52 protein-coding genes (2 of these 52 running past the window's edge) are annotated in these 54,826 nt (G+C 68.9%); 20 read left to right on the plus strand and 32 right to left on the minus strand.

The annotated features are described in order from the left end of the window. The 7 genes in view from mltB to H165_RS0103475 are tightly spaced (at most 16 nt apart) and all read right to left on the minus strand, a layout consistent with a single transcriptional unit that may run on beyond the window. A protein-coding gene (gene mltB, locus H165_RS0103445) for a lytic murein transglycosylase B (RefSeq protein ID WP_026146328.1) crosses the window boundary here: on the minus strand, nt 1–936 show its 5' portion. The gene continues 75 nt to the left of window position 1, outside the view; the window shows 936 of its 1,011 coding nt (coding positions 1–936); the start codon lies at nt 934–936; the stop codon falls past the left edge of the window. A gap of 11 nt (nt 937–947) precedes the next feature. Next, entirely contained in the window at nt 948–2,093 is a 1,146-nt protein-coding gene (gene rodA / locus H165_RS0103450) for a rod shape-determining protein RodA (RefSeq protein WP_017937513.1), read from the minus strand. Next, entirely contained in the window at nt 2,090–3,988 is a 1,899-nt protein-coding gene (mrdA, locus tag H165_RS0103455; RefSeq protein WP_017937514.1) for a penicillin-binding protein 2, read from the minus strand. Before mrdA ends, rodA begins: the two co-directional genes overlap by 4 nt. Before the next feature lie 16 nt (nt 3,989–4,004). Next, entirely contained in the window at nt 4,005–4,472 is a 468-nt protein-coding gene (rlmH, locus tag H165_RS0103460) for a 23S rRNA (pseudouridine(1915)-N(3))-methyltransferase RlmH (protein ID WP_017937515.1), read from the minus strand. 3 nt (nt 4,473–4,475) lie between these two features. Beyond that, nucleotides 4,476–4,826, minus strand: a complete 351-nt coding sequence (gene rsfS / locus H165_RS0103465) for a ribosome silencing factor (protein ID WP_017937516.1) — start codon at nt 4,824–4,826, stop codon at nt 4,476–4,478. Between the two features lie 14 nt (nt 4,827–4,840). Next, nucleotides 4,841–5,482 carry a nicotinate-nucleotide adenylyltransferase gene (gene nadD, locus H165_RS0103470; protein ID WP_017937517.1) on the minus strand — a complete coding sequence of 214 codons (642 nt, stop codon included), beginning with the start codon at nt 5,480–5,482 and terminating at the stop codon, nt 4,841–4,843. 10 nt (nt 5,483–5,492) lie between these two features. Further along, nucleotides 5,493–6,758 carry a glutamate-5-semialdehyde dehydrogenase gene (locus tag H165_RS0103475; protein WP_017937518.1) on the minus strand — a complete coding sequence of 422 codons (1,266 nt, stop codon included), beginning with the start codon at nt 6,756–6,758 and terminating at the stop codon, nt 5,493–5,495. Nucleotides 6,759–7,036: 278 nt separating this feature from the next. Between H165_RS0103475 and H165_RS0103480 the strand changes: the two genes are divergently transcribed. Next, the gene (locus tag H165_RS0103480; RefSeq protein ID WP_017937519.1) at nt 7,037–8,266 is read left to right on the plus strand and encodes an alpha/beta fold hydrolase; all 1,230 of its coding nucleotides are present in this window, start codon (nt 7,037–7,039) and stop codon (nt 8,264–8,266) included. Nucleotides 8,267–8,310: 44 nt separating this feature from the next. Here the strand turns inward: H165_RS0103480 and H165_RS0103485 are convergent, their stop codons facing one another. Then, nucleotides 8,311–9,162 (minus strand): class I SAM-dependent methyltransferase, encoded by an 852-nt coding sequence (locus H165_RS0103485; protein WP_017937520.1) that lies wholly within the window; start codon nt 9,160–9,162, stop codon nt 8,311–8,313. Nucleotides 9,163–9,226: 64 nt separating this feature from the next. Here H165_RS0103485 and H165_RS0103490 point away from each other — a divergent pair, with 64 nt between their 5' ends. Both H165_RS0103490 and H165_RS0103495 read left to right on the plus strand, forming a co-directional pair. Beyond that, nucleotides 9,227–9,958 carry a DNA-3-methyladenine glycosylase gene (locus tag H165_RS0103490; protein WP_026146329.1) on the plus strand — a complete coding sequence of 244 codons (732 nt, stop codon included), beginning with the start codon at nt 9,227–9,229 and terminating at the stop codon, nt 9,956–9,958. Nucleotides 9,959–9,961: 3 nt separating this feature from the next. Then, nucleotides 9,962–11,278: a bifunctional DedA family/phosphatase PAP2 family protein gene (locus H165_RS0103495; RefSeq protein WP_017937522.1), complete on the plus strand. Its 1,317-nt coding sequence runs from the start codon at nt 9,962–9,964 to the stop codon at nt 11,276–11,278. 39 nt (nt 11,279–11,317) lie between these two features. Here H165_RS0103495 and H165_RS0103500 read toward each other — a convergent pair whose 3' ends face one another. The 3 genes from H165_RS0103500 to norR all read right to left on the minus strand — a co-directional run bounded on the left by H165_RS0103500 (nt 11,318) and on the right by norR (nt 15,577). Then, nucleotides 11,318–13,453 (minus strand): TonB-dependent copper receptor, encoded by a 2,136-nt coding sequence (locus tag H165_RS0103500; protein ID WP_017937523.1) that lies wholly within the window; start codon nt 13,451–13,453, stop codon nt 11,318–11,320. Nucleotides 13,454–13,553: 100 nt separating this feature from the next. Then, the gene (locus tag H165_RS0103505; RefSeq protein ID WP_017937524.1) at nt 13,554–13,946 is read right to left on the minus strand and encodes a DUF2946 domain-containing protein; all 393 of its coding nucleotides are present in this window, start codon (nt 13,944–13,946) and stop codon (nt 13,554–13,556) included. A gap of 77 nt (nt 13,947–14,023) precedes the next feature. Further along, nucleotides 14,024–15,577, minus strand: a complete 1,554-nt coding sequence (gene norR / locus H165_RS0103510; RefSeq protein WP_017937525.1) for a nitric oxide reductase transcriptional regulator NorR — start codon at nt 15,575–15,577, stop codon at nt 14,024–14,026. Between the two features lie 175 nt (nt 15,578–15,752). On the opposite strand from norR, the gene hmpA reads away from it, so the two are divergent. Together hmpA and H165_RS0103520 are read left to right on the plus strand one after the other, a co-directional pair. Further along, the gene (gene hmpA, locus H165_RS0103515; protein ID WP_017937526.1) at nt 15,753–16,934 is read left to right on the plus strand and encodes an NO-inducible flavohemoprotein; all 1,182 of its coding nucleotides are present in this window, start codon (nt 15,753–15,755) and stop codon (nt 16,932–16,934) included. Nucleotides 16,935–17,332: 398 nt separating this feature from the next. Continuing rightward, nucleotides 17,333–17,947: an endonuclease gene (locus H165_RS0103520; RefSeq protein ID WP_017937527.1), complete on the plus strand. Its 615-nt coding sequence runs from the start codon at nt 17,333–17,335 to the stop codon at nt 17,945–17,947. A gap of 54 nt (nt 17,948–18,001) precedes the next feature. On the opposite strand, the gene H165_RS0103525 is transcribed toward H165_RS0103520, so the two are convergent. The 7 genes from H165_RS0103525 to bioB all read right to left on the minus strand — a co-directional run bounded on the left by H165_RS0103525 (nt 18,002) and on the right by bioB (nt 27,037). Next, nucleotides 18,002–19,780 (minus strand): acyl-CoA dehydrogenase C-terminal domain-containing protein, encoded by a 1,779-nt coding sequence (locus tag H165_RS0103525; RefSeq protein WP_017937528.1) that lies wholly within the window; start codon nt 19,778–19,780, stop codon nt 18,002–18,004. A 580-nt stretch (nt 19,781–20,360) separates the two neighbouring features. Then, nucleotides 20,361–22,166 (minus strand): phenylacyl-CoA dehydrogenase, encoded by a 1,806-nt coding sequence (locus tag H165_RS0103530; RefSeq protein WP_017937529.1) that lies wholly within the window; start codon nt 22,164–22,166, stop codon nt 20,361–20,363. Between the two features lie 341 nt (nt 22,167–22,507). After that, the gene (gene bioD / locus H165_RS0103535) at nt 22,508–23,203 is read right to left on the minus strand and encodes a dethiobiotin synthase (protein WP_017937530.1); all 696 of its coding nucleotides are present in this window, start codon (nt 23,201–23,203) and stop codon (nt 22,508–22,510) included. Between the two features lie 9 nt (nt 23,204–23,212). Next, a complete protein-coding gene (gene bioC, locus H165_RS0103540) occupies nt 23,213–24,031 on the minus strand; it encodes a malonyl-ACP O-methyltransferase BioC (protein WP_017937531.1) in 819 nt (272 codons plus the stop codon). Then, nucleotides 24,024–24,749, minus strand: a complete 726-nt coding sequence (locus H165_RS0103545; protein WP_017937532.1) for an alpha/beta fold hydrolase — start codon at nt 24,747–24,749, stop codon at nt 24,024–24,026. The genes bioC and H165_RS0103545 overlap by 8 nt, the downstream gene beginning before the upstream one ends. Next, on the minus strand, nt 24,742–25,920 hold the full coding sequence (bioF, locus tag H165_RS0103550) for an 8-amino-7-oxononanoate synthase (RefSeq protein ID WP_017937533.1): 1,179 nt from the start codon (nt 25,918–25,920) through the stop codon (nt 24,742–24,744). Before bioF ends, H165_RS0103545 begins: the two co-directional genes overlap by 8 nt. Nucleotides 25,921–25,978: 58 nt before the next feature. Then, a complete protein-coding gene (gene bioB / locus H165_RS0103555) occupies nt 25,979–27,037 on the minus strand; it encodes a biotin synthase BioB (RefSeq protein ID WP_017937534.1) in 1,059 nt (352 codons plus the stop codon). Between the two features lie 88 nt (nt 27,038–27,125). Here bioB and H165_RS0103560 point away from each other — a divergent pair, with 88 nt between their 5' ends. From H165_RS0103560 to rarD, 4 genes are all read left to right on the plus strand, one after another. Continuing rightward, entirely contained in the window at nt 27,126–27,860 is a 735-nt protein-coding gene (locus H165_RS0103560; RefSeq protein WP_017937535.1) for a ComF family protein, read from the plus strand. A 55-nt stretch (nt 27,861–27,915) separates the two neighbouring features. Continuing rightward, nucleotides 27,916–28,680 carry a TOBE domain-containing protein gene (locus tag H165_RS0103565; protein ID WP_017937536.1) on the plus strand — a complete coding sequence of 255 codons (765 nt, stop codon included), beginning with the start codon at nt 27,916–27,918 and terminating at the stop codon, nt 28,678–28,680. Nucleotides 28,681–28,729: 49 nt separating this feature from the next. Continuing rightward, complete coding sequence (locus H165_RS0103570) at nt 28,730–29,707, plus strand: serine/threonine protein kinase (protein WP_017937537.1); 978 nt, start codon at nt 28,730–28,732, stop codon at nt 29,705–29,707. A 131-nt stretch (nt 29,708–29,838) separates the two neighbouring features. Next, a complete protein-coding gene (gene rarD, locus H165_RS0103575; RefSeq protein ID WP_017937538.1) occupies nt 29,839–30,744 on the plus strand; it encodes an EamA family transporter RarD in 906 nt (301 codons plus the stop codon). A 497-nt stretch (nt 30,745–31,241) separates the two neighbouring features. On the opposite strand, the gene H165_RS0103580 is transcribed toward rarD, so the two are convergent. Beyond that, nucleotides 31,242–31,760 carry a glycine cleavage system transcriptional repressor gene (locus H165_RS0103580; RefSeq protein ID WP_017937539.1) on the minus strand — a complete coding sequence of 173 codons (519 nt, stop codon included), beginning with the start codon at nt 31,758–31,760 and terminating at the stop codon, nt 31,242–31,244. 21 nt (nt 31,761–31,781) lie between these two features. After that, complete coding sequence (locus tag H165_RS0103585) at nt 31,782–32,234, minus strand: GNAT family N-acetyltransferase (protein WP_017937540.1); 453 nt, start codon at nt 32,232–32,234, stop codon at nt 31,782–31,784. Between the two features lie 317 nt (nt 32,235–32,551). Here H165_RS0103585 and H165_RS0103590 point away from each other — a divergent pair, with 317 nt between their 5' ends. The 6 genes from H165_RS0103590 to H165_RS0103615 all read left to right on the plus strand — a co-directional run bounded on the left by H165_RS0103590 (nt 32,552) and on the right by H165_RS0103615 (nt 40,828). Beyond that, nucleotides 32,552–34,729 carry a malate synthase G gene (locus H165_RS0103590; protein WP_017937541.1) on the plus strand — a complete coding sequence of 726 codons (2,178 nt, stop codon included), beginning with the start codon at nt 32,552–32,554 and terminating at the stop codon, nt 34,727–34,729. 287 nt (nt 34,730–35,016) lie between these two features. Further along, nucleotides 35,017–35,580: an alkyl hydroperoxide reductase subunit C gene (gene ahpC, locus H165_RS0103595; protein ID WP_017937542.1), complete on the plus strand. Its 564-nt coding sequence runs from the start codon at nt 35,017–35,019 to the stop codon at nt 35,578–35,580. A 131-nt stretch (nt 35,581–35,711) separates the two neighbouring features. Further along, complete coding sequence (gene ahpF, locus H165_RS0103600; RefSeq protein WP_017937543.1) at nt 35,712–37,265, plus strand: alkyl hydroperoxide reductase subunit F; 1,554 nt, start codon at nt 35,712–35,714, stop codon at nt 37,263–37,265. A gap of 135 nt (nt 37,266–37,400) precedes the next feature. Next, nucleotides 37,401–39,338, plus strand: a complete 1,938-nt coding sequence (locus tag H165_RS0103605; protein ID WP_017937544.1) for a putative nucleotidyltransferase substrate binding domain-containing protein — start codon at nt 37,401–37,403, stop codon at nt 39,336–39,338. Continuing rightward, complete coding sequence (locus H165_RS0103610) at nt 39,335–40,045, plus strand: 3'-5' exonuclease (RefSeq protein ID WP_017937545.1); 711 nt, start codon at nt 39,335–39,337, stop codon at nt 40,043–40,045. The genes H165_RS0103605 and H165_RS0103610 overlap by 4 nt, the downstream gene beginning before the upstream one ends. A gap of 150 nt (nt 40,046–40,195) precedes the next feature. Further along, nucleotides 40,196–40,828, plus strand: coding sequence for a glutathione S-transferase (locus H165_RS0103615; RefSeq protein WP_017937546.1), 633 nt, complete (start codon nt 40,196–40,198; stop codon nt 40,826–40,828). A gap of 12 nt (nt 40,829–40,840) precedes the next feature. Here H165_RS0103615 and H165_RS0103620 read toward each other — a convergent pair whose 3' ends face one another. Both H165_RS0103620 and H165_RS0103625 read right to left on the minus strand, forming a co-directional pair. Continuing rightward, nucleotides 40,841–41,131, minus strand: coding sequence for a CBS domain-containing protein (locus H165_RS0103620; RefSeq protein WP_017937547.1), 291 nt, complete (start codon nt 41,129–41,131; stop codon nt 40,841–40,843). A 124-nt stretch (nt 41,132–41,255) separates the two neighbouring features. Further along, a complete protein-coding gene (locus H165_RS0103625; protein WP_026146332.1) occupies nt 41,256–41,756 on the minus strand; it encodes an ATP-dependent zinc protease family protein in 501 nt (166 codons plus the stop codon). A 121-nt stretch (nt 41,757–41,877) separates the two neighbouring features. On the opposite strand from H165_RS0103625, the gene H165_RS0103630 reads away from it, so the two are divergent. Further along, nucleotides 41,878–42,777, plus strand: a complete 900-nt coding sequence (locus tag H165_RS0103630; protein WP_017937549.1) for an acyltransferase — start codon at nt 41,878–41,880, stop codon at nt 42,775–42,777. Between the two features lie 213 nt (nt 42,778–42,990). Here the strand turns inward: H165_RS0103630 and H165_RS0103635 are convergent, their stop codons facing one another. Beyond that, nucleotides 42,991–43,431, minus strand: coding sequence for a hypothetical protein (locus tag H165_RS0103635; RefSeq protein WP_017937550.1), 441 nt, complete (start codon nt 43,429–43,431; stop codon nt 42,991–42,993). Here H165_RS0103635 and trmL point away from each other — a divergent pair. After that, nucleotides 43,430–43,891, plus strand: coding sequence for a tRNA (uridine(34)/cytosine(34)/5-carboxymethylaminomethyluridine(34)-2'-O)-methyltransferase TrmL (gene trmL / locus H165_RS0103640; protein WP_017937551.1), 462 nt, complete (start codon nt 43,430–43,432; stop codon nt 43,889–43,891). The genes H165_RS0103635 and trmL overlap by 2 nt on opposite strands. 55 nt (nt 43,892–43,946) lie before the next feature. On the opposite strand, the gene secB is transcribed toward trmL, so the two are convergent. From secB to H165_RS0103655, 3 genes are read right to left on the minus strand one after another with little or no spacing between them, the layout of a single operon-like run. Further along, a complete protein-coding gene (gene secB, locus H165_RS0103645) occupies nt 43,947–44,435 on the minus strand; it encodes a protein-export chaperone SecB (protein WP_017937552.1) in 489 nt (162 codons plus the stop codon). A 36-nt stretch (nt 44,436–44,471) separates the two neighbouring features. After that, nucleotides 44,472–44,726: a glutaredoxin 3 gene (grxC, locus tag H165_RS0103650; RefSeq protein WP_017937553.1), complete on the minus strand. Its 255-nt coding sequence runs from the start codon at nt 44,724–44,726 to the stop codon at nt 44,472–44,474. Nucleotide 44,727: 1 nt separating this feature from the next. Then, entirely contained in the window at nt 44,728–45,141 is a 414-nt protein-coding gene (locus H165_RS0103655) for a rhodanese-like domain-containing protein (protein WP_026146333.1), read from the minus strand. A gap of 141 nt (nt 45,142–45,282) precedes the next feature. Between H165_RS0103655 and gpmM the strand changes: the two genes are divergently transcribed. The 3 genes from gpmM (at nt 45,283) to H165_RS0103670 (ending at nt 49,588) form a co-directional block, all read left to right on the plus strand. Further along, nucleotides 45,283–46,818 carry a 2,3-bisphosphoglycerate-independent phosphoglycerate mutase gene (gene gpmM, locus H165_RS0103660; protein ID WP_017937555.1) on the plus strand — a complete coding sequence of 512 codons (1,536 nt, stop codon included), beginning with the start codon at nt 45,283–45,285 and terminating at the stop codon, nt 46,816–46,818. Nucleotides 46,819–46,976: 158 nt separating this feature from the next. Continuing rightward, a complete protein-coding gene (locus H165_RS0103665) occupies nt 46,977–48,218 on the plus strand; it encodes a murein hydrolase activator EnvC family protein (RefSeq protein ID WP_017937556.1) in 1,242 nt (413 codons plus the stop codon). Between the two features lie 44 nt (nt 48,219–48,262). Beyond that, nucleotides 48,263–49,588: a S41 family peptidase gene (locus tag H165_RS0103670; protein WP_017937557.1), complete on the plus strand. Its 1,326-nt coding sequence runs from the start codon at nt 48,263–48,265 to the stop codon at nt 49,586–49,588. A gap of 83 nt (nt 49,589–49,671) precedes the next feature. Here the strand turns inward: H165_RS0103670 and hisF are convergent, their stop codons facing one another. The 6 genes from hisF to H165_RS0103700 form a co-directional block, all read right to left on the minus strand. Beyond that, nucleotides 49,672–50,442, minus strand: coding sequence for an imidazole glycerol phosphate synthase subunit HisF (gene hisF, locus H165_RS0103675; protein WP_026146334.1), 771 nt, complete (start codon nt 50,440–50,442; stop codon nt 49,672–49,674). Between the two features lie 162 nt (nt 50,443–50,604). Next, nucleotides 50,605–51,342 carry a 1-(5-phosphoribosyl)-5-[(5-phosphoribosylamino)methylideneamino]imidazole-4-carboxamide isomerase gene (gene hisA / locus H165_RS0103680; protein ID WP_017937559.1) on the minus strand — a complete coding sequence of 246 codons (738 nt, stop codon included), beginning with the start codon at nt 51,340–51,342 and terminating at the stop codon, nt 50,605–50,607. A gap of 75 nt (nt 51,343–51,417) precedes the next feature. Continuing rightward, nucleotides 51,418–52,056 carry an imidazole glycerol phosphate synthase subunit HisH gene (gene hisH / locus H165_RS0103685; protein ID WP_026146335.1) on the minus strand — a complete coding sequence of 213 codons (639 nt, stop codon included), beginning with the start codon at nt 52,054–52,056 and terminating at the stop codon, nt 51,418–51,420. Continuing rightward, a complete protein-coding gene (hisB, locus tag H165_RS0103690) occupies nt 52,056–52,649 on the minus strand; it encodes an imidazoleglycerol-phosphate dehydratase HisB (RefSeq protein WP_017937561.1) in 594 nt (197 codons plus the stop codon). Before hisB ends, hisH begins: the two co-directional genes overlap by 1 nt. A 64-nt stretch (nt 52,650–52,713) precedes the next feature. Then, complete coding sequence (gene waaA / locus H165_RS0103695) at nt 52,714–54,018, minus strand: lipid IV(A) 3-deoxy-D-manno-octulosonic acid transferase (protein ID WP_017937562.1); 1,305 nt, start codon at nt 54,016–54,018, stop codon at nt 52,714–52,716. Between the two features lie 11 nt (nt 54,019–54,029). Next, on the minus strand, nt 54,030–54,826 hold the 3' portion of the coding sequence (locus H165_RS0103700) for a LysR family transcriptional regulator (RefSeq protein ID WP_017937563.1). The gene runs 103 nt beyond the window's last position; the window shows 797 of its 900 coding nt (coding positions 104–900); its start codon lies off the right edge, out of view; its stop codon occupies nt 54,030–54,032.

A 54,826-nucleotide genomic window follows, 5' to 3' on the forward strand; every position in this document is an offset into this window, starting at 1 on the left:
ATAGCGAGTGATCACATAAAAGTTCGGCAGGCCCATCCAGTATTCGGGGCCCGCCTCGCCTTCCAGACGGATGGCAGTCACTGGCAGGTCGTCGCGCAGGGCTTCCTGGCTGCTCCAGCCGAGGCTGCGCAGCTCGCCTACCGTGGTACTGGCCTCCAGGCCGGGGCTGATCGCCGTTTCGGCCTGTTCGCCACTGATCTTCGCGGCGCTGACCACCTGCTCGCCGGGCGCCCAGCCGTGGCGCTTGAAGTAGCTGGCGACGCTGCCGATGGCGTCCACCGGGTTGTTCCAGATGTCGATGTGGCCATCGCCGTCGAAGTCCACCGCATAGGCGCGGAAGCTGCTAGGCATGAACTGCGGCAGGCCCATGGCGCCGGCGTAGGAGCCCTTGAGGGAGAGTGGGTCGACCTGCTGCTCGCGCGCCAGGAGGAGGAACTGCTTGAGCTCCTTGCGGAAGAAGTCGGCGCGCGGCGGGTAGTCGAAGCCCAGGGTGGAGAGCGCGTCCATCACCCGGAAGCTGCCGGTGTTGCCACCGTAGAAGGTCTCCACACCGATGATCGCGACGATCACCTGGGCCGGCACGCCGTACTCGCGTTCGGCACGGGCCAGTGCCTCTTCGTGCTTGCGCCAGAACGCCACCCCGCCGGCGATGCGCTTGTCGGTGATGAAGATCGGCCGGTACTCCTTCCAGGGCCGCACCCGTTCCGCCGGCCGCGAGATGGCATCGAGGATGCTCTGCTTGCGCTCCACCTCGTTGAACAGCGCTACCAACTGTTCGCCAGCGAAGCCGTAGTAGCGGGTCATTTCCGCGACGAACTCGGCGACCTGCGGAGAACCCTCATAGTCAGCTGCCCAGGCCTGCGGGGCCAGACCCACGATGCCAGCAAGGCTGACCCAACCTGCACTTCGAGCCGCCCAGCGACGCACTACTCGCATTAGATTCCCCATCAAACCTGTGCGATCCACTTGCGATGCGTGTGGATCGCCATCAACAGCCCGAACCCCGACAGCAGCGTCACCAGGTGAGTTCCACCATAGCTGATGAAGGGCAGGGGCACCCCCACCACCGGCAGCAGTCCGCTGACCATGCCGATGTTCACGAACACGTAGACGAAGAATGTCATCGTCAGGGCGCCGGCCAGCAGCTTGCCGAACAGCGTCTGCGCCTGCACGGTGATCACCAGGCCGCGACCGATGAGCAGCAGGTACATCAGCAGCAGCAGGCAGATGCCGACCAACCCGAACTCCTCGCCGAGCACGGCAATGATAAAGTCCGTATGACTTTCCGGCAAAAAATCCAGGTGCGACTGGGTGCCGAGCAGCCAGCCCTTGCCGAACACTCCGCCCGAGCCGATCGCCGCCTTGGACTGGATGATGTTCCAGCCGCTGCCCAGGGGGTCGCTCTCCGGATCGAGGAAGGTCAGCACGCGCTGCTTCTGGTACTCGTGCATGACGAAGAACCACATGCCGACCGCCACCGGCACCACCGCCGCCGCCGCGCCGATGATCCAGCGCCACTGCAGGCCGGCGATGAACAGCACGAACATCCCCGAGGCGAGGATCAGCAGCGCGGTGCCGAGGTCCGGCTGGCGCACCACCAGGACGAAGGGCACGAGGATCAGCCCGAGGCTAACCGCCACATGCTTGAGCCTGGGCGGCAGACTGCGCTTGGCCAGGTACCAGGCGATGGTCGCCGGCATCAGGATCTTCATGAACTCCGCCGGCTGGAAGCGGATCACCCCGGGGATGTTGATCCAGCGGGTGGCGCCCATGGCGTTGTGGCCCATGACGTCCACCACCACCAGCAGACCCACGCCGATCAGGTAGCCGACCGGAACCCAGCGGGCCAGGAAGCGCGGCTCGAACTGGGCGATGACGATCATCCCGGCCAGGCCGATGGCGAAGGAGGTGGCCTGCTTGATCAGCAGGTCCCAGTTACGCCCGCTGGCCGAATAGAGCACGAACAGGCTGCCGGCGGCGAGCACCAGCAGCAGAAGGAGCAGGACACCGTCGATGTGCAGGCGCTGCAGCAGGCTGGAGCGGCGGCGCAGGACGTCCTCGTTGGACAGGGTGCGGTCGAAGTTGCTGTTCATCGGCTGGCGCTCGTTGCGTTACTGAGCGGTTGCGCCGGACGGAACTCGGCCTTCAGTTGGCCCTGCTCGTCGAGCAACCAGGCATCCATCACCTGCTTGACCACCGGCGCCGCGACCCCGGAGCCGGACTCGCCGTTCTCCACCATTACTGCCACGGCGATCTGCGGATCGTCCGCCGGGGCGAAGGCGACGAACAGGGCGTGGTCGCGGTGGCGCTCCTGGAGCTTGTTGCGGTCGTACTTCTCGCCCTGCTTGATGGCTACCACCTGGGCCGTGCCGCTCTTGCCGGCGATGCGGTAGACCGCAGTGTCGCCGACCTTGCGCGCGGTGCCGCGGGCGCCGTGGACCACTTGCTCCATGCCGTTGCGCGCATGGTCCCAGAAGCGCTCGTCGCGTAGCTGGATATCCGGCATCGGGTTGGGGTCCACCGGCGGGCGGCCGCCGATGGACTTGGCCAGGCGCGGGCGGATCCATTTGCCGCGGTTGGCCACCAGCGCGGTGGCCTGGGCGAGCTGCAGCGGGGTGGCCTGCATGTAGCCCTGGCCGATACCGAGGATCAGCGTCTCGCCGGGGTACCAGGCCTGGCGGTAGCGGGCGCGCTTCCATTCCCGCGAGGGCATCAAACCGGCGGACTCCTCGAACATGTCGAGGGCCACCCGCTGGCCGAAGCCGAAGCGGCTCATGTAGGAATGCAGACGGTCGATGCCCATCTTGTGCGCCAGGTCGTAGAAGTAGGTGTCGTTGGAACGGGCCAGGGCGAGCTCCAGGTTGACCCAGCCGTCGCCGCTGCGGTTCCAGTTGCGGTACTTGTGGTCGTAGTTGGGCAACTGGTAGTAGCCGGGGTCGAACACCCGGGTGGTCGGGGTCACCACCCCGGCATCCAGACCGGCCACGGCGACCATCGGCTTGACCGTCGAACCCGGCGGGTAGAGCCCGCGCAGCACCCGGTTGAACAGCGGGCGGTCGATGGAGTCGCGAAGCTCGCCGTAGTCCTTGAAGCTGATCCCGGTGACGAACAGGTTGGGGTCGAAGCTCGGCTGGCTGACCATCGCCAGCACCTCGCCGGTTTTCGGATCCAGCGCCACCACCGCGCCGCGGCGCCCGCCGAGGGCCTGCTCGGCGGCCTCCTGGAGGCGCACGTCGAGGGTCAGCACCAGGTCGTCGCCGGGAATCGGATCGGTGCGGTTGAGCACGCGCAGCACCCGGCCACGGGCGTTGGTCTCCACCTCCTCGTAGCCGACCTTGCCGTGCAGCTGGTCCTCGTAGAAACGCTCCACGCCGGTCTTGCCGATATGGTGGGTGCCGGCGTAGTTGACCGGGTCGAGCTGCTTGAGCTCCTGCTCGTTGATGCGTCCCACGTAGCCCACCGAATGGGCGAAATGCTCCTTCAGCGGGTAGTGGCGGACCAGGCGGGCGACTACCTCGACGCCGGGCAGGCGGAACTGGTTGACCGCGATGCGGGCGATCTGCTCCTCGGTCAGCTCGAAGAGGATCGGCACCGGTTCGAACGGCCGGCGTCCTTGGCGCATGCGTTTCTCGAAGAGCGCGCGGTCTTCCTGGGTGAGACCGAGCACCTCGACGATCACATCCAGCACCTGCTGCCAGTCGCCGGCCCGCTCGCGGGTCACGGTGAGGCTGAAGCTCGGCCGGTTGTCGGCGATCACCACACCGTTGCGATCGAAGATCAGCCCGCGGGTCGGCGGGATCGGCTGCACGTGGATGCGGTTGTTCTCCGCCAGGGTCGAGTGGTACTCGTACTGGATCACCTGCAGGTAGTACTGACGGGCGACCAGCACGCAGGTCAGCAGGAGGATGCTGATGGCGCCGACGATCACTCGGGAGCGCACCAGGCGGGCGTCCTTTTCGTGATCCTTGAGGCGAATCGGCTGGGGCATCGACGGCTACTGCGGACTACTTGTGATAGGGGTGCCCGGACAGCAGGGTCCAGGCGCGATAGATCTGCTCGCCCACCAGGATGCGCACCAGCGGGTGCGGCAGGGTCAGCGGCGACAGCGACCAGCGCTGCTCGCTGCGCGCGCAGACCTCCGGGGCCAGACCCTCGGGGCCGCCGACCATCAGGTTGACGTTGCGCGCCTCCAAGCGCCAGCGCTCCAGCTCCTTGGCCAGCTGCTCGGTGCTCCACGACCTGCCGGTCACCTCCAGGGTCACCACCTTCTCGCCGGGCTGCACCTTGGCCAGCATGGCCTCGCCCTCCTGGCGGATCAGCCGTGCCACGTCGGCGTTCTTGCCCCGGGTGTGCAGGGGGATCTCCACCAGCTCCAGGGGCAGCTCCGGGGGCAGGCGCTTGACGTACTCCTGCCAGCCTTCCTCGACCCAGCGCGGCATCCGCGAGCCGACGGCGATCAGACGCAGGCGCAAGGCTTACTCCTGGTGCTGGGCCCGGCTCTGCTCGGCGCCGCGCCACAGGCGCTCGAGGTCGTAGAACTGGCGGGTCGGCACCTGCATGACGTGGACCACCACGTCGCCCAGGTCGAGCAGCGCCCATTCGCCACCGTCCAGGCCCTCGTGGCCGAGCGGGCGCACGCCGTGCTCCTTGATCTTCTCCAGGACGTTCTCGGCCAACGCCTTGACGTGGCGGCTGGAGGTGCCGCTGGCGATCACCATGTAATCGGTGACGCTGGTTTTCTCGCGGACATCGATGGTGGTGATGTCCTGGCCCTTGAGGTCTTCCAGGGCGGCGATGACCACCTTGACCAGTTCTTCGTTCTGCATGAGTACCCTCTGATTCAATTCGGCGCGCGGTACAGACCGTGCGCATGGATATAGGCCAGTACGCTGTCCGGCACCAGGTAGCGCACCGAACGCCCCTCGGCCCGCAGGCGGCGTATCTGGGTGGCGGACACCGCCAGCGGCGTCTGCCAGACGAAACCGATCTGCCCGGCACTGCCCTCGATGGACAGCGGATCGTTGACAGTGCGCGCGGCGAGCAGGTCGCGCAGTGCCTCCGGCGCCTCGTTGCCGGCGTCCGGACGCTGCAGCACCAGGATGTGACAGTGCCGCAGCAGCTCTTCCCAACGGTGCCAGCTCGGCAGGCCGCAGAAGGCATCCCAGCCGACAAGCAGGAACAGCTGGACCTCGGAGCCCAGCTCGGCACGCAGCGACTCCAGGGTGTCGATGGTGTAGGACGGCCGGTCGCGCTTCAGCTCGCGGTCGTCCACCATGAGCGGCGGCACCCCGGCCACCGCCAGCTCGACCATCGCCAGGCGCTGCTCCGCCGACACCTGCGGCGTGCCGCGGTGCGGCGGGCGGGCGCTGGGGATCAGCCGCAGCTCGTCGAGCCGAAACAGCTCGGCGACCTCCAGCGCGGAGCGCAGGTGGCCGATGTGCACGGGATCGAAGGTCCCGCCGAAGATGCCGATGCGCCGCATGGCGCTCCGTTCAGCCACGCACGTGACCGTCGCCGAACACCACGTACTTCTCGCTGGTCAGGCCTTCCAGGCCGACCGGGCCGCGCGCGTGCAGCTTGTCGGTGGAGATGCCGATCTCCGCGCCTAGGCCGTACTCGAAGCCATCAGCGAAGCGCGTCGAGGCATTGACCATCACCGAGCTGGAGTCCACCTCGGCGAGGAAGCGACGGGCGTCGCTGAAGTTCTCGGTGACGATGGCGTCGGTGTGCTGCGAGCCATAGGTGTTGATGTGCTCGATGGCCGCGTCCAGCGACTCGACGATGCGAATCGACAGGATCGGCGCGTTGTACTCGGTGCGCCAGTCCTCCTCGGTGGCCTCGCGCACGTCGGCGCCCAGCAGGGCGCGGGTGGCCGGGCAGCCCCGCAGCTCCACGCCCTTCTCGCGGTAGATGGCGGCCAGCGGCGGCAGCACCCGCTCGGCGATGCCGGCGTGGACCAGCAGGGTCTCCATGGTGTTGCACGGCGCGTAGCGCTGGGTCTTGGCGTTGTCGGCGACGCGGATGGCCTTGTCGAGGTCAGCGGCGACGTCGATGTAGACGTGGCAGATGCCGTCCAGGTGCTTGATCACAGGCACCTTGGCCTCGCGACTGATGCGCTCGATCAGCCCCTTGCCGCCGCGCGGGACGATCACGTCGACGTACTCCGGCATGCTGATCAGCGCGCCCACCGCGGCGCGGTCGGTGGTCTCCACCACCTGCACGCTGGCAGCCGGCAGGCCGGCCTCGGCCAGGCCGCGCTGAATGCACGCGGCGATCGCCTGGTTGGAGTGGATGGCCTCGGAGCCACCGCGCAGGATGGTGGCGTTGCCGGACTTCAGGCACAGGCTGGCGGCATCGATGGTCACGTTCGGGCGCGATTCGTAGATGATCCCGATCACCCCCAGCGGCACGCGCATCTTGCCGATCTGGATGCCCGAGGGCACGTAGCGCATGTCGCGGATGGTGCCGATCGGGTCGGGCAGCGCGGCCACCTGGCGCAGCCCCTCGATCATGTCGTCGATGCGCGCCGGGGTCAGTGCCAGGCGGTCCAGCATGGCGGCGTCCAGGCCGTTGGCGCGGCCGTTGGCGAGGTCTTTCTCGTTGGCCGCGACCAGCTCGGCGCGGGCGGCGTCCAGCGCCGCGGCGGCGGCCTGCAGGGCACGGTTCTTCTGCGCGGTGGTGGCACGCGCGAGCACCCGCGAGGCCTCGCGCGCGGCGCGGCCCAGGCGGGTCATGTAGTCGAGCACGGACTCAGTCATGGTCTCGAAGGCCTGACGGTTGGGAAAATTGGCTGATTATAGCGAGCCTGCCGCGCCGCGCCCAGCCACGCCTGGCAAGCGGTAGACGAGCCGTTCCGCGCCGTCCGCGGGTAACGGCGCAAGTGCCGGTCGGGCGCCCTCCCCGCCCGGGACGGTGACACCCGCCACCCCCGCCGCCCGAAGGTTGGGTAAACAAAACCGGCCCGGCTGTTTACCTTGCCGACACCCCTGATCGCAGCACCCTTCGCCGATAACAAGAACACCCGCCGGAGCCTGCCATGCGTTACCGCACCGACTTCCATCCCCGCCGCCTGGCGGAGGCCCCCGACGTCCTGACCCTCGGCGCCTGGCGGCTGCATTACCTGGCCTTTTCCACCCGCGAGCGCGACGACCGCTGTCCGGTGCTGCTGCTCGGTGGCGCCTTCCAGTGCTTCCGCTCCTTCGCCGGCGAGGTGCCGGAGCTGCTTGCCGAGCATCCGGTGATCCTACTCGACCTGCCGAGCCAGGGCGGCAACCTGCAGCTGGCTCCGGAGCTGGCGCTGGAAGAGCTGGCTGACCTGATCGCCGCCTTCGCCGAGGAGCTCGCCCTGCCGCCGTTGATGCCCATCGGTCTGTCCTACGGCTCGGCACTGGCCGCCCTGTTCGCCATCCGCCATCCGCAGCGCTGCGCCCGTCTGCTGCTTTCCGGAATCACCGTCTTCGGCCGTCCCGGCGCCCGCCTGCTGCTGGAGGAAAGCCTGGCGCTGCTCGCCGAGGGGCGTCTCGGCGAATTCGCCCAGGGCGCCCTGAACGGCCTGCTCAATCCGCTGCGCCTCGACGACACCGGGGTACCGGAGGCGTTCCGCAAGGCCCTGCTGCGCCAGCTGCAGCGCCTGGACGCCGTGGAGATCGAACGCTACCGGCAGAACAGCTTGCGCCTGCTGGCCTTCGCCGGCTTCCGCACCTACCCGCAGTGCCCGACCCTAGTGCTGGCCGGCGAATACGACCACTTCACCCAGCCCTGGGAGCACGCCCAGTTCGCCGCCGCCTGCGCCCGCGCCGAATGCGTGCTGATCCACGACGCCGACCACCTCGCCCAGTTCGAGCGGCGCGCAGCCTGCGCCGGCCTGTTCCTACCCTTCTTCCGCGACGAGCCGTTGCCCCCGGCCAGCCCCGGCAGCACCCGCCTGGCGCGCAGCCAGCTGGGGCACCTGGAACGCCGCCAGGAAGTGCGCCGCACGCCGCGCGCGCGGCGGGTCCGCCTGCACCATCCGCAGGCCGGCGACTGGCTGGTGGAGCTCTTGGAACTGGGCTTCTTCGGCTGCAGGGTGGCCGGCGAGGCTCCCATCGAGCTGCCCGAGCGCGGCTGGCAGCTGCTCGTCGACGGCCTGCCGCCCCTCAGCCTGCTGCCGCTGCGCCGCGACGCCGAGGGCCTGGCCTGCCTGTTCCCGCATACCGACGCGACCGCCAGCGCCGCTCTGGCCAAGTGGGTGGCCGCCATGGGGCTGCCGACCGCTGCCTGTGCCTAGGTCGGCGCCGCGCGACGAAGAAGACAAAGAAGACGAAAGGACGATCAGCAGACCCGCGCTTCGATCACCCGCAGCAGGCTGGGGATCTTCAGGCGCGGCAGCTGGACGCCGGCGCGATCCGGGTCGTGCGCCGCCACCCGGACGAAACCACAGTCGCGGAAACCGGCGACGATCTCCGCCTCGTCGCGGTAGTGCAGCCAGTAGCCGCCGCGGGTCAGCCGGCCGACCAGATCGACGCCCCAACGCAGCTGGCGGTAGCGCGGATGGCTGCGCAGGTCGGGGTACAACTCGGTCAGGTAGATGCCCTGGGTGAAGCCCGCCAGGCAGCCGGCCAGCCGGCTCCAGAAGTCCTCCACCACCGCCAGCGGGAAGTAGTTGACCAGCCCCTCAGTGATCACCGCCACCGGCTCGCCGTGGTTCAGCCCGGCGAACAGCGCGGCCAGGCTGGTCGCGCCGCTCTCGGCGAGGATGTCCATCTCGCGCACCTGGTGGCGCTCATCCTGCCAGCCGGCACGGCTCAGCAGCCGGCGCTTGCGCGCCGCCATGGCCGGCAGGTCCGCCTCCAGGTAGCGCAGGCGCGGGTAGCGGCGGCAGAAGCGCCGGCCGCGCGGCGACAGGCCGCAGGCGATCTCCACCACCTGGCACACGCCGTCGTGCTCGATGGCCGCGCGCAGGCGTTCGTCGAGCAGTAGGTGGCGCTGCAGCAGGATGTGCTCCAGGTCCAACCCGGCCAGCTCGCGCATGCCCCAGGTGAGCGGACTGAGCACGCCGTGGGCGAAGCGCCCGAAGCCGGTGACGAAGTCCGGCTCGGAAAGCCGGTGGCGATACCAGACGTAGCCGGTGTAGTGGGCGCTGGGACTGATGTGGGCGCTGTCGGCGCGGGCACGCGAGGACATGGGCGCAGCTCTTGTTGGTATCATCGCGTCCAGCCTAAGCCTGCCGAGCCTTCCCCGACAGTCCATGCCGTCCGAACCCAACCTTGGTTTGCCTGCCACTGCCTGCCCGCCCTGGCCGCTCGGCCGTGCCCTGCCCGACGCCTTCTTCGACCGCGACGCCCAGACCCTGGCCCGCGCGCTGCTCGGCAAGGTGATCCGCCACCGGGTCGGCGACCTCTGGTTGGCGGCCCGGATCATCGAGACCGAAGCCTACTACCTGGAGGACAAGGGCAGCCACGCCTCCCTCGGCTACACCGAGAAGCGCCGCGCGCTGTTCGCCGACGGCGGGCACATCTATATGTACTATGCGCGCGGCGGCGACTCGCTGAACTTCAGCGCCCACGGCCCGGGCAACGCGGTACTAATCAAGTCCGGCTACCCGTACCTGGACGCCCATTCCGGCCCCGCCAGCCTGGCCCTGATGCAGCACCTGAACCCGGATGCGCGCGGCAACCCACGCCCGCCGGAGAAGCTCTGCGCCGGACAGACCCTGCTGTGCCGCAGCCTCGGCCTGAAGGTGCCGGACTGGGACGCGCAGCGCTTCGACCCCGCGCGGCTGTTCGTCGAGGACGTCGGCGAGCGCCCGGCGCAGATCGTGCAGACCACCCGTCTGGGCATCCCCCGCGGGCGCGACGAGCACCTGCCATACCGCTTCGTGGACGCCGCCTACGCGCGCTACTGCACCCGTAACCCGCTGCGCCGCGGCCAGGTCGCCGGGCGCGACTACCTCCTGCTGGACGTGACGAAAGGAAGCTGATCGATGAGCGCATGGCTCGACGCCCTGACCGACTGGCTCACCGCCCAGCCGCAGTGGCTGGGGCTGGCCCTGTTCCTGGTGGCCTGCACCGAATGCCTGGCGATCGCCGGGATCCTGGTGCCGGGCACCGTGCTACTGTTCGCCATCGGCGTGCTGGCCGGCAGCGGTGCCCTGGAGCTCTGGCAGACCCTGCTGCTCGCCTACCTCGGCGGGCTGCTCGGCGACGCCATCTCCTACGCCGTGGGACGGCGCTTCCACCAGGGCATCCGGCGCCTGCCCGGACTGCGCCACCACCCGGAATGGCTGAGCGGCGCCGAGCTGTACTTCCAGCGCTATGGGGTGATCAGCCTGCTGGTCGGGCGCTTCATCGGCCCGCTGCGGCCGATGCTGCCGATGGTCGCCGGGATGTTCGACATGCCCCTGGGGCGCTTCATCGGCGTCTCGCTGATCGCCGGCGCCGGCTGGGCGGTGGCCTACCTGCTGCCCGGCTGGGCCACCGGCGCGGCCATGCGCCTGCCGCTGCCGCCCGGCTTCTGGAGCGACGCGATGCTGGTGATCGGCGGCCTAGCCGTGGTGGTGGGCCTGAGCGCCCACTTCAGCCTGACCGGGCACCGCTGGGCGACGCCCATGAGCGCGGCCTTCTGCCTGCTGGGCCTGGCTGCCCTGCTGGTCGGCTGGCCGCACCTGCACGAGCTGGACCAGGGTCTGCTGACCCTGGTGCAGGAGCAGCGCAGCACGCCCCTCGACCACTACATGGTGCTGCTCACCCGGCTCGGCGACCTGAGCACCCAGCTGGCCGCCGGCGGCCTGCTCTGCACCCTGCTGCTGCTCACCCGGCAGTGGCGCGCCGGACTGTTCGCAACGGGCGCGCTGCTCGGCACCGCGCTGGCCAACCTGCTGCTGAAGACGCTGCTGGCCCGCAGCCGGCCGGACGTGCTGCTGCAGCCGCTGGACAGCTTCAGCCTACCCAGCGGACACAGCTCGGCGTCCTTCGCCTTCTTCCTGGTCCTCGGCATCCTCGCCGGCCGCGAGCAGCCGGCGCGCTGGCGGCTGGCCTGGATGCTGCTGGCCTGCCTACCGGCGCTGGCCATCGCCCTATCGCGGGTCTACCTGGGCGCGCACTGGCCCACCGACATCATCGCCGGCGCCCTGTTGGCCGCCGGGATCTGCGCCGCCAGCCTCAGCCTGGCGCAGTGGCGCACGCCGCTGGCAGCCCTGGCGCCGCGCATCTGGTGGCTGGTGCTGCCGGCCTGCCTGGCGCTGCTCGGCGGACTCTCCCTGTGGGCGCTGCCGGAGGCCCTGCAGCGCTACGCCTACTAGAGGGCAGCCGGGGCGTGGCGGACGCCCCGGTCGGACGGTTCAGAAGCTGAAGTCCAGCTTGGTCCACAGGGTGCGGCCCGGTTCCGGGACGGCCGTATCGGCAGGGAAGCCGAAGCCGGCGTCACCGGCACGGTTGAGGTGCTCGGTGTAGGCCTTGTCGAACAGGTTGTCGACCCCGGCGCTGACCTTCAGGTTGCGACTCAGCCGATAGGCGGCGTTGACCGAGAACACCCCGAAGCCGGAGCTCTTGCCGAGGTCCTGGCCGACCACGTTGCCCTTGCCCTCGGCCACCCGATTCTGCGCGGCCACCAGTCGCCACAGGGCCCCGGCGCTCCAGTCACCCTGCTCGTAGCCAAGCCCCAGGCGCGCCTCCAAGGGCGGCATCTGCGGCAGCGCCTCACCGTCGGAGCTGTTCTTGCCCCAGGCGTAGGCCAGGGTGGCATCGGTCTTCCAGTGCTCGCCCAGGCGGTAGGCCAGGCCCAGCTCGCCGCCGAAGATACGTGCATCCACGTTCTCCGCCCGCGAGGTGGAGCCCATCATGCCACGCTGGTAGCTGAACAGGATGTAGTCGCGCACCTGGCCCACGTAGGCCGAGGCCCAGGCCTCCAGGTCGGCACCGGCGTACTGGATGCCGACGTCCAGCTGGGTGGTCTTCTCTGGCTCGATGGCGTCGAAGGCGTTGGGCGCACCGACCGGCCCACTGCCCGGGGAGAACAGCTCCCAGTAGTCGGGGAAGCGCTGCACGTGGCCGAGTCCGGCGTACAGGGTGGTCGGCGATTCGGCCAGGTCGTGCTCGTAGCGCAGGAAGCCGCTGGGCAGGGTGTCGGCGCGGGTCTTGCCGGCGGTAGGGTTGGCCATGCTCATCCGCCCGAGGGTGGCGCGGAAGTCCTTGGCCGAAGCGCGGTCCAGCCGCGCGCCGGCGATCAGCCGGTCGCGCTCCGCAGCCTGCCAGGTGGCCTCGGCGAACAGCCCGTAGTTGTGCGCCACGGCGTCCTTGTCCCAGGCGAAACGGTCGGCGTCGGTGTAGACCCCGCTCATCATGTCGTAGCTGGAGGAACGCCTGCGGTGTTCGCTGCGCATGGCATCCACGCCGGTCACCAGACTCAGCTCGCTCCACTTCCAGGTGGAGGCGAAGCGCCCGCCGAAGGTGCGGCGGTCGACGTTGGTGGCCATCGGCATGGCCATCGACGAGGCTGGATTGGGGCTGCGCAGGCGGAAGTTGTCCATCACGTGGTCGGCGTAGTTGTAGTAGAGACGCGCCTCCAGCTTGTCCAGCACACCGCCCAGGTTGTTGCGCTCGAAGCGCAGGCCGAGGCTCTCGCGGAGGAACTGGCTACCGTCCATGCCGCGGCCGGCGTAGCGCGCCTCGCCATCGCCGCGGCCGGCGGTGAGCTCCACCAGGGTGTCGGCATCCGGGGTCCAGCCCAGGGCGATGTCGCCGTTCCACTTGTTCCAGCGCGACGGCACGCCGTGGCCGTGGCCGTCCTCGTAGTCGTCGGAGCGAGACTGGTTGCCGATCACCCGCAGGTAGCCCTGCTCACCGCCGACGGCACCATCCAGTACCTTGTCGAAGCGCCCGTGGGAGCCGGCCAGCAGGCTGCCTCGCAGGCGTCCGCCCAGTTCGCCGAAGCGCTCCGGCTCGCGCTCGAAGAGCACGGTACCGGCCGAGGCGCCCGGGCCCCAGAGCACCGTCTGCGGGCCCTTGATGACGGTCAGGCGGTCGTAGGTTTCCGGCGAGATATAGGAGCTGGGGGCGTCCATGCGCCCCGGGCAGGCGCCGAGCATCTGGCCGCCGTTGGCCAGCAGATTGATCCGTGAGCCGAACATGCCGCGCAGCACCGGGTCGCCGTTGGTGCCGCCATTGCGGATCGCCGCGAAGCCGGGGATGGTCTTCAGGTAGTCCGCCGCGTCGCTGGCCGGCACCGGTTGGCGGGCGTCCCGCGGGTCGGCCTCGACGGTCAGCGGCGACTGCTGCTGCACTGCGGTGATCACCGTGGGCTCGATCTCGTGGGCCGGGGCGTGATCGTGGGACTCGGCGGCCGCGCCCCCGGCGAGGCTCAGGCCGAGGAACAGGGCGAAGCCCTGGCGCCAGCGCAGGCGGGCGGCGGACAACGGCAAGGAAAGGCAAGCCGGACGCACGGCGGCAAGCCGGGCGCAAACGTCGGTGTTGGTCATCTCTTCTGATCCTGGAAACTGATCCAATCGACCCACGCCCGCGCAGGCGCAGGCGCGCCGGACGCCGGGCGTGGGGTGAAAAACCGTGGGAGGACAGGGATCAGGCCAGGGGTGAGGCGCGCGGGTTGGCCGGTGGCCAGCAGTGGCGTGGTGGCAGACGCGGACAGGTACGCCCGAGGCGCGGGTGAGCACGTCGACCGAGGCGCAGCCAGGCCAGACCGAGGAGGAAGGCGATGCCCAGGGCCAGGCTGCCGCACAACGGGCACTGCAGCAGGTTCACCCAACCACCGGGCAGGCTATCGCTCAGGCCGTCATCCACTGGCGAGCCGGCGTGGCCGGCGAAGGAATCGAGGGCACAGAACTGGCCACCCAGGCCGATCAGTTGCAGGCCACTCAGTTGCCCGTGGTGCACACCGCAGGAAAACAGGCTGAACAGGACGCAGGCATAGAGCATCCAGGCGGTCAGCGAGCGGCGGGTACGGGCGTTTTCCATGGGCGGCGACTCTAGCACCGGCCCGTGCGCGACGAAAAGCCGGGCCGGCTGCGACGGATTGCCACCGGCTCGCGGCGTCATTTCAGCCCAAGGCGCCGCGCCAGTCGGCTCAGGTTGGCGCGATCCAGGCCCAGCTCGCGGGCCGCCGCCGACCACTTGCCCTGGTGGCGCTCCAGGGCCTCGGAGATCAGTTGGCGCTGGTAGCGCTCCACGGCCTCGCGCAGGCTCAGCCCGCGCGCCTCGCCGGTCGCCGGCGGCAGCGACCGTTCGCCGCCGGCCGGCGGCGTGCCGGGCAGGTCCAGCACCTCGGCGTCGATGCTCAGGATGCGCGGCCGCTCGGCCTGGCGGGCCAGGGCCTTGAGGGCGGCGCGACCTATCAAGTGCTCCAGCTCGCGGACGTTGCCCGGCCAGTCGTAGGCGAGCAGGGCCTTCTGCGCCGCGGGACTCAGGCGCAGGCTGCGCAGCCCCATGCGCGCGCGGTTCTGCTCGAGGAAGTAGCCGGCCAACAGCAGCACGTCGCGGCCGCGCTCGCGCAGCGGCGGCACGCGCAGCGGGTAGACGCTGAGGCGGTGGTAGAGATCGGCGCGGAAGCGCCCGGCACGCACCTCGGCGGCCAGGTCGCGGTTGGTGGCAGCCAGCACCCGCACGTCGACGCGATGCTCGCGGTCCGAGCCGAGGCGCTGCAGCTGGCCACTCTGCAACACGCGCAACAGCTTGGCCTGCACCGCCTGGGGCAGCTCGCCCACCTCGTCGAGGAACAGGGTGCCGCCGTCGGCCAGCTCGAACTTACCGCGGCGCTCGCTGAGGGCCCCAGAGAAGGCGCCGCGCACGTGTCCGAACAGCTCGCTCTCCACCAGGGACTCAGGCAGGGCCGCGCAGTTGAGGCTGATCAGCGGCTGGCGGGCGCGCGGCGAAGCGGCATGGATGGCCTCGGCCACCAGCTCCTTGCCCACCCCGGTCTCGCCGCTGATCAGCACGCTCAACTCGCTGGCACCGACCAGGGCGATCTCCTCGAGCAGCGCCCGATGCACCGCGCTCTGCCCGATCAGCTCGCGCGGCCGCTGCTGGCTGGCCGCCTCACGGTACAGGGCGGCGCGCTGGCGTTCGTCCTCGACCCGACGGGTCAGCAGCTGGATGCGCTCTCCGGCCATCACCGTGGCCGCAGCCAGCCCGGCGAAGGCGCCCAGGGTGTCCAGATCAATGCGCCCGAAGCGCCCCGCCTCCAGGGCATCCAGGGTCAACAGGCCCCATAGGCGGTCCTGCAGATAGAGCGGACAGCCGATGCAGTCGTGCACCTCGAGACGCCCCTGGAGGTTCTCCACCAAGCCATCATAGGGGTCCGGCAGTGGACTGTCGGCGGGAAAGCGAAGCGGTCCGGGGCTGGCCAGCAGGGCCTGCAGCCGGGGGTGCTCGCTGACCTTGAAGCGCCGGCCGAGGGTATCAGCGGACAGGCCGATCACCGACAGCGGCACCAGGTAATCGTCCTCCAGGCGCAGCAAGGCCGCAGCCTCGCAGGGCAGTAACTGGCGCAGGGCCTGCAGCAGGCGCTGGTAGCGCTCCTGCTCGGGGAGGTCGCGGGCCAGGTCGGCGACCAGGGGGATGAAGGTGGCAAGCTGCTGGTTTGCTGTCATATCGACCACATGCTGTCCAGGTGACTCTTCAGCGATTGCTGTCAGAACGACAACAATCTAGGCAAGTCCTTGATCGGTAAGGGAAAAACTTCCTGGCACGAATGCTGATATCCAGGTCCAGGTCGACAGGCTAACACCTCGTCTCCCATTCCGAACCCGTCGACCTGGAGTTCCCATGCTGAGCGCGCAACAACTTGCCCTGATCAAGGCCACCGTCCCCCTGCTGGAAAGCGGCGGCGAGACCCTGACCCGCCACTTCTACCAAGGGATGTTCCGCGACCATCCCGAGGTCCGCCCGCTGTTCAATCAGGCCCACCAGGCCAGCGGCAGCCAGCAGCGCGCCCTGGCCAACGCGGTGCTGATGTACGCCCGCCACATCGACCACCTGGAGGCCTTGGGCCCGCTGGTCGGGCAGATCGTCCACAAGCACGTTTCCCTGCAGATCCTCCCCGAGCACTACCCCATCGTCGGCCAGTGCCTGCTGCGTGCGATCCGCGAGGTACTCGGCGCCGAGCTGGCCAACGACGCGGTGCTCGACGCCTGGGCCGCCGCCTACGAGCAACTGGCTACCCTGCTGATAGGCGCCGAGGAGGACGTCTACGCCAGCATAGCCGCCGCCCCAGGCGGCTGGCGGGGCGCCCGCGAATTCAAGGTCGTGCGCAAGCAGGCGGAAAGCGAGGAGATCGTCTCCCTGTATTTGCAGCCGGCCGACGGCGGCCTCGTGGCGGACTTCCAGCCCGGTCAGTACATCGGCCTGCGCGTGCCGTTCCCGGAGGGCGAGGAGCGCCGCAACTACTCGCTGTCGGCGCGCGGCGACGGCCGCCAGTACCGGATCAGCGTCAAGCGCGAGCCACACGGCAAGGTCTCCAACTACCTGCACGACCAGCTCCGGGTCGGCGACAGCCTGGAGCTGTTCCCGCCGGCCGGTCACTTCGTGCTGCGCCCGAGCCGCAAGCCGCTGGCGCTGATCACCGCCGGCGTGGGCATCACCCCCGCGCTGGCCATGCTCGAGCAGGCCCGCGACAGCGATCGGCCGGTGCACTTCATCCATTTCGCCCGGCATGGCGGCGTGCACGCCTTCCGCGACTGGGTCGAGGCGCAGAGCGCCGCCCACCCGCAGGTGCATCACTACTTCTGCTACAGCGAGCCGCGCCCCGGCGACCTGGCCCATGCCGAGGGTCTGGTGAGTGCGGAGCTGCTTGACCGCTGGCTACCGGCGCAGCGCGACCTGGACGCCTACTTCCTCGGCCCCCTGCCCTTCATGGCGCAGACCCGTCGCCACCTGCGCGCACTGGGCGTGCCGGAGCAGCAGTGCCACTACGAGTTCTTCGGTCCGGCCCAGACGCTGGAGGCCTGAGCCTGGGGATGGCGACCGCGGTCGCCATCCTTGTGCCGCAGAAAAAAGAAAACCCCGCTAGTGCGGGGCTTTTGCAGACTGAATCCTGATATCCGTATCCGACGTCCTTGGTCCACCCGCCATCCTGGCGGCATCCCAAGAGTCCTTGTTGGTACTGGGCGCTTCCTGCGCGGGATCCATGGGTGAAAGCTTACTGGGCACAGACGAGGCGCAATAGCAGCCATCGCCATCAGTCCGTGTAAGCATTTGCTGACATGGCGCAATGCCACCTCAGGCTTCATGGCAATCCGCCTTCTTGCTAGACTCGGGGCGTCGAATAACAAAACCAACAAGAAATTCGTCAAGGGGGTCCAATGCGCGGAATCGTGATTGGCTTGGCACTTCTGGCGGCTCCTGGTATGCCCGCCCTGGCCGGCATGGGCCAGGACCAACTCGCCGATCCCAAGGCGGCCGTCGAACAGGTGTTCTGGCCCAAGCTCTACGGCAAGGGCGGCACCACCCTGTACTGCGGCAAGCCCTTCACCAGCAGCGGCAGCGAACTGACCGCCAGTGCGGTGTACACCGTCCGGCAGATCAAGTCGGCGCTGCGCTGCATGACCGACAACCAGTGCCAAGTGGTCAACCCTCGCTTCCACTACATGCTCGCCGACCTGCACAACCTCTACCCCGAGCTGACCCGCGTCGAGCTGGCCCGCCGCAACGCCCAGTTCGGCAGCGCCGGTCCCGAGGTGCCGAGCAAGTTCGCCGACATCGGCTGCGACCTCAAGGCCACCTTCCAGCTCATCGAGCCGCGCGACGCGGCCAAAGGCAACGTGGCCCGGGCGATCTTCTACATGCACAGTTCCTACGGTCTGCCCATCGTCGGTCCGCTGCAGCTGTACCAGCAGTGGAACGAGCTGGACCCGCCGGATGCCGAGGAAAAGGCGCGCAACGACCTGATCGAGCAGCTGCAGGGCACCCGCAATCCCTACATCGACGATCCGGATCTGGCCAAACAGCTGCGCCAGGACTGACGCGCAACGAAGAAGCCCCGCATCCAGCGGGGCTTCTTCGTCTCGGGGCGGTGCTCAGAACTGCTCGGCGCTGAGCAGGTAGAGCGGCTCGCTGCCGGACTTGACCGCCGCGCTCAGCGAGTGAATGCGCGGCAGCAGGCGGCTGAGGTAGAAGCGCGCGGTGCCCAGCTTGCTGGCGTAGAAGTCGTCCTCGCCTTCCTTGCCCAGCGCGGCGCGGGCCATCAGCGCCCACATATAGGCGTAGGCGGTGTAGCCGAACACCTGCAGGTACTCCACCGAGGCGGCACCGATCTCGTTGGGGTTGCCCTTGGCCCGGTCGAGCAGCCAGGCGGTCAGCTCGTCCAGGTTGGTGACGGCGGCCTTCAGCGGCTCGGTGAACTCGGCCAGGCGCGCGTCAGCGCTGGCAATGAACGCCTTGATCTCGTTGGCGAAGTGCTGGTAGTAGCTGCCGCCGCTGCCGACCACCTTGCGGCCGGCCAGGTCCAGCGCCTGGATGCCGTTGGTGCCCTCGTAGATCTGGGTGATGCGCACGTCACGGACCAGCTGCTCCTGGCCCCATTCGCGGATGTAGCCGTGGCCGCCGAACACCTGCTGACCGTGCACGCAGCACTCCAGCCCCATGTCGGTGAGGAACGCCTTGGCCACCGGAGTGAGCAATGCGACCAGCTCCTCGGCGCGCTTGCGGGCGCTGGCGTCCTCGCTGAACTTGGCGGTGTCCAGCTGCATGGCGACGTAGGTGGAGAAGGCCCGGCCACCCTCGTTGAGCGCCTTCATGGTCAGCAGCATGCGGCGCACGTCGGGGTGCACGATGATCGGGTCGGCGGCCTTGTCCTGGGCCACCGGGCCGGTCGGCGCGCGGCTCTGCAGGCGCTCGCGGGCGTATTCGATGGCGCTCTGGTAGGAACGCTCGCCGGCCGCCAGGCCCTGGATGCCGACGCCCAGGCGCTCGTAGTTCATCATGGTGAACATCGCCGCCAGGCCCTTGTTGACCTCGCCGACCAGCCAGCCGGTGGCGCCGTCGAAGTTCATCACGCAGGTGGCCGAGGCCTTGATGCCCATCTTGTGCTCGATGGAACCACAGGACACCGCGTTGCGCGCGCCCAGCGAGCCGTCGGCGTTGACCAGCACCTTGGGCACCAGGAACAGCGAGATGCCTTTGGAACCGGCCGGGGCGTCGGGCAGCTTGGCGAGCACCAGGTGGATGATGTTCTCGGTGAGATCGTGCTCGCCGCCGGTGATGAAGATCTTGGTGCCGGTGACCTTGTAGCTGCCGTCGGCCTGGGGCTCGGCGCGGGTGCGGATCAGGCCCAGGTCGGTGCCGGCATGCGGCTCGGTCAGGCACATGGAGCCGGCCCAGCGGCCTTCGTACATGTTCGGCAAGTACTTCTGCTTGAGCTCCTCGCTGGCGTGGGCATTGATCGCCAGGCAGGCGCCGGCGGTCAGCATGGGGTAGAGGCCGAAGGACAGGTTGGCTGCGTTGACCATCTCCTCGACCTGCGCGGAGATCGCCTTGGGCATGCCCATGCCGCCGTAGTTCGGGTCGCCGCCGACACCGACCCAGCCGCCCTCGGCATAAGCCTTGTAGGCCTCGATGAAGCCGGCCGGGGTCTTCACCCCTGCCGCGCTCCAGGTGCAGCCTTCCTCGTCACCGCTGCGGTTCAGCGGGGCGATGGTGCCGCCGATGATCTTGCCGGCCTCCTCGAGCACCGCGGCCGCGGTCTCGGCGTCGACGGTTTCCGCCAGCGCCGGCAGCTCGGCCCACAGCTTGGCCACGTCGAAAACTTCATTGAGAACGAAGCGCATGTCGCGCAGGGGAGCTTTGTAATCAGCCATGGTGTTTCCTCGAGCGTTCCAACAGGCCCTGCCAGCCAGATATACGCAGGTGGGCGGAGTGTACCCTGACAACGATTGCGATACATAGGGTCATGTACTGACCATATATTCACGCTTAGTCACCACCCTCCTCCGAGAGCCCTCCCCGAACACCGAGAAGCTCATCGGAACGGTTCCTCCCCAACCGCGAGTGCCGTTCTCAGGCGCAGACGGCAGCCGCTATCGACGCCCGCCCCAGCGCCATGCCGTTCATCACGCCAGTGCTGCGGATCAGGTGCTGGCTAGGAAGCCATGACGGAAGTCCTCGTGCTGCGGGATCATGCGGCCGGCATTGGCGACGCGGGCTTCTGCTGCGAGGCGGCGCCACGCTGGTACGGTTCTCGAAGGCGGCGGCCCGCGCACGGGTTCCCAGCCCGAGCACGATGCGCACCCACGTGGAGAGCGTGTTCCGCAAGCTGGAGCGCTCGACCCACGCCGCCGCGACTCCGAAAGCACACCCTCGAGCGGCTCTGAGCGCCCATGAAAAACGCCGCGTACCTTGCGGTACGCGGCGTTCTCAAGCCACACCCGGGGAGAGGGATCAGTAGCCCAGGGCGAAGTCTTCCTCGGCCATTTCCATCAGGTTGCTGGCGCCGGAGTTGATCGCCTCCAGGTGGACACGGGTGCGCGGCAGCAGGCGCGCGTAGTAGAAGCGCGCGGTCTGCAGCTTGGCCTTGTAGAAGGCTTCCTCGCTGGTGCCAGCGGCCAGCTTCTCGGCAGCCACGCGGGCCATGTCGGCCCAGAAGTAGGCCAGGCAGACGTAACCGGAGTACATCAGATAGTCCACAGCAGCGGCACCGACTTCCTCGCGGTCCTTCATGGCGGCCATGCCGATCTTCATGGTCAGCTCGCCCCATTCCTTGTTCAGCTTGGCCAGCTGCTCGACGAAGGGCTTGATGGCCTCGTTGTTCTCGTTGGCCTGGCAGAACTTGTGGACGATCTTGGTAAATACCTTCAGCGCCTCGCCCTGGGTCATCAGCACCTTGCGGCCCAGCAGGTCGAGGGCCTGGACCCCGGTGGTGCCTTCGTACAGGCAGGAGATGCGGCTGTCGCGGACGTTCTGCTCCATGCCGTGCTCGGAGATGAAGCCGTGGCCGCCGAAGATCTGCACGCCGTGGTTGGCGGCCTCGAAGCCGGTCTCGGTCATGAACGCCTTGGCGATCGGGGTCAGGAAGGCCAGCAGGGTGTCGGCGGTCTTGCGCTGCTCCTCGTCCTGGCTGCGCTGCACGATGTCCACCTGCTTGGCGGCGAAGTACAGCATGGCACGGTTACCTTCGGCGAAGGCCTTGATGGTCAGCAGCATGCGGCGCACGTCGGGGTGCACGATGATCGGGTCGGCCGGCTTGTCCGGGGCCTTGGGACCGCTCAGGGAGCGCATCTGCAGACGCTCGCGGGCGTAGGCCACGGCGCCCTGGAAGGCGATCTCGGCGTGGGCGATACCCTGCAGGGCAGTACCCAGGCGGGCGGTGTTCATGAAGGTGAACATGCAGTTCAGGCCCTTGTTCGGCGGGCCGATCAGGAAGCCGGTGGCGCCGTCGAAGTTCATCACGCAGGTGGCGTTGCCGTGGATGCCCATCTTGTGCTCGATGGAGCCGCAGGACACGGCGTTGCGCTCGCCGACACCGCCTTCGGCGTTGGGCAGGAACTTGGGCACGATGAACAGGGAGATGCCCTTGGTGCCGGCCGGGGCGTCGGGCAGGCGGGCCAGGACGATGTGCACGATGTTGTCGGCCATATCGTGCTCACCGGCGGAGATGAAGATCTTGGTACCGGTGATCTTGTAGGTGCCGTCGGCCTGGGGCTCGGCCTTGGTGCGCAGCAGGCCCAGGTCGGTACCGCAGTGCGGTTCGGTGAGGCACATGGTGCCGGTCCATTCGCCGGAGACCAGCTTGGTCAGGTAGATCTCCTGCTGTTCCTTGGTGCCGTGGGCGCTCAGGGTGTTCATGGCGCCATGGGACAGCCCGGGGTACATGCCCCAGGCCCAGTTGGCCTGGCCAATCATCTCGCTGATGGACATGCCCAGGGACTCCGGCAGGCCCTGACCGCCGTGCTCGGGGTCGTGGGTCATGCTCGGCCAGCCGCCTTCGACGAACTGCTTGTAGGCTTCCTTGAAGCCGGTCGGGGTTTTCACACCCTCGGGGGTCCAGGTGCAACCTTCCTGATCACCTACACGGTTCAGCGGCGCGATCACCTGCTCGCAGAACTTGGCCCCCTCCTCGAGGATGGCGTTGACCATGTCCGGGGTGGCGTCCTGGCAGCCAGGCAGGCTCTGATAGTGCGCCTCGTAGCCGAGCAGCTCGTCGCGCACGAAGCGGATATCACGCAGGGGGGCCTTGTACTCAGGCATAACGGTAAACCTCTAAGGTGGGGTTCCTGGATTCATTGACCGGTTCCCGTCCGCCGGGCGATCAGGAATACCCGACAGTAAAACAGGTGTTTGAAACATACGTTTGCCACCCCGCCTTGTCAAGCGCCGACCGAACAAGCGCACAGAGTCACTCGCGGTCCGGAACGCAGGTTGACGAGGATCAGGCGTGGGCGCCGATCAGCGTACCGAGCACTTCGTCGGTGGTTCGAACCAGTTTGGCACCGCTTGGGGCCTGCTACCGCCCTGTGCCAGCTCGACCAGCCGAGCGGTCAGGGTGTCGAAGGCGGAGCCGCGGGCGGCGACGCCCCGGACAAGCAGCCTCAGCGCGTGATGGCAAGGTCCAGCGGGGCGAGATCCAGATGGGCGGCGACGGCGGCTGGAGTGGCGACCGGCAGGTGCGGCACCTGGCCCAGGCAGGGGGCGTCCAGGCGCTCGGCGAGGGTGGCGAGGTTCTCCTCCAGGCGCGAGGTGGCCGGATCCATCACATTGGCCACCCAGCCGGCCAGCGCCAGGCCGTCGCGGGCGATGGCCTCGGCGCTGAGCAGGGCATGGTTGATGCAACCTAGACGCACGCCGACGACCAGGATCACCGGCAGGCCGAGGGCCACGGCCAGGTCGGAGAGCGACTCGCGGCCCGCCAGCGGCACCCGCCAGCCGCCGGCGCCCTCCACCAGGGTGAAGTCCGCTTCCTTCGCCAGCACCGCGCGCACCGCCGGGGCCAGGGTGGCGACGTTGAGCGCCAGCCCCGCCTCGCGAGCCGCCAGGTGTGGGGCGATGGGCGGCGCGAAGGCTAGCGGGTTCACCTCCGCGTAGGCGAGCGGCAACGTGCATTCGCCAAGCAAAGCCAGGGCGTCGGGGTTGCGCAGTCCCGCGGCGGTCGGTTCGCAGCCGGAGGCCACCGGCTTGGCGGCGGCGGTGGACAGCCCGGCATGCCGTGCGGCGTGCAGCAGGCCGGCGGCGATGGTGGTCTTGCCGATCTCGGTGTCGGTGCCGGTGACGAAGTAGGCGCGGCCCATGGCGGCTCCTCAGTCCGTCTTGCGCAGCACGCCGTAGACCACCTGGTAGGTGGCCGGCAGGCCCTGCGGCTGGCGGAAGCGCTCATAGGCGTCGAGCAGCGCGCGCACCCGCGCTCGGCCGGTCAGTCCGCCGGGCCGACCGGGGTTGAGGTTGTGGGCGCCGAGCGCTTTCAGTTCGTGAGTCAGGCTGCGCAGGTCGGGGAAATGCAGCACCTGGGTCTGGCGCTCCAGGCCGAGCAGGCGCAGGCCGCTGGAGGCGCACAGCCGGCGGTAGTCGATGAAGTCGCGGAAGCGGTTGACGTGGACGAAGCCGTCCACCGCCTGCCAACTGTCGCGCAGCTCCTGCAGGGTGCCGACGCATAGGCTGGAGAAGGCGAACACTCCGCCCGGGCGCAGTACCCGGCGCGCCTCGTCGAGCACCGCGGCGAAGTCGGCGCACCACTGTACCGCCAGACTGGAGAACAGCAGGTCGCAGCAGGCGTTCCTGAGCGGCAGGCATTCGGCATCGCCGGAGACGTAGGCCTGGGCGCCGCCCAACGGGCGGGCGTGATGCAGCATGCCCTCGGCGATGTCCAGCGCCACCCCGTAGGAGTGCGGATAGCGCTTGGCCAGGGCGCGACTGAAATAGCCGGTACCGCTGCCCAGGTCCAGCCAGCGGCGCGGTGCGAGATCGCCGGGCAGGCGCGCCAGCAGCGCATTGCCGACCGAGCGCTGCAGAGCGGCCACGCTGTCGTAGCTGCTCGCGGCGCGTGAGAAGGAGGCGGCGACCTGGCGCTTGTCGGGCAGTCGGTCGTCCTCAGGAGTGCGGATGATCAGGGGTTCAGCCATGGTCGCCCTCGCGCATGAAGGCCAGGATGGCGCCCGCCAGCTCCTCCGGCTGCTCCAGCGGCAGGCCGTGGCTGGCCGCGGCGAAGCACTGCACCTCGACATCCGGCAGCCAGTCGAGCAGCGCCTGAGCGGCCGCCGCCGGTACCAAAGCGTCGCGGCCGGCGAACAGGTGCAGCTGCGGGCCGGGGTAAGTCTCCAGGGCGGCGCGGCCGTCCAGCTCGGCGAGCAGTTGCAGACCGGCGTCCAGCACCGCGGGAGCAAGGATCGGCTGGGTGAGCTGCAGCTGGCGCGCCAGGCTGCGGGCATCGCCGCCCCCCTGGGCGACCAGCAGAGTGAAGCGCTTCAGGGTCTGCTCGGCATCCAGCCGGCAAGCCTGGCGGAAGGCGTCGAACACGTCTGCCGGCATGGCCTGCGGCCAGCCCGCGCGGGCGCGGAAACAGACATTGCTGCACAGGCCGATCAGCCCGCGGCAGGCCGCACCACGGCGCGCGGCAAGCTGCGCGGCGAGCATGCCGCCGAGCGACCAGCCGCCCAGCCAGCCGTCACGGGGCAGTCTGGCGTCCAGCGCCTCCAGCCAGTCGCCAGGCCGCGCCAGCGCCGGCAGCGGTTCGAGGCGCACTTCCAGGTAGGGCGCGCGCGCGTGCAGGGCAGCGCGCAGCGGCTCCAGGGCGGCCGGCGAGGCGGCCCAGCCGGTCAGCAGGGTCAGCCGTTCAGCCATCGCCGCTCTCCTCGCCGAGCAGCGCCCAGCTCTCCGCCAGGGCCTCCAACAGGCGCTCCAGCTGTGCCTCGCTGTGCGTCGCGGAGAGGGTCACCCGCAGCCGTGCGGTGCCGGCCGGCACCGTGGGCGGGCGGATGGCGCCGACCAGCAGGCCTCGCTCGCGCAGCAGCGCGGCCAGGCGCAGGGCGCGGCCGCTGTCGCCGACCAGGATCGGCTGGATCGGCGTCGGGCTGTCCATCAGGGCGAGACCGATCTCCGCGGCGGCGCTGCGGAAGCGGTCGATCAGCCGCTGCAGGTGCTCGCGGCGCCAGTGCTCGCCTTGCAGCAGCTCCAGGCTCTTCAGGGTGGCGCAGGCCACCGCCGGCGGCTGGCTGGTGGTGTAGATGTAGGGCCGGGCGAACTGGATCAGCGTCTCGATCAGCTCCTCGCTGCCGGCGACGAAGGCCCCGGCGGTGCCGAAGGCCTTGCCCAAGGTGCCGACCAGCACGGGCACCTCGTCCAGGCCCAGGCCGAAATGTTCGACGCAGCCGCCACCAGCGGCGCCCAGGGTGCCGAAGCCGTGGGCATCGTCGACCATCAGCCAGGCACCGTGCTTCCGGCATTCGCCGGCCAACGCCGGCAGCCCGGCCAGGTCGCCGTCCATGCTGAACACCCCGTCAGTGACCACCAGGGTATTGCCGCCGGCCTTGGCCAGCAGTCCGGCGAGGCTCGCCGCATCGTTGTGCAGGTAGCGGGCGAAGCGCGCCCCGGAAAGCAGCCCGGCGTCCAGCAGCGAGGCGTGGTTGAGACGGTCCTCCAACACCGTGTCGCCCCGCCCCACCAAGGCGGTGACCGCGGCCAGATTGGCCATGTAGCCGGTGGAGAACAGCAGCGCCCGCGGCCGCCCGGTGAATTCGGCCAGGGCTTCCTCCAGTTGGTGATGCGGCGCGCTGTGGCCGATCACCAGGTGCGAGGCGCCGCCACCGACACCCCAGCGCTCGGCACCGTCGCGCAGCGCACGGATCACCTCGGGGTGATTGGCCAGGCCCAGGTAGTCGTTGGAGCAGAAGGCCAGCAGCGGCTGGCCGTCCACCACCACCTCGGGGCCCTGCGGACTGTCCAGCAGCGGGCGCTGGCGGAACAGCCGGGCGGCGCGGCGTTCGGCGAGACGGGCGGCAAGGTCGAAAGGCATGGGCGTCCCCGGTCGATGCTGGCACGTTCCTCTCCCTGGGGGGAGAGGAGTGGGAAGGTCAGGCCGAGGCGGCGTCGTAGAACAGTTGCGAATCGCGCTGCTCGGCCAGGGCCTGCTCAATGGCCGCCTGATGCACCTCGTCGGCGTGCTCCTCGCGCTCTTCGGGCTGGATGCCGAGGCGCCTGAACAGCTGCAGATCCTTCTCGGCCTGGGGGTTGCCGGTGGTCAGCAGCTTCTCGCCGTAGAAGATCGAGTTGGCGCCGGCCAGGAAGGCCAGGGCCTGCATCTGCTCGTTCATCTGCTCGCGGCCGGCGGACAGGCGCACATGGGATTTCGGCATCATGATCCGCGCCACCGCCAGGGTGCGGATGAAGTCGAAGGGGTCGACGTCCTCCGCGTCGGCCAGCGGCGTGCCCTGCACCTTGACCAGCATGTTGATCGGCACCGACTCCGGGTGCTCGGGCAGGTTGGCCAGCTGGATCAGCAGCCCGGCGCGGTCGTCCAGCGACTCACCCATGCCGAGGATGCCGCCGGAACAGATCTTCATCCCCGCCTCGCGCACGTAGGCCAGGGTCTGCAGGCGCTCGGCGTAGGTGCGAGTGGTGATGATCCTGCCGTAGAACTCCGGCGAGGTGTCCAGGTTGTGGTTGTAGTAGTCGAGGCCGGCCTCGGCCAGCGCCTGGGTCTGCTCGCGGCTGAGCCGGCCCAGGGTCATGCAGGTCTCCAGCCCCAGGGCCTTGACCCCCTTGACCATCTCCAGCACGTAAGGGAAGTCCTTGGCCGAGGGGTGCTTCCAGGCCGCGCCCATGCAGAAGCGCGTGGAGCCCATGGCCTTGGCCTCGGCGGCGGCCTGCAGGACCTTCTGCACCTCCATCAGCTTCTGCTTCTCCAGCCCGGTGTTGTAGTGGCCGGACTGCGGGCAGTACTTGCAGTCCTCCGGGCAGGCGCCGGTCTTGATCGACAGCAGAGTGGAAACCTGCACCCGGTTCGCATCGAAGTACTGGCGGTGCACGGTCTGCGCCTGGTAGAGCAGGTCGTTGAACGGCAGCGCGAACAGCGCCTTGACTTCGGCGAGAGTCCAATCGTGGCGGATGGCAGCGGCGACGGAGGCGTTCATGGGCGAAATTTCCTTGTTGGTAGCGCGTGTCCGGCTGCTAGAGTCGACCCGACACGACACGGATGTCCGGCATCTTTAGGGAAGCCCCATGCACTGTCAACCAGATCATGAGAGACAGGTTTACATTTGGACAAAAAGCGAACAATCCTGCCTGCTCTGCGATGAGCCTGCCGACGGCCCGCTGCCGCTCTGCCATCCCTGCGAACTGGAGCTGCCCTGGCTGGCCGGGCAGTGCCGGTGCTGCGCCCTGCCGCTGCCGGTGGACGGCGTGCTGTGCGGCGCCTGCCTGAAACGCCCGCCGGCCTTCGCCCGGGTGCTGGCGCCCTGGCGCTATGCATTTCCGGTAGACAGCCTGATCACCCGCTTCAAGCACCAGCGCCAGTGGCCGCTCGGCCGATTGCTCGCCGGCGCCCTGGCCGAGCACCTGCATCAGGCCTTCGCCCAGGGCCTGGAGCGCCCCCAGGCACTGCTGCCGGTGCCGCTGTCCAGGGCCCGACTGCGCCGCCGCGGCTTCAACCAGGCGGCGCTGCTCGCCCGGTGGCTGGGCGAGGCCCTCGACCTGGCGGTGGACGAGCGCTTGCTCAGGCGCATCCAGGACACCCCGGCGCAGCAGGAGCTGGACGCCGCCGCGCGGCGGCGCAACCTGCGCGGCGCCTTCGCCCTGGCCGAGCCGGCCGGCGTGGCCGGGCAGCACCTGGCGCTGGTCGACGACGTGCTGACCACTGGCGCCACCGCCGAGACCCTCGCCCGTCTGCTGCTCAAGGCCGGCGCCGCGCGGGTCGAGGTCTACTGCCTGGCGCGTACGCCGAGCCCCGGCGATTGACGGCCGCAGGCTTTCCGGCAACCCTTCGCCGGGGAAACCCCAGCCGAACGCCGCCATGTCCGCCCTCAGCGCCCTTGCCCAACACATCAGCCGTCGCCCGCAGCGCATCGCCCTGCTCGCCCAGATCGCCGAACAGGGCTCGATCAGCCGTGCGGCAAAGAGCGTCGGGATGAGCTACAAGGCCGCCTGGGAGGCCGTCGATGAGCTCAACAACCTGGCCGGCATTCCGCTGGTGCTGCGCTCGGTGGGCGGAAAGGGTGGCGGCGGCGCGCAGCTGTCCGCCGAGGGCCTGCGCCTGCTCGCCCTCTACCGCCGCCTGGAGGCCCTGCAGGCCGAGCTGCTGCAGGCGGCCGAGGACGACGCCGACCTACGGCTGCTCGGCCGCCTGATGCTCAGGACCAGCGCACGCAACCAGCTGAGCGGCACGGTCCGGGCGATCCGCGCTCAGGGCCGCAACGACCTGGTCGAGCTGGAGCTACCCGGCGGCCTGCCGCTGGCGGCACAGATCACCCATGCCAGCACCCAGCGCCTGGAGCTGGCCCTCGACCGCCCGGCGGTGGCCCTGCTCAAGGCCGGCTGGATCGAGCTGCATGCCGCGGAGGCGCAGCTCCCGGCGGAACTCAACTGCCTGCCGGGGCGCATCGAGGCCATACTCGAGGATCCCCAGGGCCCCAGCGAGGTGCGCCTGGCCCTGCCCGGCGGGCAGACCCTCTGCGCCCTGGTCGAGCCGGCCCGGCTGCAGGCCTTGGGCCTCGGCGTCGACAGCCCGGCCCTGGCGGCATTCGCCCCCCGGCAGGTGCTGCTCGGCACTCCGCCGTGAAACCCGCCAGTTGGCGTAGACTTGTCAGCCCTGCACGCCGGATGACGCCATGAGCCACCCTTACGCCGACCTCTCCCCCGATCTGGTCCTCGACGCCGTGGAAAGCCTCGGCTTTCTCAGCGATGCGCGGGTACTCGCCCTGAACAGCTACGAGAACCGCGTCTACCAGGTAGGCATCGAGGGCGGCGAGCCGCTGATCGCCAAGTTCTACCGCCCCGGGCGCTGGAGCGACGCGGCGATCCGCGAGGAGCACGCCTTCAGCCTGGAGCTGGCCGAGCACGAGGTGCCGGTGGTGGCGCCCCTGGCGCGCGACGGCGAGACCCTGTTCGAGCACGCCGGCTTCCGCTTCGCCCTGTTCCCGCGCCGTGGCGGCCACGCCCCGGAGCCTGGCGACCTGGACCAGCTGTACCGCTTCGGCCAGTTGCTCGGCCGCCTGCACGCCATCGGCGCCAGCCGGCCCTTCGTGCACCGCGGCAGCCTCGACGTGCAGAGCTTCGGCCACGCTTCCCTGGCCACCCTGCTGGACGGCGCATTCATCCCGCAGAGCCTGCTGCCGGCCTATCGCTCGGTGGCCCGCGACCTGCTCGGGCGGATCGAGGCGCTGTTCGCCGAAACCCCCTATACCGCCATCCGCCTGCATGGCGACTGCCACCCGGGCAACCTGATGTACCGCGACGAGTGCTTCCACCTCGTCGACCTCGACGACTGCCGCATGGGCCCGGCGGTGCAGGATCTGTGGATGATGCTCGCCGGCAACCGTCAGGAACGTCAGGCGCAGTTGGCCGAGCTGCTCGACGGCTACCAGGAGTTCCACGACTTCGCCCCCCGCGAGCTGGCCTTGATCGAGGCCCTGCGCAGCCTGCGCCTGCTGCATCACAGCGCCTGGCTGGCGCGCCGCTGGGACGACCCGGCGTTTCCCAAGGCCTTCCCCTGGTTCGCCGGAGAGCGCTACTGGGGCGACCAGATCCTCGCCCTGCGCGAGCAACTGGCGGCGCTGGACGAGGAGCCGCTGAAGGTCTTCGGCTAGAGCCGCGGCTGTAACGCAGGCTTTACGCAAAGCCTGCCGCCAGCCCCTCTGCGGACTGCTCCAGTGGCGGACAGCCGCCCGGCGGCGCGGCTACACTGACGCGCCATTCCACCATGAGCCAAGGATCCTTCATGGCCACCGCCAACCTGCGCCGCGGCTATCTGCTCGGCCTCGCCGCCTATGCGATCTGGGGCCTGTTCCCACTCTATTTCAAGGCCCTCCAGGCCGTCCCCGCGCTGGAAATCGTCGTCCATCGCGCGCTCTGGTCGGCGCTGTTCGGCGCCCTGCTGCTGCTCGTCTGGAAGCATCCCGGCTGGTGGCGCGAGCTGCGCGACAACCCGCGCCGCCTGCTGATCCTCGGCGTCAGCGGCGCCCTGGTGGCCAGCAACTGGCTGATCTACGTGTGGGCGGTGAACAACGGGCGGATGCTGGAGGCCAGCCTCGGCTACTACATCAACCCGCTGGTCAACGTGCTGCTCGGTCTGCTGCTGCTCGGCGAGCGCTTGCGCCCGCTGCAGTGGCTGGCGGTGGCCTGCGCAGCCCTCGGCGTGGCCCAGCAATTGTGGCTGGTGGGTAGCCTGCCCTGGGTGTCGCTGGCCCTGGCGCTGACCTTCGGGGTCTACGGGCTGATCCGCAAGCAGGCGCCGGTGGCCGCGCTGCCCGGTCTGGTGGTGGAGACCTGGCTGCTGCTGCCCCTGGCACTCGGCTGGCTGCTCCTGCATCCGGGCGCGGTGAGCGGCCAGGCGGCCTTCTGGACCACCAGCCAGGCCGGCTGGCTGGCCGCCGCCGGGCCGATCACCCTGATCCCCCTGGTGTGCTTCAACGCCGCCGCCCGGCACCTGCCCTATGCCAGCCTGGGCTTCCTGCAGTACATCGCGCCCACCCTGGTGCTGCTGCAGGCCGTGCTGCTGTTCGGCGAACCGCTGGAGCACGGCAAGCTGCTGGCCTTCCTGTGCATCTGGGCCGGCCTGCTGGTGTTCAGCATCGACAGCCTGCGAGCCTACCGCCGGGCCGGACAGCCCCGCAGCCGGCGCTGATCCTTCCACTGCCCAGCGGCGGCACGCTACTGCCGCTGGAAATGGCCCCACGCCTGCGAGCAGCAGGCGTCAGCCCCAGTGTCCAGTACAGGCCCGCACCGGACATTTTTCGAGCAATTGCTCGAAAGCCACGGCGGGCGGGCTTCCGGCCTGGAACTCCAGAGTTTATCCACAGGGATGTCCACGGTTTCGGTGGACAGTCAGGGTCCCCTCAGCGCGGCTTCGGCACAGAGCCTCCAGGCAGGGCGGCCCGCCCCCGAAGTCCCCGACGGAGCCTGGACAAGAATTCGCCAGTCCGCCGCAGGCCAGAGCCTGCGCGGCCTGCATCGGGATTTCCCGAGGTTATCCACATGGTCACCCCCAGACTCTGTGCACAACAGCTGTACCCCTGGCGGTTTTCTCACCAGCTCGCGGAAAGTCAGAAGGAACGCGGCGAGGCCGCGGCACTCCCCAGATTATCCACAGGGCTGTCCACGGTTTCCGGGGGTAACTCGTCGCTAGGTTTCGCTGCGCAGGTTGAGCTCCACCATCAGGTCGTCGGCCAGGGCCTCCAGGCGGGTCTGCAGCAGGTCGAGGGACAGGGTCAGCGGTACTGCCAACAGGGCCTCGGCGCGGAACAGCGGCTCGCCGCTCATCGGCGCAGGGACCACCTCGGTGCTCAGCCGTTCGAGGTTGACGCCGTGCTCGCTGAGCAGGCGGGTGATGTCGCGGACGATGCCCGGACGGTCGTTGCCCACCAGGTCGAGGCAGATCGGCTTCCAGGTGCAGGCCGGCTCGATGCCGCTTTCCGCCAGCAGCACGCGGATGCCCTCATCGTTCAGTGCCTGCAGGCCGTCCACCAGTTCGTCGTGAGCCTCGGCCGGCACGCTGATCTTGAGGATCCCGGCGAACTGCCCGGCCATCCGCGACATGCGGCTTTCCAGCCAGTTGCCGCCGTGCTCGGCGATGCAGCGGGCGATACGCTCCACCAGGCCCGGCTGGTCCTGGGCGATGACGGTGATGACCAGATGATTCATGGATGACTCCGCTGCCTGGCGTCAGCGCGACGCCAGGCTCAGCCAGTAGGTAAGAAAGACCTCGTCCCGCACATAGCCTAGTCGCTCGTAGAGCGCCTGCCCGGCGCGATTGCTGCGTGCGGTCTCCAACTGCAGGCCGCAGGCCCCGCTGGCCTCGGCGTGGGCACGGGCGGCGCTCATCAGCGCGGTGGCCACGCCGCGGCGGCGCGCCCATGGCTGCACGAACAGGTCGCTGACCAGCCAGGCCGGACGCAGCTCCAGGGAGGAGAACAGCGGGTAGATCTGCACGAAGCCCTGGGCCTGCCCAGCCTCGTCGCGGGCGATGAACAGCGCCGAGTCGCCACGCTCCAGGCGTTCGCCGAGGAAGGCGCGGATCGCCTCGGTAGGCTTGGGCACCTGGTAGAAAGCCAGGTAGCCGACGAACAGCTCGGTCAGCGCGTCGAGATCGGCGGCGGTGGCGGTACGCACGGGCATGGCAGGCTCCTCGCGGGACGTTCAGGCAGTATAGAAAGCCGGGGCCGGCGCCATGTAGCGGCGCCGCGCGCACCTGTCCGGGGCTCCGACAGAAGGTCCGGAACGAGCATCTGTATACGCAAGAAATTTTTATCTGGAACAATCTGCCGATTTATTGAGAACATTCGCCACCCGCCGTGACCGGGAAGCGTGCGATGGTCGTATCTCGACGCTGCCTGCTGACCTTTGCGGCGGCTTCATGTAGTATGCCGCGCCTCGGACTACAAAACGGGGCAAACCCCGGGTCCACGCGGATCCAGAGCAGAGTGAGGCAAGCAATGACTGAGCGCGTTCAAGTCGGTGGCCTGCAGGTCGCCAAAGTGCTGTTCGACTTCGTAAACAACGAAGCCATTCCCGGTACCGGCGTCTCCGCCGAGCAGTTCTGGAAGGGTGCCGAAGCGGTCATCAATGACCTCGCCCCGAAGAACAAAGCACTGCTTGCCAAGCGCGACGAGCTGCAGGCGAAGATCGACGCTTGGCACCAGGCACGCGCCGGCCAGCCCCACGACGCCGCCGCCTACAAGGCCTTCCTTCAGGAAATCGGCTACCTGCTGCCGGAGGCCGAGGACTTCCAGGCCACCACCAGCAACGTCGACGCCGAGATCGCCACTACCGCCGGCCCGCAGCTGGTGGTGCCGGTGATGAACGCGCGCTTCGCCCTGAACGCCGCCAACGCCCGCTGGGGCTCGCTGTACGACGCCCTATACGGAACCGACGTGATTCCCGAGGAAGGCGGCGCCGAGAAGGGCAAGGGCTACAACAAGGTGCGCGGTGACAAGGTGATCGCCTACGCCCGCGCCTTCCTCGACGAAGCCGCGCCCCTGGCCAGCGGCAGCCACGCCGAGGCGACCGCCTACCGCGTGGAAGGCGGCCAGCTGGTGGTGGCCCTGCAGAACGGCAGCACCACCGGCCTGGCCCAGCCCGAGAAGTTCGTCGGCTACGTCGGCGACGCAGCCGCGCCCCAGGGCGTGCTGCTGAAGAACAACGGCCTGCACTTCGAGATCCAGATCGACCGCGCCAGCCCGATCGGTAGCACCGACGCCGCCGGCGTCAAGGACGTGCTGATGGAGGCCGCGCTGACCACCATCATGGACTGCGAGGACTCGGTGGCCGCCGTGGACGCCGACGACAAGGTGGTGGTCTACCGCAACTGGCTGGGCCTGATGAAGGGCGACCTGGCCGAGGAAGTGACCAAGAACGGCAACACCTTCACCCGGACCATGAACCCGGACCGCGTCTACACCAAGGCCGACGGTTCCGAGCTGGTCCTCCACGGCCGTTCCCTGCTGTTCGTGCGCAACGTCGGCCACCTGATGACCAACGACGCGATTCTCGACCAGCACGGCAACGAGGTGCCGGAGGGCATCCAGGACGCGCTGTTCACCAGCCTGATCGCCATCCACAACCTGAACGGCAACACCACCCGCAAGAACAGCCGCACCGGCAGCGTGTACATCGTCAAGCCCAAGATGCACGGCCCCGAGGAAGTAGCCTTCACCAACGAGCTGTTCGGCCGCGTCGAGGACGTCCTCGGCCTGGCACGCAACACCCTGAAGGTCGGCATCATGGACGAGGAGCGGCGTACCACCGTCAACCTCAAGGCCTGCATCAAGGAAGCCCGTGAGCGCGTGGTGTTCATCAACACCGGCTTCCTCGACCGTACCGGCGACGAGATCCACACCTCCATGGAGGCCGGCCCCATGGTGCGCAAGGGTGCCATGAAGACCGAGACCTGGATCCAGGCCTACGAGAACAACAACGTCGACGTCGGCCTGGCCTGCGGCCTGCAGGGCCGCGCGCAGATCGGCAAGGGCATGTGGGCCATGCCGGACATGATGGCGGCGATGGTCGAGCAAAAGATCGCCCACCCGCTGTCCGGCGCCAACACCGCCTGGGTGCCCTCGCCGACCGCCGCCACCCTGCACGCCCTGCACTACCACAAGGTCGACGTGTTCGCCCGTCAGGCCGAGCTGGCCAAGCGCACCCCGGCCTCGGTGGACGACATCCTGACCATCCCGCTGGCCAAGGACACCAACTGGACGGCCGAGGAGATCCGCAACGAGCTGGACAACAACGCCCAGGGCATCCTCGGCTACGTGGTGCGCTGGATCGACCAAGGCGTCGGCTGCTCCAAGGTGCCGGACATCAACGACATCGGCCTGATGGAAGACCGTGCCACCCTGCGCATCTCCAGCCAACTGCTGGCCAACTGGCTGCGCCACGGCATCGTCACCCGCGAGCAGATCGTCGAGAGCCTGGAGCGCATGGCCTTGGTGGTGGACCGGCAGAACGCCAACGACCCCAACTACCGGCCGATGGCGCCGAACTTCGCCGACAGCGTCGCCTTCCAGGCCGCCCTGGAGCTGGTGCTGGAAGGCACCAAGCAGCCCAACGGCTACACCGAGCCGGTGCTGCACCGCCGGCGCCGCGAGTTCAAGGCCAAGTACGGCCGCTAAGCTCCGCTGCAACGCCAAGGGCCGCCCTCCGGGGCGGCCTTTTCGTTTGCGCGACCGGCACCGGCCGTCCTGTCCTGCACCGGCCGGGAAACGCCAGCCGCTGCGCGAAAGCGTCATCCCCCGATACGGAGAGTTGATTTGGTCGGGCAAAATCCCAATCTAGAGGGCGGGGCCGAGGGAAGGATAGAAAGAATCAATTCATCCAATTCCTTCAATCAATTTATCCTTTGGAACCCAATGAACTACTATGGCCCCGTCAAATTTCCAAACCCAGAAGGAGTTCTGTGATGTCTCTGATCAACACTCAGATCCAGCCGTTCAAAGTCAACGCTTTCCACGCGGGCAAATTCGTCGAAATCACTGACGAAACCCTGAAAGGCAAATGGTCCGTCCTGATCTTCATGCCGGCCGCCTTCACCTTCAACTGCCCGACCGAAATCGAAGACGCTGCCGACAACTACGCCGAGTTCCAGAAAGCCGGCGCCGAAGTGTACGTCGTGACCACCGACACCCACTTCTCTCACAAGGTCTGGCACGAAACCTCCAAGGCTGTCGGCAAGGCCCAGTTCCCGCTGATCGGCGACCCGACCCACCAGCTGACCCGTGCCTTCGGCGTGCACATCGAGGAAGAAGGTCTGGCTCTGCGCGGCACCTTCATCATCAACCCGGAAGGCGTGATCAAGACCATGGAGATCCACTCCAACGAGATCGCCCGTGACGTGTCGGAAACCCTGCGCAAGCTGAAAGCTGCCCAGTACACCGCCGCTCACCCGGGTGAAGTCTGCCCGGCCAAGTGGAAAGAAGGCGCAGCCACTCTGACCCCGTCCCTGGACCTGGTCGGCAAGATCTAAGGATCTTCGCGGGGCCCCGGCCCCGCTTGCCCTGCGCTTCGTCGGCTGCGATCCAGCCGCAAGTGCCCGAACGCCCGGGCGCAACCCGTCCGGGCGTTCGTTTGTCCGCAATTCGCTGAAGGATTTCCGCCATGTTGGATGCCAACCTGAAAACCCAGTTGAAGGCCTACCTCGAGAAGGTCTCCCAGCCGTTCGAGATCGTCGCGTCCCTTGATGACAGCGCGAAATCCCGGGAACTGCTGGACCTCCTCAACGACATCGTCGGCCTGACCGACAAGATCACCCTGAAGACCGACGGCACCGATCCCCGCCGTCCGTCGTTCGCGCTGAACCGTCCCGGCGCGGACATCGGCCTGCGCTTCGCAGGCATTCCCATGGGCCACGAATTCACCTCCCTGGTGCTGGCCCTGCTGCAGGTCGGCGGCCACCCGCCGAAGCTGGACGAGGAAACCATCGAGCGCATCCGCGGCATCGACGGCCGCTTCGAGTTCGAAACCTACTTCTCGCTGTCCTGCCAGAACTGCCCTGACGTGGTCCAGGCCCTGAACCTCATGGCGGTGCTCAACCCGAACATCCGCCACGTGGCCATCGACGGCGCGCTGTTCCAGGAAGAAGTGGAAAGCCGCCAGATCATGGCCGTGCCGAGCATCTACCTGAACGGCGAGCACTTCGGCCAGGGCCGCATGGGCGTAGCCGAGATCCTCGCCAAGATCGACACCGGCGCCGCCTCCCGCGAAGCCGAGAAGATGAACGCCAAGGATCCCTTCGACGTGCTGGTGGTGGGCGGTGGCCCGGCCGGCGCCGCAGCGGCCATCTACGCCGCGCGCAAGGGCATCCGCACCGGGGTGGCGGCCGAGCGCTTCGGCGGCCAGGTGCTGGACACCATGGCCATCGAGAACTTCATCTCGGTGCCGGAGACCGAAGGCCCGAAACTGGCCCGCGCCCTGGAAGAGCACGTCAAGCAGTACCCGGTGGACGTGATGAACGTGCAGCGTGCCAGTGCGCTGATCCCCGCCGAACAGGAAGGCGGCCTGCACGAGGTGCGCTTCGAGAACGGCTCCAGCCTCAAGGCCAAGACCGTGATCCTCGCCACCGGCGCCCGCTGGCGCGAGATGAACGTGCCCGGCGAACAGGAGTACAAGGCCCGCGGCGTGTGCTTCTGCCCGCACTGCGACGGCCCGCTGTTCAAGGGCAAGCGCGTGGCGGTGATCGGCGGCGGTAACTCCGGCGTCGAGGCGGCCATCGACCTGGCCGGCATCGTCTCCCACGTCACCCTGCTGGAGTTCGACGACAAGCTGCGCGCCGACGCCGTGCTGCAGAACAAGCTGAACAGCCTGCCCAACGTCACGGTGATCAAGAGCGCGCTGACCACCGAGGTGAAGGGCGACGGCAACAAGGTCACCGGCCTGGTCTACAAGGACCGCACCACCGACGAGCTGAAGTCCCTGGAGCTGGAAGGCATCTTCGTGCAGATCGGTCTGCTGCCCAACAGCGACTGGCTGAAAGGCACCGTGGAGCTCTCCCCGCGCGGCGAGATCGTCACCGACGAACGCGGCGCCACCTCGGTGCCCGGCGTGTTCGCGGCCGGCGACGTGACCACCGTGCCCTACAAGCAGATCGTCATCGCCGTCGGCGAAGGAGCCAAGGCCGCCCTGAGCGCCTTCGACTACCTGATCCGCAACTGACCGCACCTGCCCGCGAAAGCCGCCGCCTGCCCGCGCAGCCGGCGGCTTTTTGCCGTCTGCGACTTAGGTCCAATGGGCAACCGGGCGCAGCGCGCCGACCATGGGGATATCGCTCGACCCAGTACAACAACCATCATGAGCAAGCGCGACGCCCTCGCCGAGGCGGGCAAGACCGCGGTCCTCCAGAACATCCACGGCCTGATGGAGTTCCTGCGCAAGTTCCCGCCGTTCAACCAGATGGAGAACGCCCACCTGGCCTTCCTGGTGGAGCACTGCCAGCTGCGCTTCTACGCCCAGGGCGAGAGCATCCTCAAGCCAGACGACGGTCCGGTGCAGCACTTCTACATCGTCAAGCAGGGCCGGGTGGTCGGCGAACGCCCGCACAGCGCGCGGCGCGGCACCGAGACCACCTTCGAGATCGCCACCGGCGAGTGCTTCCCGCTCGCCGCCCTGCTCGGCGAACGGGCCACCCGCACCGAACACCTGGCCGGCGAGGATACCTTCTGCCTGCTGCTTGGCAAGGACGCCTTCGTGCGCCTGTTCGCCCTCTCCACGCCGTTCCGCGACTTCGCCCTGCGCGGGGTGAGCAGCCTGCTCGACCAGGTCAACCAGCAGGTCAAGCTGAATGCCGCCGCCGACCTCGGCGCCCAGTACTCGCTGGACACCCCGCTGCGCGAGCTCGCCATGCAGCAGCCGGTCACCTGCCCGCCGCACACCCCGCTGCGCGCCGCGGTCCAGCGCATGCACGAGGCCCACGTCGGCAGCATCGTGGTGGTCGACGCCGCGCAGCGGCCGCTGGGCATCTTCACCCTGCGCGACCTGCGCCGGGTGATTGGCGAGGCCAGCGCCGGGCTGGAGCAGCCGCTCGCCGAAGTGATGACCCAGCGGCCCTTCCACCTGCCGCCGGAGGCCAGTGCCTTCGACGCGGCCATGGCCATGACCGAGCGGCACATCGCCCACGTATGCCTGGTGGAAAACGAGCGCCTCACCGGCGTGGTCTCCGAGCGCGACCTGTTCGCCCTGCAGCGCGTCGACCTGGTCCACTTGGCGCGTACCATCCGCCACGCCGGGCGCATCGAGACCCTGGCCGCGCTGCGCAACGACATCCTCCGCCTGGTCGACAACATGCTCGCCCATGGCGCCAGCTCGACGCAGATCACTCGGCTGATCACCCAACTCAACGACCACACGGTATGCCGCACCATCGAGCTGTGCCTCGAGGAAATGGGCGACCCCGGCATCCCCTTCACCTGGCTGTGCTTCGGCAGCGAGGGGCGCCGCGAGCAGACCCTGTACACCGATCAGGACAACGGCATCCTCTTCGACGCTGCCAGTCCCGCCGAGGCGGCCCTGCTGCGCGGCCGCCTGCTGCCGCTGGCCGAGCGCATCAACCAGGCCCTGGCGCAGTGCGGCTTCGCCCTCTGCCCGGGGCAGGTGATGGCCGGCAACCCCGAGCTGTGCCTGTCCCGCGACGAATGGGCACGGCGCTTCGCCGCCCTGGTCAGCGAGGCGACCCCCGAGCACCTGCTGGGCTCGACCATCTACTTCGACCTGCGTGCCGTGTGGGGCCCGGAGGACGGCTGCGAGCAACTGCGCGAGCAGATCCTTGCCGACGTTGCCGGCAACCCGGCGTTCCAACGCCAGATGGCCACCAACGCACTGCGCCAGCGCCCGCCAGTGGGGCGCTTCCGCGAGTTCCTGGTGACCCGCCGGAACGGTGACGCGGCGGGCACCCTGGACCTGAAGGTGCAGGGCCTGACCCCCTTCGTCGACGGCGCCCGGCTGCTCGCCCTGGCGCACGGGGTGACCGTCACCGGCACCCTGGAGCGCCTCGCCGAGCTGGTCCGCCGCGGGGTGATCGACGCCCAGGACGGTGCCGCCTACGAGGAGGCCTACCACTTCATCCAGCAGACCCGCCTGCGCCAGCACCAGCAGCAGGCGCGCCGCCAGCAGCCCTATTCGAATCGCCTGGATCCGGACGACCTCAACCATCTGGACCGGCGCATCCTCCGCGAATCCTTCCGCCAGGCCCAGCGCCTGCAGAGCAGCCTGGCGCTGAGGTACCAGCTATGAACGCCTTCACCAGCTGGCTGCAACGCCGCGGCCCGCAACTCTCCGCCGAGCAGCGCGCCCGCCTGGCCCGACTGCCGGCCGCTGCGCCCCTGAGCGAAGGGCCGCTGGCCGGCGAGCGCCTGGTGGTGCTGGACCTGGAGACCAGCGGCCTCGACCCGCGCCGCGACCAACTCCTGGCGATCGGCGCGGTAGTGATCCGGGACGGCGCCATCGACCTGGCCCAGCAGTTCGAGTGCACCCTGCGCAGCGAGCGCCTCTCGCCCGGCGCCAGCACCCTGATCCACGGCCTGGCGCCCAGCGCGATCGCCGCCGGGGCGGAGCCCACCGAAGCGCTGCTGGGCTTTCTGGAGTTCCTCGGCGACAGCCCGCTGCTCGCCTTCCACGCCGGCTTCGACCGCGGCGTGCTGAGTCGCGCCCTGCGCCAGCAACTCGGCTATCGCCTGCAGCACCCCTGCCTCGACGTCGCCGAGCTGGCCCCGCTGCTCTGCCCGCAGGCCCACCTGCGCGAGGCCGGGCTGGACGACTGGATCGGCCACTTCGGCCTGCGCGTCGAGCAGCGCCACCACGCCAGCGCCGACGCCCTGGCCACCGCGGAGATCGCCCTGATCCTGTTCAGCCACGCCCGCCGCCAGGGCCTGGACAGCCTTGCCGCCCTCGCCCGCCGCCTGCAGCGCTGGCGCCAGCGCCAGCTGGCGCCGTCCCTCTAGGCCGGACCATTGGCGGCGGCGGCACGGCCGGGTAATGTCGAAACCGCCGCGCCGGGAGCACGGTTCCGCAGCGCAGGCTAGCCTTCCAGGAACGACACGCCCGGACCGCTGCGGCCCCGGGTGCCACGACCAGCAGCTTCGGAGTCCGCCATGAGCACCCCCGGCATGCCCCTGTTTCACTCGCCCACCTCCCCCTTTGTGCGCAAGATCATGGTGCTGCTCCACGAGACCGGCCAGTTGGGACGGGTCGCCGTGGAGACGGTGCAGCCGGCGCCGACCAGCCCCAGTGAAGCGCTCAACGCGATCAATCCGGTCGGCAAGGTACCCGCCCTGCGCCTGGCCGACGGTCAGGTGCTGTACGACAGCCGGGTGATCTTCGACTACCTGGACAGCCAGCACGTCGGCGAGCCGCTGATCCCTCGCGAGGGCAGCGCCCGCTGGCGGCGCCTGACCCTGGCCGCGCTGGCCGACGCCATCCTCGAGGCGGCGGTGCTGATCCGCTACGAGACCGCCCTGCGCCCGGCCGACAGGCAGTGGCCGGCCTGGCGGGACGCTCAGCAGGGCAAGATCGAGCGCGCCCTCGCCGAGCTGGAGGAACAGGCACTGGCCGAGCTGAGCTGCCACTTCGACGTGGCGGCCATCGGCGTGGCCTGTGCCCTCGGCTACCTGGACCTGCGCCTGCCCGCGCTCGACTGGCGCGCCCGCTGCCCGCGGCTGGCCGCCTGGTACGCGGAAACCCGCCGGCGCCCGTCGCTCCAGGCCACCGAGCCGCCGGCGCTCTGAGCGCGCGCCCGCTCAGGCACTGCGGATGTACTGCTGCAGCTGCTCGATCAGGTTCTCCTGCTCGCTGGTGACGTCGCGCACCAGGTCGCGGATCGACAGCAGCCCGACCAGCTCGCCCTGCTCCAGCACCGGCAGGTGGCGCAGGTTCTTCTCGATCATCAGCTGCATGCAGTACTGGTTGCTGTCGCTCAGGCCGACCACGAACAGCTCGTGGGTCATGATCTCGGCCACGCTGGTGTCCGGGCCGACGCAATACAGGTGGGAATCGGGTTTACCGCGCAGGAGATCGCCGACAGTCTTCATGAGTCCGTTCCTCGTCGCAGATGCTTGCGGTGAAGGGGCATGATGCGTTCCCTTCAATCAAGCACGCGGCGTGCCCACCCCGCGACCGCGCCGACGAACTGCAGGACCTCACGGCGGCGCCCCCTCAGTCACACCGGGGCTTGCGGGCGGTGAAGCGCCGCGCCGGGTCCACCGCGGCGTCGAACGCCACCAGCGCGCGAGAGCCGATCAGCAGCGGGTAGTTGAAGCGGCTGCGGTCGGCGAGGTTGACCTCGATCACCCGGCTCACCCCGTCCAGGCAAGCCTTCAGGGCGATCACCGGCCGCCGGGCGGCCTCGTCGCTCTCCTCCTCGTCCTCCTCGCTGCGGCTCTTGATCCGGCTGATCCGCGAGACGGGGAACTCGTAGAAGGTGTCGTCGGCCTCGCGGACGTCCAGGCGGAAGCGCACCCATTCCTCGCCGTCTCGCGAAAAGCGCCGGATGTTCCGGGCCGACAGCGAGGTGGTCAGCGCACCGGTGTCCAGCTTGGCCTTGAAGGTGCGGTTCAGCTCACCGAGGGCGACGTATTCGTAGCGGCCGTAGAGGGTCGGCTCGGCGGCCAGGACCGGCAGGGCGGCGAGCGTGAGCAGCACGGCAAGTGGTTTCACACGGGACTCCTTGGCGCAATGCGGTGCGATCTCGGACCGTCGCCCGCACGCCGGGTTCGCCGCGGCCGGACGGATGGCCACCCCTGCTATCATGGCGGCACCAGCCCCACAAGGAAAGCCCATGCGCCGCCTCGTCACCGGACTTGCCGTCAGCCTGCTGCTGCTTCTCAACACCCTGGTCCTGATCGGTCCGATGATGCTGATCGCCGTGCTCAAGCTGCTCCTGCCCGGGCAGCGCCTGCAGGATGCCTGCGCCTTCGGGGTGATGTGGATCGCCGAAACCTGGGCGGAGATCGACAAGTGGATCTTCGCCACCCTCACCCCGACCCGCTGGGACATCCGCGGCGCCGCCGACCTGCGCCGCGACGTCTCCTACCTGATCGTCAGCAACCACCAGAGCTGGGTGGACATCCCGGCGCTGGTCCAGACGTTCAACCGCAAGGCGCCGTTCTTCAAGTTCTTCCTGAAGAAGGAGCTGATCTGGGTGCCCTTCCTCGGCCTCGCCTGGTGGGCGCTCGACTACCCCTTCATGAAACGCTACAGCAAGACCTACCTGGCCAGGCACCCGGAGAAGCGCGGCCAGGATCTGCTGATCACCCGGCGCGCCTGCGAGAAGTTCAAGCGCTCGCCGGTCACCGTGGTCAACTACCTGGAGGGCACCCGCTTCACCCCGGCCAAGCACGCCGCCCAGCAGTCGCCCTACCGCCACCTGCTGAAGCCCAAGGCCGGCGGCGTGGCCTTCGTGCTCGCCGCCCTGGGTGACCAGCTCGACGCCCTGCTCGACGTCACCGTCTACTACCCCGGCGGCCGGGTGCCGGGCTTCTGGGCGCTGGCCAGCGGGCAGGTCGCCCAGGTGGTGGTGGACATCCGGACCCGCCCCCTGGACTCGTCGCTGTGGGCCGGCGACTACGAGGAAGACGAAGGTTTCCGACGTTTCGTGCAGGACTGGGTGAGCCGGCTGTGGGCCGAGAAGGACCGGCGCCTGGCGGCGCTGCGTGCGGAGTTCGGCGACCCGCTCTGAAAAATGCCCCGTCCCTGCGCACCCGAGCCCCCGGATGCACTGCCGCGGTTCAGCCCGCGCCGACCAATGGCCATCCGCCTCCTCGGGAAGCCGAAAAACGCTTTGAAAACCGAGGCCCAGGGCGACTTTCAGAAGTTGGCACGCACTCTGCATAAACCAGGGCAGACCCAGTTTTGGGGACCTTGGTACAGGCAGGCCGGGGAATCCCCTCTTTTATTCCGAGCGCAAGCTGATCCGCAGCCGCCATCGCCCGTCCGCCGCCGCACCGCGCCATTCGCCGTGCAGTGGCCGGGCGGCCACCAGCTCTAGGCGCAGACGATCCTTGCCTTCCGGCAGCGTCCGCCAGCTCACCGCCTTGCCGGCGACCCGCAGCTGCCCCCGCGCAGGCTCGCCGCTGGCCTCCAGATGAAGCACCAGCGCCCCGGCGATGCGTTCGCCGCGCAGCGGCGCCTCGCGGTCCAGCCAGAGCACCAGGCCGTCCTCCACCGCCTCCACCCGCTCCAGGTGCGCCGTCCCGTCGTCGGTCAGGCGCCCGAGCATCATGCCCAGCAGCAGGCCGAACAGCGCTAGCGAGGCGAAGAAGCGCCAGCCCATCTGCGGGCGCGGGGTCTCGGGAGTAGAATGCTGCCCGTCCTCAAGCGCGGAGCCGTGCATGTTTCACGTCATCCTGTTCCAACCGGAAATTCCGCCGAATACCGGCAACATTATCAGGCTGTGCGCCAACAGCGGCTGCAGCCTGCACCTGATCGAGCCGCTCGGCTTCGAACTGGACGACAAGCGCCTGCGCCGCGCCGGCCTGGACTACCACGAGTACGCCCCGCTGCAGCGCCACCCCGACCTGGCAGGCTGCCTGGCGAGCCTCGGCCAGCCGCGCCTGTTCGCCTTCACCACCAAGGGTTCGCAGCCCTACCACCAGGTCCGCTACCAGCCCGGCGACGCCTTCCTGTTCGGCCCGGAAAGCCGTGGTCTGCCGGACGAGGTGCGCAACGCCCTGCCGGCGGAGCGACTCATCCGTCTGCCGATGCGCCCCGGCTGCCGCAGCCTGAATCTCTCCAACAGCGTGGCGGTCACCGTCTACGAGGCCTGGCGGCAGCACGACTTCGCCGGCGCCTGAGCGCCGCCCATAAAAAACGCCGCTTACGAAGCGGCGTTTCGGGTGACGCGCTGCCTCAGGCCTGCGCCGGTGCGTTGCCGGCCTGCTGCATGCGGGCCAGTTCCTGGGCGTAGAGGGCGTCGAAGTTCACCGGGGCGAGCATCAGCGCCGGGAAGGAGCCGCGCACCACCAGGCTGTCCAGGGTCTCCCGGGCATAGGGGAAGAGGATGCTCGGGCAGAAGGCGCCCAGGGTGTGGCTCATGGCCGCGGCGTCCAGGCCGCGGATCAGGAAGATGCCGGCCTGCTGCACTTCGGCGATGAAGGCGATCTCCTCGCCGGTCTTGACGGTCACCGAGAGGGTCAGCACCACCTCGTGGAAGTCGCCGTCTAGGGCCTTCTGGCGGGTGTTGAGGTCCAGGGAGAGGCTCGGCGCCCACTCCTGGCGGAAGATTTCCGGGCTCTTCGGCGCTTCGAAGGACAGGTCCTTCACGTAGATGCGCTGCAGGGAGAATTGCGGGTTCTGCTCGCCCTGGGCGGCAGCGCCGTTGCTTGCTTGTTCGGTCATGTGTGGCCTTCCGAATTGTCTGTGGGGCTGTTGTATTCAGGCCTTGAGCAGCGCGTCGAGACGGCCGGCGCGCTCCAGGGCGTAGAGATCGTCGCATCCACCCACGTGGGTGGCGCCGATCCAGATCTGCGGTACCGAGGTACGTCCGGCCTTGGCGGCCATCTCGGCGCGCACCTGCGGCTGGCCGTCCACGCGGATCTCGGTGAACTCGACGCCCTTGCTGCTCAGCAGCTGCTTGGCGCGGATGCAGTAGGGGCACCAGTCACTGGAATAGATGACGACCTCGGGCATGTCACTTCACCACCGGCAGGTTCTCGCCACGCCAGGTGGCAATGCCACCGGTCAGGCGGGCGACGTTGAAGCCGGCCTTCTTCAGCTCGCGGCAAACGGTGCCGGCGTGCTGGCCCATGGCATCCACCACCACCAGGGTCTTTTCGCGGTGCTTCTCCAGCTCGACGATGCGACTGGCCAGCTTGTCGTAGGGGATGTTCAGCGCCCCGGCGATGTGTCCGGCGGAGAACTCCTTGCTGGGCCGCACGTCCACCACCAGACCGCTGCCGGCATTGACCAGGCTGGTCAGCTCGCGGGGGCTGAGGCTTTTGCCACCGCGGTTCAGCTCGGTGACGACGAGCAGCACCAGGAGGATGACGAACAATCCACTCAGTACATAGTGGTTAGAGACAAATTCAATCAGCTGGGCAAACATCTCGTGGTTCCACGGCCATAAAATGGCGGCCAGTATACACAGGCCCACAGGTCGGCCAAAGTCCGCGCGGCGGTGACGCAAACGGCCCGTTGCCGCTAGAATGCCGCTCCTTTTTTGGCCCCTTCCAGCAAGAGTCGAACTATGTCTGCCACGCCAAAACCGCTGGTACTCATCATCCTCGACGGCTTCGGCCACAGCAACAGCCCCGAATCCAACGCCATCCACGCCGCCCGCACCCCGGTCTACGACCGTCTGCGCGCCACCCAGCCGCACGGTCTGATCTCCGGCAGCGGCATGGACGTCGGCCTGCCGGACGGGCAGATGGGCAACTCCGAGGTCGGCCACATGAACCTCGGCGCCGGCCGCGTGGTGTACCAGGACTTCACCCGCATCACCAAGGCGATCCGCGACGGCGAGTTCTTCGAAAACCCGGCGATCACCGCGGCGGTGGACAAGGCGGTGGGCGCCGGCAAGGCGGTGCACATCATGGGCCTGCTGTCCGACGGTGGCGTGCACAGCCACCAGGACCACATCGTCGCCATGACCGAGCTGGCCGCCCGGCGCGGTGCCGAGAAGATCTACCTGCACGCCTTCCTCGACGGCCGCGACACTCCGCCGAAGAGCGCGCAGAGCTCCCTGGAGCTGCTCGACGCCACCTTCGCGCGCCTCGGCAAGGGCCGCATCGCCAGCCTGATCGGCCGCTACTTCGCCATGGACCGCGACAACCGCTGGGAGCGCGTGCAGCAGGCCTACGAGCTGATCGTCGACAGCCGCGCCGAGTTCGACGCCGCCACTGCCGTGGAGGGCCTCTTGGCCGCCTACGAGCGCGGCGAGAGCGACGAGTTCGTCAAGGCCACCCGCATCGGCGCCGCCGCGCCGGTCGAGGACGGCGACGCCGTGGTGTTCATGAACTTCCGCGCCGACCGCGCCCGCGAACTGACCCGCGCCTTCGTCGAGGCCGACTTCCAGGGCTTCCCGCGCGTCCGCGTGCCGCAGCTGGCCGGCTACGTGATGCTCACCCAGTACGCGGCGAACATCCCGGCCCCAGCGGCCTTCGCCCCGGAATCCCTGGACAACGTGCTCGGCGAGTACCTGGCCAAGCACGGCAAGACCCAGTTGCGCATCGCCGAGACCGAGAAGTACGCCCACGTCACCTTCTTCTTCTCCGGCGGCCGCGAGGAGCCCTTCGCCGGCGAAGAGCGCATCCTCATCCCCTCGCCCAAGGTGGCCACCTACGACCTGCAGCCGGAGATGAGCGCCCCCGAGGTCACCGACAGGATCGTCGAGGCCATCGAGCAGCAGCGCTACGACGTCATCGTGGTCAACTACGCCAACGGCGACATGGTCGGCCACACCGGGGTCTTCGAAGCCGCGGTCAAGGCCGTGGAATGCCTGGATACCTGCATCGGCCGCATCACCGAAGCCCTGGAGAAGGTCGGTGGCGAGGCACTGATCACCGCCGACCACGGCAACGTCGAACAGATGGAAGACGAGACCACCGGTCAGGCGCACACCGCGCACACCTGCAAGCCGGTGCCCTTCATCTACGTCGGCAAGCGGCCACTGAAAGTCCGCGACGGCGGCGTGCTGGCCGACGTAGCGCCGACCATGCTCTACCTGCTGGGCATGGAGAAACCCGCGGAAATGACCGGCACCTCGATCCTGGTGCCGGCCTGACCTCCCCGCATCGCAGGGCGATGGCCCCCACGGCCATCGCCCTGCCGTCATCCTCGCCTTTCCCGCCCGCCGGATCGCAATTTGCCTCGCCGCCAGCTTTCAGCCTGCCGCGTTCTTTAGCATACTAGGCCGATCCATTGCCTTGGTTCGCCCGTGCCATGCATCGCGCCTTGCTCGCCCTGCTCTGCCTCTGTCTGATCACTCCGGTCGCCGCCGACCAGCGCGCGGAAACCCAGCGCCAGTTGGAGGCCGCCCGCAAGGACATCAACGAGCTGAAGAAGCTGCTCGAGCAGATCGAGCAGGAGAAGTCCGCCGTGCAGAAGCAGCTGCGCGACACGGAAACCGAGATGGGCACGCTGGAACGGGAGATCAAGACCCTCCAGCAGGAGCTGAAGGACGGTGAAACCGAGCTGCGGCGGCTCGACGGCGAGAAAAAAAAACTCCAGGGCGCACGCCTTGAGCAGCAGCGCCTGATCGGCATCCAGGCCCGCGCCGCCTACCAGGCCGGCCACCAAGAGCCCCTGCGCCTGCTGCTCAACCAGCAGCAGCCGGAACAGTTCGCGCGTACCCTCACCTACTACGAATACCTCGGCAAGGCTCGCCTCGAGCAGCTGGAAGTGTTCAACGAGACCCTGCGCCAGCTGGCCAACGTGGAACGCGACATCGCCGACCAACAGGAACGCCTCGCCGAGCAAAAGCGTACCCTCGACCAGCGCCGTGAACAGCTCGCCACAGTGCGCAAGGAGCGCCAGCAGGCGCTGGCCAAGCTCAACCAGCAGTTCCGCGAACGCGACCGCCGGCTCAAGGCCCGTGAGCAGGACCAGGCCCAACTGGCCAGGGTGCTCAGGACCATCGAGGAAACCCTCGCCCGCCAGGCCCGCGAACGGGCTGCCGAAGAGGCCCGCCAACGCGCTCTGGCCGCGCAGCAGGCCGCCGGCACCAAGCCGCAGAGCCCTGGGCCACTGGTGTCCAGCGACGGCGCCAGCTACGGCGGCCCGTTCAGCCAGGCGCGCGGCAAGCTGCCCTGGCCGGTCAACGGCCGACTGATCGCCCGCTTCGGCGCGCCGCGCGGCAGCGACGCCCGCACCAAGTGGGACGGGGTGCTGATCGGCGCTCCCGCCGGAAGCCAGGTGCGCGCCATCCACGGCGGTCGGGTGGTGTTCGCCGACTGGTTGCGCGGAGCCGGACTTCTGGTCATCCTCGATCATGGCAACGGCTACCTGAGCCTCTATGGGCACAACCAGAGTCTGCTCAAGGACGCCGGCGACATCGTCAAGGCCGGCGAACCCATCGCCACCGTGGGCAACAGCGGTGGCCAGGATACCCCGGCGCTGTATTTCGCCATCCGCCAGCAGGGTCGCCCCAGCGACCCCGCGCAATGGTGCCGCGCTCAGGGCTAGGATGCCCCTCCGAGCGTCACTTCACTTCCAGGAGTCAGTTCGACATGCCGTATCTGTCCCGCCTTCCCTTCCCGGCCCTGGCCCTCGCGCTGCTGCTCGGCGGCGCGCCGCTGCTGCACGCCGCCGAGTCCGCGCCGGCCGCCAGCGCCGCGAGCAGCGGCGCGCGGGACAAAGCGCCCCTGCCGCTGGACGAGCTGCGTACCTTCGCCGAGGTCCTCGACCGGGTGAAGGCCGCCTACGTCGAGCCCCTGGACGACAAGACTCTGCTGGAGAACGCCATCAAGGGCATGCTCGGCAACCTCGACCCGCACTCCGCCTACCTCGCCCCCGAGGACTTCCAGGAACTGCAGGAAAGCACCAGCGGCGAGTTCGGCGGGTTGGGCATCGAGGTGGGCATGGAGGACGGTTTCGTCAAGGTGATCTCGCCGATCGACGACACTCCCGCCTCCAAGGCCGGCATCCAGCCCGGCGACCTGATCATCAAGCTCGACGGCCAGCCGACCAAGGGCATGTCGATGATGGACGCAGTGGACAAGATGCGCGGCAAGCCCGGTTCGAAGATCCTTCTGACCATCGTCCGCGACGGCGGCAAGCCCTTCGACCTCGAGCTGAGCCGTGCGGTGATCAAGGTCAAGAGCGTCAAGAGCCAGATGCTGGAACCGGGCTACGGGTACCTGCGCATCACCCAGTTCCAGGTCAACACCGGCGAGGAAGTCGGCAAGGCGTTGGCCAAGCTGAAGAAGGACAACGGCGGGCAGAAGCTGCGCGGTCTGGTCCTCGACCTGCGCAACAACCCCGGCGGCGTGCTACAGGCCGCGGTGGAGGTGGCCGACCACTTCCTCACCAGCGGGCTGATCGTCTACACCAAGGGGCGCATCGCCAACTCCGAGCTGCGCTTCTCCGCCACCCCGGCCGACGCCAGCGAGAAGGTGCCGCTGGTGGTGCTGATCAACGGCGGCAGCGCCTCGGCCTCGGAAATCGTCGCCGGCGCCCTGCAGGACCACAAGCGCGGCGTGCTGATGGGCACCGACAGCTTCGGCAAGGGCTCGGTGCAGACCGTGCTGCCGCTGAGCAACGATCGCGCCCTGAAGCTGACCACCGCGCTCTACTACACCCCCAACGGCCGCTCCATCCAGGCCCAGGGCATAGTGCCGGACATCGAGGTGGCGCGTGCCCGGATCACCCGCGAGCAGGAAGTCGCGGCCTACAAGGAGGCCGACCTGGTCGGCCACCTGGGCAACGGCAACGGCGGCGAGGAACGCCCGAGCAGCCGCAAGGCGAAGAAGGACGAGCCGCGTCCGCAGGACGACGACTACCAGCTGTCCCAGGCCCTCAACCTGCTCAAGGGCCTGAACATTACCCGCCAGTAAGCCGCCCCGGCGACCGGGCAAGAAAAAACCGGACCTCGCAGGTCCGGTTTTTTATGGCAACGCGCGGGCCGGACCCGCGGCACTCAGCGCACCACGATACCGCGCGCCGCCAGGTAGGCCTTGGCCTCAGGCACCGTGTACTCGCCGAAATGGAAGATGCTCGCCGCCAGCACCGCGTCGGCCTTGCCCTCGAGGATGCCGTCGGCCAGGTGCTGCAGGTTGCCGACCCCGCCTGAGGCGATCACCGGGATGCGCACCGCCTCGGACACCGCGCGGGTGACGCCCAGGTCGTAGCCGCTCTTCACCCCGTCCTGGTCCATGCTGGTGAGGAGGATCTCGCCGGCGCCCAGGGCCTCCATCTTCTTCGCCCATTCCACGGCATCCAGGCCGGTGGGCTTGCGCCCGCCGTGGGTGAAGATCTCCCAGCGCGGCGCCTCGCCCGGGGCGGAGACCCGCTTGGCGTCGATGGCCACCACGATGCACTGAGAGCCGAAGCGCTCGGCGGCCTCGCCGACGAACTCCGGGTTGAACACCGCGGCGGTGTTGATCGACACCTTGTCGGCCCCGGCATTGAGCAGGTTGCGGATGTCCTGCACGGTACGCACGCCACCACCCACGGTCAGCGGGATGAACACCTGGCTCGCCATGCGCTCCACGGTGTGCAGGGTGGTGTCGCGGCCCTGGTGGCTGGCGGTGATGTCCAGGAAGGTGATCTCGTCGGCGCCCTGCTCGTCGTAGCGACGGGCGATCTCCACCGGGTCGCCGGCGTCGCGGATGTTCTCGAACTTGACGCCCTTGACCACCCGGCCGTTGTCCACGTCCAGGCAGGGGATGATGCGTTTGGCCAATGCCATTGCTGAAGCCCTCTCTAAACGGCTGCGCCGCGCATCCGCGGCGTTGCGTGGCGCTCGCTCCTCGGCGTACCCGATGTACCATCTCGTCGCTGCTCGCCACGCGCCCTGCGCCTGAAGCGGCTCGCTCGTTCAGCGAGGCTTCAGCGCCTGATTAACCTTGATTCACCCCTTGAAGCTGTCGCACAGCGCCTGGGCCTCGGCCACGTCCAGGGTGCCCTCGTAGATCGCCCGGCCGGTGATGGCGCCGATGATCCCCGGCTCTCGGGCGTCCAGCAGCTTCTGGATGTCCCCCAGGTTGTGGATGCCACCGGAGGCGATCACCGGGATGGAGGTGGCGCGGGCCAGGGCCGCGGTGGCCTCGACGTTGCAGCCCTGCATCATGCCGTCCTTGGCGATGTCGGTGTAAACGATGGCCGCGACCCCATCGGCCTCGAAGCGCCGGGCAAGATCCACCACCTGCACGCTGGAGACCTCGGCCCAGCCGTCGGTGGCAACGAAGCCGTCCTTGGCGTCCAGGCCGACGATCACCTTGCCGGGGAAGGCCCGGCAGGCCTCGCCGACGAATTCCGGCTGTTTGACCGCCTTGGTGCCGATGATCACGTAGCTGACCCCGGCGCGTACGTAGTGCTCGATGGTCTCCAGGGAACGGATGCCGCCACCGATCTGGATCGGCAGCTGCGGGTAGCGCTTGGCGATGGCGGTGACCACCTCGCCGTTAACCGGCTTGCCCTCGAAGGCGCCGTTCAGGTCCACCAGGTGGAGGCGGCGGCAGCCGGCCTCGACCCACTTGGCGGCCATGGCCACAGGGTCGTTGGAGAACACCGTGGCGTCGTCCATCAGGCCCTGGCGCAGACGCACGCAGGCGCCGTCCTTGAGATCGATAGCGGGGATGATCAGCATCGCTTGTTTCCTAAGGTCAGAAGGGGCTGCTGGCACCGCGCGCTCCGGCGGCGCCCGCACGAATCCAGTGGCCGCCTACCAGCGGCCGTCCCAGGCGGCGAAGTTCTGCAGCAACTGCAGGCCGTGGGTATGGCTCTTCTCCGGGTGGAACTGCACGGCGAAACGCGGCCCGTCGGCCAGCGCGGCGACGAAGTCCTTGCCGTAGTGGCCGCGGCCGACCACCTGCTTGGGATTGCCGGCCTCTACGTAATAGCTGTGCACGAAGTAGAAGCGCCCGCGGTTGGGGATGTTGTGCCACAGCGGGTGATCCACGCTCTGCACCACCTCGTTCCAGCCCATGTGCGGCACCTTGAGCGGCTCGCCGGCTTCCGCCAGATCCTTGCCGAAGAAGCGCACCTGGCCGGGGAACAGGCCGAGGCAGTCCACCCCACCGTTCTCCTCGCTGTGCTCCAGCAGCGCCTGCATGCCCACGCAGATGCCGAGGAACGGCCGGTCGACGCTCACCTCGCGGACCAGTTGGTCGAAGCCCTGGCGACGGATCTCCGCCATGCAATCGCGGATCGCGCCGACCCCGGGGAACACGACCCGGTCGGCCTCGCGAATCACCTTGGCATCGCTGCTGACCAGCACCCGCCCGGCGCCGACGTGCTCGAGAGCCTTGGCCACCGAGTGCAGGTTGCCCATTCCATAGTCGATGACGGCTACCGTCTGCATCACAGGCACCCTTTGGTGGAAGGCATCTGCCCGGCCATGCGCTCGTCCGGCTCCACGGCCATGCGCAGGGCACGGCCGAAGGCCTTGAACACCGTCTCGATCTGGTGGTGGGTGTTGGTGCCGCGCAGGTTGTCGATGTGCAGGGTCACCTGGGCGTGGTTGACGAAGCCCTGGAAGAACTCCTGGAACAGGTCCACGTCGAAGCCGCCGACCAGCGCGCGGGTGAAGGGCACGTGCATGTGCAGGCCGGGACGCCCGGAGAAGTCGACGACCACCCGCGACAGTGCCTCGTCCAGCGGCACGTAGGCGTGGCCGTAGCGGCGAATGCCCTTCTTGTCGCCGATGGCCCTGGCGAAGGCCTGGCCGAGGGTGATGCCGACGTCCTCGACGGTGTGATGATCGTCGATGTGCAGGTCGCCCTTGCAGTAGATGTCCAGGTCGATCAGGCCATGGCGGGCGATCTGGTCGAGCATGTGCTCGAGGAAGGGCACGCCGATATCGAACTTGGCCTTGCCAGTGCCATCCAGATTGATCGAGACCTTGATCTGAGTCTCCAGGGTGTTGCGCTCGACGGACGCCGTACGTTCGGCCATCACCAGCTCCACAGAAATGCCCACGGGAAAGGGCTGCATTATAGGCCGGCAGGCCGCGGCACTGCTACCGACGGGCGCCGCCGGCCTCAGCCACGGCGCCTTCCTGCAGCAGGCGCTCCAGGCCGACCAGCAGACGCTCCAGGGCCCCCTGGTTGGCGTGTAGCACCGCCAGCCCGGCCGCGCCCATGGCCCGCGCCCGTTCCGGCTCCGCCCAGAGTTCCAGCAGCGCCGCGGCCAGGCCGTCGGCGCCCTGCACCTCGCGCAACGCCCCGGCGTCGCGCAGCTGGGCGGCGATCTCCAGGAAGTTGAACAGGTGTGGGCCGCTGAGCACCGGCTTGCCGAGGGCCGCCGGCTCCAGCAGGTTGTGGCCGCCGTTGGCCACCAGGCTGCCGCCGACGAAGGCCAGATCGGCCAAGGCGTAGAGGAACAGCAGCTCGCCCATGGTGTCGCCAAGCAGCACCTGGGTGGCGGCGTCCACCACCTCGCCCGCCGAGCGCCGGCGGGTGACGAAGCCGCGCTGGCGACACAGCCCGTGGACCTCGGCGAAACGCTCCGGATGACGCGGCACCAGGATCAGCAGGGCCTCGGGGTGGTGCGTGAGGATCCGCCGGTGGGCGTCGAGGACGATCTCGTCCTCGCCGGCGTGGGTGCTGGCGGCGATCCACACCGGGCGTGCTGCGGCCTGCCACTCGGCGCGCAGGGCGGCGGCGCGCTCGGCCAGTGCCGGGTCGAGGTGCAGGTCGAACTTGATCGAGCCGGTCACCGTGATCCGCTCGGCCGGCGCCCCCAGGCGGCGGAAGCGCTCGGCCTCGGGCGCGGTCTGTACCGCCAGCCAGCTCAGCTCGCCGAGCATCGGCCGGGTCAGCCCGGCGAAGCGCGCATAGCCGCGCGCCGAGCGCTCGGAGAGCCGGGCGTTGGCGAGCACCACCGGGATGCCGCGCCGAGCGCACTGGTGGATGTGGTTGGGCCACAGCTCGGTTTCCATGATCACCGCCAGCTTCGGACGCAGGCGGTCGAGGAAACGTGCCGCGGCCCAGGGCAGGTCATAGGGCAGGTAGCAGTGCTGCACGCGGTCGCCGAACAGCGCCCGGATGCGCTCCGAGCCCGTGGGAGTCATGCAGGTGACGGTGACCGGCAGCTCCGGGTGGCGCTCCAGCAGGGCGCGGACCATGGGCGCCGCGGCGATGCTCTCGCCCACCGAGACGGCGTGCACCCAGATACCGCCCGGGCGCAGCGCCGGCAGCCGGCGGGCGAAGCGCTCGCCGATACGTCGCGCGTAGGCCGGCGCCTTGCGCGCGCGCAGGTACAGGCGCAGACCGATCAGCGGCAGACCGAGGTGGAACAGCAGGGTGTAGAGGTGTCGGTTCATGGCCGCGCAGCTTACCCCGCCCGTCCGTCGCTGGCGACTCGCAGATGCTCCTCCAGGCATCGGGTCAGCCAGTCGGCCGCCGGGCCGGGGCTCTCGTCGCGGCGCCAGACCAGCTCGACCACCAGCGGCGGCGGCGTCCAGTCGCTGCGCAGCTCGACGAGCTGCCCCTGGTAGGCCGGGTAGCGCGCCACGTGACGCGGCAACCAGGCCCAGCCGAGGTTGCGCATCACCAGCTCAGCCATGGCGTAGAAGCTGTCGGCACGCCAGACCAGCGGGCTGATCTGCTCGCCGCCCGGGTAGCGGCTGTCCTGGGGCGCCATCAACAGCTGGCGGTGGCCGGCCAGCTGGCGGCGGTCGGCGACCTGCTCGGCGGCCAGCGGGTGACTGGCGCCGCATACCGTGACCATCTCGATGGCGCCCAGCTGGCGACGTTCTAGGGCCTGGGGCATGCCCTCGTGGTGGAACAGCAGACCGAGGTCGGCGCGCCGCTCCAGCAACTTGCGCGCCACATCGCCCTGGGCCCCGCTGGCCAGCTGCACCTCGAGCAGCGGAAAGCGCCGGGCCAGCGCCTCCAGGCTGGCCAGCACCGGCTGGTAGGGCATCGCCTCGTCCTGGGCCAGGCGCAGGCGCGCCTCCTCGCCGCGTGCCAAGCCCAGCGCCCGGCCCTCCAGACGCTCGCACTGGCGCAGCACCGCACGAGCCTCCTCCAGCAGGGCCGCGCCGGCGGCGCTGAGGCGTGGTCGCTGGCCGCTGCTGCGCTCAAACAGCGTCACCCCCAGGTCGGCCTCGAGCAGGGCGATGGCCTGGC

Source organism: Pseudomonas thermotolerans DSM 14292, from assembly GCF_000364625.1.
Lineage (GTDB): Bacteria > Pseudomonadota > Gammaproteobacteria > Pseudomonadales > Pseudomonadaceae > Aquipseudomonas > Aquipseudomonas thermotolerans.

Excerpts from the sequence above, each read along its gene's own strand:
- rodA (WP_017937513.1), bottom strand. The coding sequence starts at position 2,093 with ATGAACAGCAACTTCGACCGCACCCTGTCCAACGAGGACGTCCTGCGC.
- mrdA (WP_017937514.1), bottom strand. The coding sequence starts at position 3,988 with ATGCCCCAGCCGATTCGCCTCAAGGATCACGAAAAGGACGCCCGCCTG.
- rsfS (WP_017937516.1), bottom strand. The coding sequence starts at position 4,826 with ATGCAGAACGAAGAACTGGTCAAGGTGGTCATCGCCGCCCTGGAAGAC.
- nadD (WP_017937517.1), bottom strand. The coding sequence starts at position 5,482 with ATGCGGCGCATCGGCATCTTCGGCGGGACCTTCGATCCCGTGCACATC.
- H165_RS0103475 (WP_017937518.1), bottom strand. The coding sequence starts at position 6,758 with ATGACTGAGTCCGTGCTCGACTACATGACCCGCCTGGGCCGCGCCGCG.
- H165_RS0103480 (WP_017937519.1), top strand. The coding sequence starts at position 7,037 with ATGCGTTACCGCACCGACTTCCATCCCCGCCGCCTGGCGGAGGCCCCC.
- H165_RS0103485 (WP_017937520.1), bottom strand. The coding sequence starts at position 9,162 with ATGTCCTCGCGTGCCCGCGCCGACAGCGCCCACATCAGTCCCAGCGCC.
- H165_RS0103490 (WP_026146329.1), top strand. The coding sequence starts at position 9,227 with ATGCCGTCCGAACCCAACCTTGGTTTGCCTGCCACTGCCTGCCCGCCC.
- H165_RS0103495 (WP_017937522.1), top strand. The coding sequence starts at position 9,962 with ATGAGCGCATGGCTCGACGCCCTGACCGACTGGCTCACCGCCCAGCCG.
- H165_RS0103500 (WP_017937523.1), bottom strand. The coding sequence starts at position 13,453 with ATGACCAACACCGACGTTTGCGCCCGGCTTGCCGCCGTGCGTCCGGCT.
- H165_RS0103505 (WP_017937524.1), bottom strand. The coding sequence starts at position 13,946 with ATGGAAAACGCCCGTACCCGCCGCTCGCTGACCGCCTGGATGCTCTAT.
- norR (WP_017937525.1), bottom strand. The coding sequence starts at position 15,577 with ATGACAGCAAACCAGCAGCTTGCCACCTTCATCCCCCTGGTCGCCGAC.
- hmpA (WP_017937526.1), top strand. The coding sequence starts at position 15,753 with ATGCTGAGCGCGCAACAACTTGCCCTGATCAAGGCCACCGTCCCCCTG.
- H165_RS0103520 (WP_017937527.1), top strand. The coding sequence starts at position 17,333 with ATGCCCGCCCTGGCCGGCATGGGCCAGGACCAACTCGCCGATCCCAAG.
- H165_RS0103525 (WP_017937528.1), bottom strand. The coding sequence starts at position 19,780 with ATGGCTGATTACAAAGCTCCCCTGCGCGACATGCGCTTCGTTCTCAAT.
- H165_RS0103530 (WP_017937529.1), bottom strand. The coding sequence starts at position 22,166 with ATGCCTGAGTACAAGGCCCCCCTGCGTGATATCCGCTTCGTGCGCGAC.
- bioD (WP_017937530.1), bottom strand. The coding sequence starts at position 23,203 with ATGGGCCGCGCCTACTTCGTCACCGGCACCGACACCGAGATCGGCAAG.
- bioC (WP_017937531.1), bottom strand. The coding sequence starts at position 24,031 with ATGGCTGAACCCCTGATCATCCGCACTCCTGAGGACGACCGACTGCCC.
- H165_RS0103545 (WP_017937532.1), bottom strand. The coding sequence starts at position 24,749 with ATGGCTGAACGGCTGACCCTGCTGACCGGCTGGGCCGCCTCGCCGGCC.
- bioF (WP_017937533.1), bottom strand. The coding sequence starts at position 25,920 with ATGCCTTTCGACCTTGCCGCCCGTCTCGCCGAACGCCGCGCCGCCCGG.
- bioB (WP_017937534.1), bottom strand. The coding sequence starts at position 27,037 with ATGAACGCCTCCGTCGCCGCTGCCATCCGCCACGATTGGACTCTCGCC.
- H165_RS0103560 (WP_017937535.1), top strand. The coding sequence starts at position 27,126 with ATGCACTGTCAACCAGATCATGAGAGACAGGTTTACATTTGGACAAAA.
- H165_RS0103565 (WP_017937536.1), top strand. The coding sequence starts at position 27,916 with ATGTCCGCCCTCAGCGCCCTTGCCCAACACATCAGCCGTCGCCCGCAG.
- H165_RS0103570 (WP_017937537.1), top strand. The coding sequence starts at position 28,730 with ATGAGCCACCCTTACGCCGACCTCTCCCCCGATCTGGTCCTCGACGCC.
- rarD (WP_017937538.1), top strand. The coding sequence starts at position 29,839 with ATGGCCACCGCCAACCTGCGCCGCGGCTATCTGCTCGGCCTCGCCGCC.
- H165_RS0103580 (WP_017937539.1), bottom strand. The coding sequence starts at position 31,760 with ATGAATCATCTGGTCATCACCGTCATCGCCCAGGACCAGCCGGGCCTG.
- H165_RS0103585 (WP_017937540.1), bottom strand. The coding sequence starts at position 32,234 with ATGCCCGTGCGTACCGCCACCGCCGCCGATCTCGACGCGCTGACCGAG.
- H165_RS0103590 (WP_017937541.1), top strand. The coding sequence starts at position 32,552 with ATGACTGAGCGCGTTCAAGTCGGTGGCCTGCAGGTCGCCAAAGTGCTG.
- ahpC (WP_017937542.1), top strand. The coding sequence starts at position 35,017 with ATGTCTCTGATCAACACTCAGATCCAGCCGTTCAAAGTCAACGCTTTC.
- ahpF (WP_017937543.1), top strand. The coding sequence starts at position 35,712 with ATGTTGGATGCCAACCTGAAAACCCAGTTGAAGGCCTACCTCGAGAAG.
- H165_RS0103605 (WP_017937544.1), top strand. The coding sequence starts at position 37,401 with ATGAGCAAGCGCGACGCCCTCGCCGAGGCGGGCAAGACCGCGGTCCTC.
- H165_RS0103610 (WP_017937545.1), top strand. The coding sequence starts at position 39,335 with ATGAACGCCTTCACCAGCTGGCTGCAACGCCGCGGCCCGCAACTCTCC.
- H165_RS0103615 (WP_017937546.1), top strand. The coding sequence starts at position 40,196 with ATGAGCACCCCCGGCATGCCCCTGTTTCACTCGCCCACCTCCCCCTTT.
- H165_RS0103620 (WP_017937547.1), bottom strand. The coding sequence starts at position 41,131 with ATGAAGACTGTCGGCGATCTCCTGCGCGGTAAACCCGATTCCCACCTG.
- H165_RS0103630 (WP_017937549.1), top strand. The coding sequence starts at position 41,878 with ATGCGCCGCCTCGTCACCGGACTTGCCGTCAGCCTGCTGCTGCTTCTC.
- trmL (WP_017937551.1), top strand. The coding sequence starts at position 43,430 with ATGTTTCACGTCATCCTGTTCCAACCGGAAATTCCGCCGAATACCGGC.
- H165_RS0103635 (WP_017937550.1), bottom strand. The coding sequence starts at position 43,431 with ATGCACGGCTCCGCGCTTGAGGACGGGCAGCATTCTACTCCCGAGACC.
- secB (WP_017937552.1), bottom strand. The coding sequence starts at position 44,435 with ATGACCGAACAAGCAAGCAACGGCGCTGCCGCCCAGGGCGAGCAGAAC.
- grxC (WP_017937553.1), bottom strand. The coding sequence starts at position 44,726 with ATGCCCGAGGTCGTCATCTATTCCAGTGACTGGTGCCCCTACTGCATC.
- H165_RS0103655 (WP_026146333.1), bottom strand. The coding sequence starts at position 45,141 with ATGTTTGCCCAGCTGATTGAATTTGTCTCTAACCACTATGTACTGAGT.
- gpmM (WP_017937555.1), top strand. The coding sequence starts at position 45,283 with ATGTCTGCCACGCCAAAACCGCTGGTACTCATCATCCTCGACGGCTTC.
- H165_RS0103665 (WP_017937556.1), top strand. The coding sequence starts at position 46,977 with ATGCATCGCGCCTTGCTCGCCCTGCTCTGCCTCTGTCTGATCACTCCG.
- H165_RS0103670 (WP_017937557.1), top strand. The coding sequence starts at position 48,263 with ATGCCGTATCTGTCCCGCCTTCCCTTCCCGGCCCTGGCCCTCGCGCTG.
- hisF (WP_026146334.1), bottom strand. The coding sequence starts at position 50,442 with ATGGCATTGGCCAAACGCATCATCCCCTGCCTGGACGTGGACAACGGC.
- hisA (WP_017937559.1), bottom strand. The coding sequence starts at position 51,342 with ATGCTGATCATCCCCGCTATCGATCTCAAGGACGGCGCCTGCGTGCGT.
- hisH (WP_026146335.1), bottom strand. The coding sequence starts at position 52,056 with ATGCAGACGGTAGCCGTCATCGACTATGGAATGGGCAACCTGCACTCG.
- hisB (WP_017937561.1), bottom strand. The coding sequence starts at position 52,649 with ATGGCCGAACGTACGGCGTCCGTCGAGCGCAACACCCTGGAGACTCAG.
- waaA (WP_017937562.1), bottom strand. The coding sequence starts at position 54,018 with ATGAACCGACACCTCTACACCCTGCTGTTCCACCTCGGTCTGCCGCTG.